This window comes from Romboutsia lituseburensis DSM 797 (genome assembly GCF_900103615.1).
Classification (GTDB): Bacteria; Bacillota; Clostridia; order Peptostreptococcales; family Peptostreptococcaceae; genus Romboutsia_F; species Romboutsia_F lituseburensis.
Genome location: NZ_FNGW01000008.1, coordinates 2678 through 60348 on the forward strand (window position 1 = coordinate 2678; position 57671 = coordinate 60348).

A 57671-nucleotide genomic window follows, 5' to 3' on the forward strand; every position below is an offset into this window, starting at 1 on the left:
TGGAAAAGTGTAAATGGAACTTGGTATTATTTAAAAAATAGCGGAGCAATGGCAACAGGATGGCAAATGATATCAGGAAAGTGGTATTATTTATATAGCAGTGGCGCAATGGCTAAAAATACTGTAATTGACGGATGGAAAATAAACTCAAGTGGAGTAGCTACTAAGATAAAGTAATTAAATGAGATAAAATAAAGTTTGATAGATTAAATTTATAGCCTTAGACATTAAGTAACTTGTCTAAGGCTATTTTTAGTTGTAATGATTGTATGTAGATTAACCTCAATTGATTAAACTATATTTTTTCTATAGTTAGAAAAAGTATCCTTGACATTAGTCTAATTAGACTATAATATTAAAAACATATTTAGTCTAATTAGACTAATAGTGAATGTTATCATTTATATTTAAATGATAAATGAAAGAGAGGATGAAAAAATGGTTAAATCATTTTTAATGTTAGGACAATCAAATATGGCGGGAAGAGGCTTTATTAATGAGGTACCTCCGATTTATAATGAAAGAATAAAAATGTTACGTAATGGCAGATGGCAAATCATGACTGAGCCAATAAACTATGACCGTCCTGTTGCAGGAATAAGTTTAGCTGGATCATTTGCAGATGAGTGGAGCCGTCAAAATCAAGAAAATATTATTGGATTGATACCTTGTGCTGAAGGGGGAAGTTCACTGGATGAGTGGTCTGTAGATAGTGTGCTTTTTAGGCATGCAATAAGCCAAGCTAAATTTGCTATGCAAGATAGTGAGTTGTCTGGGATACTATGGCATCAAGGTGAAAGTGATAGTTACAATGGTAATTATAAGATATATTATAAAAAGTTACTTTTAATTATTGAAGCTATTAGAAGAGAATTAAATGTTCCTGACATTCCAGTTATTATTGGAGGTTTAGGTGATTTTTTAGGTAAAGAAGGCTTTGGTAAAGGTTGTACTGAGTACCATCTTATTAACCAGGAGTTAGAGAAGTTTGCTTTTGAACAAGACAATTGTTATTTTGTTACTGCAGAAGCTTTAACTTCTAATCCTGATGGGATTCATATGGATGCAATTTCTCAAAGAAAATTTGGTTTGAGATATTTTGAAGCTTTCTCTAAGAAACAGCATGTATTAAAACCATTAGTTAATGAAGATGAGTTATTAGATTTAAATTATTCAAGAACACATACTAAGTCAGAAAAGATATATATGCAAAGTATGGATTTTGCATTAGGGAAAATGTCATATGATGAATTTATATATCAAGTTACTAGAATTAATAATAATTAAATTTTATAATTATGAAATAACTATTAATATAAATTTGAAAAATACAAAGGAGATGTTTTTTTGATACCACTATTAATTTTAGGTCTATTAAAACAAAATCCAGGCTCTTATGGATATGAATTATTAGCATTAATGGAAGAAAGGCACTATAAATATATAGTGAGTTTTACTAAAGGATCATTTTATTATAATCTTCAAAAACTAGAAGAAAAAAATTTTATTAAAAGAATTGATCAATCAGATAATACTAGAGAAACACATAATTATATTATCACTGAACTAGGAAATAAAGAATTTGAAAAATTGGTGTATAAGTATGGCTCTAAAACTGAGTATGTGAATTTATCTTTTTATTCAGCAATGTTATTTACTGATGAGTATGGAAGTGATGATCTGAAAAAGCTGATAGAAATACAAATAGAAGAAACTAATAAGAAAATTTTCTTATTAGAAAAATCTCTTGAAGAGGATAATACTATTCCTACTTATTTTAGAAAGATGATGGAAAATTCTCGTTCTCATCATTTGGTAAATGTTAGATGGTTTGAAGAATTATTAGAGAGCTTATAGAAACACAAAAAGAAGGTATTCAAATATAAAAAGAAGAATATATATATAAACTAGGTTAGCAAGTTATACATTAATAGAGTGACATTAGATAAACAATTTTAAAATCTAAGGGAGATTAAAAATAATGAAAACTTTAAAACTAGATAACGATCAAATAAGCTTAATAAAAAAATCAATAAATCAATACAGTAAAGAAATAGAAACTGAGTACTTAAGATTAGTAAATACATCAATTACACCAGAACAAAGAAAAGAGCATACACAACAAAGAGAATTAATTGATGGATTAGTTGCTAAATTGGATAAAAAATAATATTAATTAGAAAAAATTTATAACTCTAATTTAAAATAAATCATGGTTATTAGTGCTGTGATTAATATTTAAGATTGAAATTCAAAAAAATACTGACACTTGTCAGTATTTTTTTATGTTAATAAAGTTAAATTTATTTTTAAAAGACAAAATAAAATAAAATTTTACAAAAAACGACAATAATCATTGCATATTAAAATTTATTGTATATAATATCCATATGGATTCAATAAATTAATTATATTTAATTTATTATAAATAGAGGGAGATCAACATGAAAAAACATAATAAAAATATAGGTATTATATTATCTGCAGCAGTAATAGTTGCTAATTCACAAATTACAACGCTATCATATGCATTAGAACCTAATACAAATCAAACTAAACTAGAAAAAAATATAGAAGAATACATGCCACAGATTTCTGATGATACAAAATCAGAGTCAGTGGAAGTAACAAATAGAACAGAATTGGAATCAGCATTCAAAGATGAAAATGTGAAAGTAATAGATATAAAAAATGATATAGACTTACCTGAATCGGATGTCATATATATAAGAGGAAATGGAAAAGAAATAAGAGGAAATGGTAACGAAATAAGAACAGTTAAAACTCGAGAATATTATTTTGTAGAATCATCACGTATATATGTAGAGACAGATACGAAAATAGATAATTTAAAACTGAATAAAGTTCAGATGAGGGTAGAAGATCATGAAATAAGCTTAGATGTAGTAAATAATAGTGAAATAAACAATGGCGGCATTCTTTATTGGGGAGATGTTACATTAAAACATATAAAAGTAAATAATGGATCAATATATGGTTATGGAAATATGGTTGTGGACTCAAATACAATGAAAAATACTACAATAGAATATATTGGAGATGAAGGAAAAACATTAAAAATAATAGATACCGAAATGAATGGTAAAGGTCATCGTACTGCACCTATATTTATACAATCAGGAAATATCGAATTAGAAAATGTAAAAATAGCAAATCCAGGAGACTATGCAATATATACAATGCAAAGAGAGGGCAGAGGGAAAAAAGAAACTAATATAAGAATAAAAGGAACCTTAGAGATAGATGGTGCGAAAAAAGATGCAATATTTTTAACAAGAGATCATGATTGGAACCCAGACAATCCATCAGAACCATATTTTGCTCCATTAGAGTTACATATAGACGGAGATATAAAGCAAAAAGGAGATACATACACAATAAAGGCGCAAGAAGGACCATATATTAATATATATTATGATGAAAGTAAAATAAAAAAAGTAATTGAAAAATGGTCATATATACATTATAGTACAAAAAATAGAGAAGGAAATGAACCACAATCCATTGTACATACAAATAAATTAATTGGAGAAGACAGATATCAAACTGCTATAAAAATAAGTAAGGATAGATCTGGTGAATCTAAGGACGAAGAGTGGATAGGAGCTCGAAATGTAATAGTAGTAAACTCAAATTCTATGGTAGACGCACTTAGCGCAGCACCTTTTGCATGGGATAAAAGTTCACCCATACTTCTAACAGAAAAAAACAAATTAAACAGTGAGACTAAAAAAGAAATATCAAGGCTTAGACCAGATGATGTTTATGTGATAGGTGGGGAAAATTCTGTATCAGACTCAGTTGTAAATGAATTAAAATCGATGGATCTTTATGTAGAGAGAATAAGTGGAAATGATAGATATGAGACATCTTTAGAAATAGCTAAAAAACTAGGCCGTGTTTCACAAATAGCAGTTGTAAATGGAGTAACTGGAATTCCTGATGCAGTAAGTATTGCACCAGTTGCAGCTGATAACAATATGCCAATAGTATTAGCATCACCAAATGAAGGAACTAAATTATTTGATCAATACATAAAAGAAAATGTTATAAAAAAGTCTTATGTTATTGGAAATAAAGCGGCTATATCAGATGAAATAGCTAATAAACTTCCAAACGCAGAAAGAATAGGTGGAATAAATAGAAATGAAACTAATGCAGCTATACTAGAAAAATTTTATACAGATACAAAGTTAGATAATATATTTGTTGTTAAAGATGGAATGAAGAAACAAGATGATTTAATAGATGCACTAGCAGTAAGTACATTAACATTTTCAGGACAATCTCCTGTAGTTATAGTAGGAAATGACTTAAGTAATAAGCAAGAGAGTTTATTATCTAAAAAACATCCTATGGAAATAACTCAGGTTGGTGGAAATGGAAATGAAAATGCATTTAATAAGTTGATAAATATGTTTAAGAATTAACTTTAAGATATTGACAAAAATAAACAGTAGAACTATAATAAATAATAATTTAAAGAATGGAGGAAATATTATGAAAATTACAAATTCAAAAACAACAATAACATCACAATTTAATAGAGTACTCTTGTTAGTAGCCGACTTAATATAGCAATTGTGTTTATTGATATATAAATTTATATTTATTACTGTCATAGATGCAATTGCTACATTAGATGATTGTATCTATGACGGCTAATTTTTATTTTACATAAAGTAAGCCTCATAGAATTATTATGAGGCTATTATTATATTATTTTTGATAAAATAAGCCTCATAGATTAATATGGGGCTTTAATTATATCCTAGGTGTAAAGCTCTATATATAACTATGGGGCTTTTATTTTATATTACAGCAAAACTTTAGCAATGGACCTGTATAGGCTGTTGACCAGCTAGTTATGCTAAATAAAATTAACTTAGGAGGAAATAAAATGCAAGAAAACAGAGAACAATGGGCAACTAAGATTGGATTTATACTTGCTGCAATTGGATCAGCAGTAGGTTTAGGTAATATATGGAGATTTCCTTATGTAGTATATTCAAATGGAGGTGGTGCATTTTTAATACCATATCTATGTGCAATATTCACAGCAGGAATACCACTTTTAATATTAGAATATGGAATGGGACACAAGTTTAAGGGTTCAACGCCACTTTCGCTAGCAAGAGCAAATAAAAAATTTGAATGGATAGGGTGGTGGCCTATAATTAGTTCATCTGTTATATTATGTTATTACTCAATGATATTAAGTTGGACAATTAAATATATGACTATGAGCTTTACTAAAGCTTGGGGTCAAGATTCTAATTCATTTTTTTATAATGATTTCTTAAAATTATCAGATTCACCTCTTAATTTTGGGTCAATAGTTTGGCCTATATTAATAGGTATTGCGATAATATGGATTATAAATTGGTTTATATGTTATAAGGGAATTAAATCAGGAATAGAAAAAACTAGCAAGATATTATTACCATCTCTATTAGTGATAATGATAATAATTGTTTTAAGAGGTATTACTTTAGAAGGTGCAAGTGTTGGATTAAATATATTATTTACACCAGATTGGGATAAGGTAAAAAATCCTCAAGTTTGGATAGCTGCATATGGACAAGTATTTTTCTCATTAAGTATAGGTACTGGCATAATGATGACGTATTCAAGCTATCTACCTAAAAAGACGGATATAAATAACAGTGCATTTATGACTGCATTTGCAAATTGTGGATTTGAATTCTTATCAGCTATAGGTGTATTTGCAATACTTGGAGTAATGGCTACAAGTCAAGGCGTACCTATGGAAGAAGTTGTTACAGGAGGAATTGGGCTAGCATTTATAGCTTTTCCTAAAGTATTTACAATAATGGGGGTATGGGGCAATATATTAGGTGTTTTATTTTTCTCATCTCTAGTATTTGCAGGTATAACGTCATCAGTTTCTTTAGTAGAAGCAATATCATCAGCTATAATAGATAAGTTTGGTGGAGAGCGAAAGAAAGTTGTTACATATATGTGTTTAATAGGATTTACTACAAGTATAGTATTTGCAAGTAATGCAGGTTTATATTTACTTGATATTATGGATAACTTTATAAATAATTATGGAATAGTTGTAGTTGGACTATTAGAAGCTTTTGTTATGGGATGGATAATTAAGCCTAAAGTTATAAGAGAACATACAAATAAGATATCTTATTTTAAAATAGGTAAGTGGTGGGATGTAATTATAAAATATGTAACGCCTACTTTATTAACAATAATATTAGTTCAAAGTCTTATAAATGAGTTTAAAAATCCTTATGGAGGTTATGATTTAGTATCTTTATTACTGTATGGATGGGCTATTATAGCACTTGGAATTATAGGTGGGTTATTAATTAGCAAAAAAACTTGGAAAAATAGTAGAGTAGATAATATAAGTAGCGAGGAGATAGTGTAAATGACAAGTATATCAATAGTATTTTTTTTATTAGGAGCAACAATTCTTTGGGGTGGATTTATGGTGACTTTAGCTATAACTATTAAGAATGAAAGAAAGACAAATTAAGCAAATATCCTATAAATACATTTGACAAAAAACTTTAATAGGATTAAAATTCTAATCTATACAATTAAAGAACAAGAGGTATTTATGACGGAAATTTGTAATAAATCAAATAATAGAAAAAAACAAAGATTAAAAATTAATAACATAAATGATTTTAAAGATGCATTAAGAAAAGAAGGATATAAAGAAATTAATTTAGAGGATACAAAATTTAAAGAAAATATAGCTAAAACTTTTAATATAGATAATTCAGTAATAGACATTATGTATGACTCTATAGGTAATAATGAAATTACCTATAGAGCAAATACTGTTAAAGATTTTATAGAGTATATGTCAAACATAAAATCATTTCAAAATGAGCATATTAAGCTAAGCAAAAAGATAAAAAAAATAAGTAAATTAAACATATCTAGAGTTGAGTATGAAAGAGTTACAAGTACTCAAGACAATGTTGATCATATGTTAAATGATATAGAAAAAATAAAAAATACCGTATCTAAAAGAATAAGCCCAAAAGATATTTATAGATTAGAAAAATTAGAAAAAAAATTAGATAAAGATTATATTTACACAAAAGATATTGAGCTTCTAAAAAAGATGATTGGTACAGGAAGTAAAAATACTTCAGAGGTGTACAACCATGATACTAAAACTAAAACAATATCAATAGAGATACCTGATGAGATGAACTATGAATATATCCCAGCTAAGTTAGGTAGTATAGAATATCATCATCATATAAAAAACAATATACCTAGAATGAAACGATTAAGAAGAAATATCCATAAATATATGATAGTTAATGAAGATGACGATAAAATATTTAATATAAATCAAACTAAAACTCTACAAGATACAATAAACATTGCTATAGCTATATATGACAATAAAGAATTCAAGGCAATAAGTGGTAGCAATGATGTAGTTGAATTTTGTACTGCACCAAAGGACGAGGATGCAAATTTTAAAAGTAGCAAAGTTAATAAGTTAGGAAAGTTAGGTATAGGATACAATCGAGTAAATGATAGTGAAAAAAAGATATTTGAAGAAATTCACAATCAAATAGAATCAGGATTAGTTAAAGATCATGGAGATCTTACATTGTACAGTAAATGGGAGCCATGCCCAAGTTGTTATCATGTAATTAGCCAGTTTTGTGAAAAGCATAAAAATATAAATGTACAGGTTAAATATAGCAAAGAATATGGAGAATAAAAACTAAATACTTAAGTGGCAAATAATAAATATATCCTTATTTAAAAAAATATAGTGTATAATATAAAAGATAAGCACTTTTATGTTTAGAGATTAACTGGCATTAAAAGTGTTTTTTATTTTGTAAATAATTTAGATTAATATAAAAGGAAACAAAAAGGAGAAATAAATGCAATTTACAGACTTAGATATAATTAGACCAATACAAAAGGCATTAAAAGAAGAAGGATATTCAAATCCTACACCAATACAAGCAAAATCAATAACACCATTATTAGAAGGTAGAGATTTACTAGGGTGTGCACAGACAGGTACAGGTAAAACTGCATCTTTTGCAATACCTATAATACAACAAATATATAATGATAAAAAATCGCTAAAAGGTAAAAGAACTATAAAAGCAGTTATACTAGCTCCAACAAGAGAATTAGCGATACAAATACAAGAAAACTTTAACGCTTATGCAAGACATACAAATATAAAAAGTTTAGTTATATTTGGAGGAGTATCTCAAAATCCTCAAACTAAAGCATTAAAAGAAGGAGTAGATATATTAATAGCAACTCCTGGTAGAATGCTTGATTTATATAATCAAAAATTCTTAAAATTAAATGATGTTAAACATTTTGTATTAGATGAAGCGGATAGTATGTTAGATATGGGTATGATACATGATGTAAAAAGAATAATTAGCTATCTGCCAAAGGTTAGACAAAATATATTCTTCTCAGCTACTATGCCAAAAGAAATATCAAAACTAGCAGATTCGATATTTAAAAATCCAGTTAAGGTAGAGGTTGCACCAGTATCATCAACAACTGAGATGGTTGAACAAAATATTTATTTTGTAAGTAAAAAACAAAAAACTAATTTACTTATAGAATTATTAAAAAATAACCCAAAAGAATCTGTACTTGTATTTTCAAGAACAAAGCATGGGGCAAATAAAATAACTAGAGATTTAATGGAATCATCAATAAGTGCAGCTGCAATACATGGTAACAAATCTCAAAATGCTAGACAGTTAGCATTAAATAGTTTTAAAGAAGGTAAAATTAGAGTATTGGTAGCAACTGATATAGCAGCAAGAGGAATTGATATTGATGAACTACCATATGTAATAAATTACGATTTACCAGAAGTTGCAGAGACTTATGTTCATAGAATTGGTAGAACAGGAAGAGCTGGAAGAACTGGTAGAGCAACAGCATTTTGTTCAATGGAAGAAAGAGACCTTTATAAGGCTATAGAAAAACTTATAAATAAAAAGATTGAAGTTGTAGGAAAGCATAGTTTTGTATCTAGTGCAGAGGATATAACTGTAGCACCTCAAAGAAACAATAGAAATAATAGAGGGAATAGAAGACCTAATAGTAATAGATCTAATAATAAAAATACTACAAAGCAAAAAAGGAAGACAACATAAATGATAAAAACAAATTTTAAAGATTACAAGTTAAGCAATGAAATATTAAAATCTCTTGATATGCTAAACTATAAATCACCAACAAAAGTTCAGCAAGAAGTAATACCAGTTGCATTACAAAATAAAGATATACTAGTAAAATCACAAACGGGAAGTGGAAAAACAGCAACATTTGCAATACCACTATGTGAACTAGTTGATTGGGAAGAAAACAAACCACAAGCACTAATACTTACTCCGACAAGAGAACTTGCAATACAAGTTAAGGAAGATGTATTTAACATAGGTAGATTTAAAAGGATAAAAGTACCAGCTTTATATGGTAAATCATCTTTTGAACTACAAGCAAAAGAATTAAAGCAAAAAACTCATATAGTAGTTGGAACACCTGGTAGGACAATAGACCATATTAAAGAAGGAAATTTTGTAACAGATAATATAAAATATCTTGTATTAGATGAAGCAGATGAAATGCTTAGTATGGGATTTTTAGAACAAGTAGAAGAGATAATATCAGCACTACCTGTTGAGCGTGTGACTATGTTATTTTCAGCAACTATGCCAGAAGATATATATGAGCTATCACAAAAATATATGAAAGACCATGTTACTATAGAAATTAAAGCAAAAACTTTAACAGTAGATAGAATACAACAAGATGGATATAGAGTAGAAGAAACTGGGAAGCTAAATTTATTAAAAGATGTAACTACAGTAGAAAATCCAGATAGTTGTGTTATTTTCTGTAACACTCAAGCTAAAGTAGAATCTCTGTACAATGAGTTAACAAAACTTAAATATCCATGTGACAAAATACATGGTGGTATGGAACAAGATGAAAGAATTAAAGTAATGAATAGCTTTAAAAAAGGATACTTTAGATACTTAATAGCAACAGATGTAGCTGCTAGAGGTATAGATATAGACAACATAACTCATGTAATAAATTATGATGTACCTGTATTAAGAGAAAATTATGTTCATAGGATCGGAAGAACAGGTCGTGCAGGTAAAGAAGGTAGAGCTATTACCTTTGTAATGAGATCTGACGAAAGACGTATATTTGAAATACATTCATACACAGGCAAAGAATTAACAATGAAAATGAAACCAAGTAAAAGACTTGTTATGAGCTTAAAACCTGAATTTGATAAAAAGTTAGAGCAAAGACAAAAGGTTAAAGAAGATAAAGGTGCAAATTTAAGCCAAGAAATCATGAAGTTACACATAAATGCTGGTAAAAAAACTAAGATGAGACCTGTTGATATAGTAGGTACACTTTGTAGCATAGAAGGTATGACTGCGCAGGATATTGGCGTTATAAGTGTACTTGATGTATCTACTTATGTTGAGGTACTAAATAACAAAGGAGAAATGGTATTAAAGGCACTACAAACTAAACATATAAAAGGTAGACCACGAAAAGTAACTAAAGCAGAAATGTAATGTTATTAAAAAACACATTGATGAATTCATCAATGTGTTTTTTATTATATATATTTTTAGAATTATATATAAACTTTGTACGAATTTACGATTATTTACTTCACATAAACAAGAACATATTATTAATATTTACATATGATATAGAGAATAAAGTTTATATCATAAAAAGGGGAATCAGCAATGGAAAAAAATTACTGGCAAGAATATTGGGAGAATTATTTTAATTTTATGGCTGTATATCTTAGAGATTTACAGAATGTATATCCTGAGGTGGATTTACAAAATGAATATATAGAAGTTGCCAATTTACTTGAGCCTTCTATGCCTTATGAAGATTATGAATATGATGATGAGTATGATGAATATGACGAGGAGGATGGCACTGATAATTCAGAACAAGATAACGATCCACCTCCTTTTATGATGCCTGGTGGAGGTCAGTCATCTACTCCTTTTGCATCACCTGGTGCAGGACAATCAGCTGCTCCTTTTGCAGCGCCTGCAGGAGGACAATCACCTACGCCTTTCATATCACCTGGTGGAGGACAATTTACTATCAACAACTGTAGAAGGATGGCAATAGTTAGAATAGAAATGAGAAGAGGATTTAATCCTTCTAATTTCTTTATGATAGTAGATAGAGCTGACCGTAGAAGTATTCAAGGATTTAGAATAGCTTGTGAAGGTAGTAGAATTAGATTCGTGCCAATGGCTGTAGAATATAGAAATATTAATGTTATAGAATGCGCATTCTAGATTAAATACAATAAGGGGTATGATAACACTAATATATAATGTTTGAAATACCTCTTATTGTTACATAAATTCTTTATGAGTAAATTAAATATTGTTAAGCTTTTTTTATGTACATAATTATGAAAAAATATGATATAATTACCAATGTTTTAGAGAAATAAGTAGTAAATGGAGACATAATAATGAGAAACAAAAAAGACGTATTTTTTAACGCAGCCTTAGGAATTATATTTTTTACTTGTATAACATCTATAGTTATATCAATAGTAGCAGCATTGACTAAAAATTTAAATGAAGTTTTTTCAGTGCTAACTAAATTTGGATTTATTGAATTTTCAATGATACTTTTAACAGCAATTATCTGGTTTATAATCGATGACTCAATTGATATTCCATTTTGTACTGACAACAGCGATCAATTTGAAAAAATTTTAGAGCTATATAAAAATGACTCTGAAAAAGTAAGAAAAAAGATAAAATTATTATGTAATTATGAAAAGATTTATATAGTAGTAATTACAGTTACAGTCATATCTACAGTTATAGGCATTGTAAGTTTTAGCCTGAAAAATGATAGATCACATTTTGGTGTATTGGTAATGGCTTTACTAGGGAGCTTGTTTATTGTTTTAAAAACAATGTACATAAAACTTCAATATGAAAATGAAGTAACTATAAATAAGCAAGAGTATCCAATATTATATGGGATTATAGATGATGCAATTAAGTTAACAAATGCACCTCAATTAGATGAAATTTGTATTGTGGAAGGTCCAAATGCTGGAGTAATGTTTATTCCAAATGGGTTTGGATTTAACGGAAAACATATTTTAGAAATAGGAATTCAAACATTAAAAGTATTAAATGAGGAGGAACTTAAATCTGTAATAATTCATGAACTTGCTCATATTTATAATGAAGATACTAATATAAGTAGTAAAATTAGTAGATGCCTAATCAGATGGAATATGATAATAGAAAAAGTTGAAGAAAATGAAAATATTATTCAAAGCATATTATTATTGCCATTTGCTAAAATTTATATTAAAAAGTTAGAAATATATTTAAAAGCGGTATCGCAACCAGAAGAACTAGCAGCAGATAAAGAAGCAGCCTTATATACGAGTGCTGAGATTTGTGCAAAAGCAGATACTAAGCTTAATATAATGAGCTTATTTTTAAAAAATCCTTATTGTAAGGTAGAGCTGAGAGCTCTAGCAGAAGCTCCTAAAAATTATTTTAATATTATGTTTGACGATTTTAATAATGAAATTGTAGATAGAAAAACTCAGTGGCTAAGTCAAATTAAAAAAAGTATATCATCAATATATGATACTCATCCTAGTTTTAGTGAAAGAATGGTAGCTTTAGGAATTGATGATTTTAATTATGAAATTATATTTGACGATCAAAATGAAAACTATAAAGAAGAAATAGATAAACTAGTAGATATAAAAAATAAACAGTGGTATGAATCTTGGTGTAATGACTGGGAAGAATTCACAAAAGAATATAAATTACAATTAGAAATAATCAATAATTATAAAGAAATAGATGATGCAGAAATAAACATGGATTATGGATTTGCACTTGAAGAGCTTAGACAATATGATAAAGCTTTAGAGGTTTATAAAAATATTATTTCTAAAGATGAAAACTATGCTATAGCTATTTATAGGATGGGTCAAATTTTACTTACTAAAAATGATAATAACGGAATCGAATTGATTAAAAAATCAGGTGATTTAGATAGTGAATTAGTAATTAGCTGCATGGACTCTATTATCCAATATTCTATGAATAATGGACTTGAAGATAAAGTAGACGAAGCATATGAATGGTTTAACAAAAAGTTATATGAAGATTAAATTAATATATGGATATAGTTTAATTTATTTAAATTAGATATTAAAAATATTAAAACACATTGATAAAGTTATCAATGTGTTTTTTGTTTATGTTAAAAAATAATGGGTTAAACTGTTAGACCTTATTAAAAATACTAATAAACAAGAATGTTTAATTTATCAGTAATTTTAATAGGGTTGAAAAGATTGAACAGTTTAAACTATTTAACCCAATAAAACTATAAATAATATAAAATATAAAATTTTTATAATTAATAAGTCTAAAAAGGATGGGTATTATAAGTGGTTTAAAAAAATATAATATTTTTTAAAAAGTTGGCATGATATTTGCTTTATATAAAGTTAAGAGTTTAGTTATACCAGATTATTAAAATCTATATAAACATATGAAAGGGTGAATTTATAATGAAAATACTTGAAACAACAAAAGCACCAGGAGCTATAGGCCCTTATTCACAAGGATATCAAATAGACAACTTGGCGTTTACATCAGGTCAAATACCGGTAAATCCAGAAGATGGATCTGTACCAGAGGGTATATCGTTACAAGCAGAACAAAGTTGTAAAAATGTTAAAGCTATATTAGAGTCAGCTGGAACTAAGATTGAAAATGTATTTAAAACTACATGTTTCTTAGCTGATATGGGAGATTTTGCAGCGTTCAATGAAGTATATGCAAAATACTTTACATCTAATCCAGCTCGTAGCTGTGTAGCAGTTAAGGAATTACCAAAAGGTGTACTTTGTGAAATCGAAGCTATAGCTGTTATAAACAAATAAAAATTAATATAAAAATTATAAATAAAAAGGGAGAGAATTATTATGAAAATAACTGTAGTAGGAAGCCATTTATGTCCAGACACATTATATGCATTATGCCAATTAAGAGATAGAGATATAGAAGTTGATTTTAAAGATTTATCAGCAAGTTTACCGGATTTAAAAGAATACTTAGCACTTCGTCAAGGTTTAGATATATACGAAAACGTAAGAGCTGCAGGTGGAATAGGGATACCATGCTTTATATTAGAAAATGGAACTAAAACATTAGATTTAAATGAAGTATTAGGAAAATAATTTTAATATCGATTATATTTATAAGCCACTTTTTAGTGGCTTATTTTATGCTTAAGGATATTATGATACTTCATTTTCTATGGATAACTCATGAAAGTAAGTTATATCAACAAATTGGTTTTCAGCATAAAAAACATTTTGAGTAACGGACGAAGTCGTTGGCGACAGGGGCGAAGCGACTTTTTTATTATGAAAATTTAATAAAGGAATCTAGACAGATAGATACTTTGATTTTTGAATAGATTATTGTTATAATTGGATTTAATAAATATACGGATGGTTTACAAGGAGTGGCTATGGAAAAAAGAGAACTAGCTATAATAACACTGAAAAAAGATGCAGGAGTGATTTATTCAAATCAAATAAAATACTTTTTAGGCGATAATATAAAGATAAATCTTTATTCTTTTGAAGAAGATAATCTTAAACTGTTACATGAGAAACTAATCGTTCTTTCAGTGAGATTAAAATATGATGAAATCTCAGCAATTTGTCCAAGAGACGCACAAATAATTATACCTAACTTAACTTTTGAAAAATCCAGTGTAAAAAAAATATCAAAACTAGATGAACACAAAAAGGTATTTGTATATAATCTATCTAAAAGTATGGCGCTTGAAACCATAACTATTATACACAAGCTAGGAATTAATATACAAAACTTTACGCCGAGCTACCCTGGAGCTGATAATATTTTACCTGATTCTATAGTTTTATCACCAGGAGAAGAAATTTTAATAGATTGTCATAACTGTGAAATAATTGATCTTGGGTATAGAATAATAGACTTAGGATGTATAGCAGATATAGCAATTAACCTAGATTTAAAGCACTTAATAAAAGAAGATTTATTAAATAAATTTATAGATAAAGTTGTTCCAACTAGTTACATTACAGAGAAACTCTTATTAAGCCAAACAAAGCTAGAAAATAAATTTGATTTTTTATTAGCATCAATTGATGAAGGTTTAGTGTGTATAAGTGAAGATAAAATTGTTCAGTTTTATAGTCATGTAGCAAGAGAGATATTGGATGTTAATGAGAATGAAATGACTGGAAAATATATTGGAGATTATATAAAATCATTTGATTTTAGACAATTAAAAAAGCAAAGTGCAAATATACAAAAAGTTGTTAAGGTCAAAAACATAGATATAAATATAGATATTAGATATACAGATATTTGTGGGTTTAGAGGATTTATAATAAAACTTGCTAAGTTTTACGAATCTGAAAAAAAACAAGCAAAGCTTAGAGCTCAGCTTATGAATTCTGGAAATGTGAGTAAATATAACTTTGATGATATAGTTGGAAATAGTAAATCTATTATGGAAAGTAAAAAAATTGCCTATAAAATGGCTCAATCAAATTCTTCTATATTGATAATTGGTGAAAGTGGTACAGGAAAAGAACTTTTTGCTCAATCTATACATAGTGCATCTTGTAGAAGTAAAGGTCCTTTTGTTGCAGTAAACTGTAGTACTTTCCAAGAAGGACTTTTACAAAGTGAACTATTTGGTTATGATGAAGGTGCTTTTACAGGTGCTAAAAAAGGTGGAAAAATTGGACTTTTTGAGATGGCAAATAAAGGAACTATATTTTTAGATGAAATTGGAGAAATGGATTTAAATTCACAAGCTAGTCTACTTAGAGTTATACAAGAAAGACAAATTAGACGAGTTGGCTCAGATAAAGTTATTAATGTTGATATAAGAATTGTAGCAGCTACAAATAGAGATTTAAAAAAATTAGTGTGTGAAGGTAAATTTAGAAAAGATTTATTCTATAGACTAAATGTACTTCCTTTAAAAATAAGTCCATTAAGAGATAGAGAAGATGATTTATTTTTAATATTTGAATCGTTTAAGAAAAATTTAGACTCTAACTTTATTCTTTCAGATGAAGTTGTAGATGTATTTAAAAGATATAATTGGGATGGTAATATAAGAGAATTAAGTAATTTAGCAGAGTATTTCTCATATACAGGCAAAGAAAGAATAGAAGTGTCTGATTTACCTGAATATATCCTTGAGTCTTTTGAAAAAATAGATCCATGTGAAAAAATATTACAAGAAGAAAAAAGTTATGATAAACTTGAATTTAAGAGACCTCTAAATGATTATATTTTTGTGCTTAATAAAATGAATCAAGCCTATAACCTTAAACAAAGAATCGGACGAAAAAAAATATATGAATATGCATTAGAGGAACATGTATTTTTAACAGAACAACAAATAAGAAGTATCCTTCTAGAACTTCAAGAACATGAGCTTGTAAAAGTTTTATCAGGACGTGGAGGATCTATAGTCACTGAAAAAGGAATATTATTTTTAAGAGAATATAAAAAGTAAATATAGATAAAAACAGGTTTAACTGGGTGAATTGTATACCTATTAAACCTGTTTTTTAATTTGCTGGTTATTTTTATAATAAAAACTAATAAGTCAAAATATTTAGCAAAATACAATTATAATGATAAAAATTAAAATATATATAAATTTGTTAAAATTTCAACACTTTAAAGGGAATATAAAAAATAAAAATAAAACTTGGCACGGATATTGCTATATATAACAGTAAATTAAAAAAATATTGGAGGTATAGTAATTATGCGTTATAACTTTGATGCTGTAATTGACAGAACTAATAATTTTTCAGCTAAGTGGTCAGAAATGGATAAAAAATATGGTACGAATGACCTTTTACCAATGTGGGTAGCAGATATGGATTTTGAGACAGCACCATGCATAATAAATGCACTTAGAAATAGATTAGAACAAGGGATTTATGGATATACAACTAGACCAGCATCTTACAATGAGTCGATTGCTAATTGGACTAAGAGAAGATATGGATGGGAGATTAAACCAGAGTGGTTAATATTTAGCCCAGGTGTAATTCCAACTATAAGTATATTAATAAAAGAAATGACTAAAGAAAACGATAAAATAATGATACAAGAGCCTGTTTACAGCCCGTTTAATAGTGTTGTGAAACAAAATAAACGAGATCTTGTAATAAGCCCATTAGTTAAATTAGAAGATGGAAATTATGTAATGGATTATGAAGATATAGAATCGAAAATTAAAGATGTAAAAATGTTTATACTTTGTAACCCACACAATCCAGTAGGTAGAGTGTGGACTAAGGAAGAGTTAATAAAATTAGGTGACATATGTATGAAACATAATGTATTAGTAATATCAGATGAAATACATAGTGACATAATACTTAAAAATCACAAGCATACTCCATTTGCTTCAATAAGTGAAGAGTTTGCACAAAATAGTATAACTTGTATGGCGCCAACAAAAACATTTAATATAGCAGGGCTTCAAATGTCTCAAGTTATATTACCAAATGAAAATCACTACAAAATATTAGATGATGCTTTTATAAGATTAGATATAAGAAGAAATAATGCATTTAGTTTAGTTGCTACTCAAGCAGCTTATAACGAAGGTGAAGAATGGTTAGAAGAGTATCTTGAATACTTAGAAGGAAATATAGATTTTACTATAAATTATATAAAAGAAAATATACCATCTCTTAAAGTTAGAAAACCAGAAGGAACTTATTTATTATGGGTAGACTTTAGTGAGACTGGATTAAGTGATGAGGAAGTAGCTAAAGCATTAGTTGAAAAAGGAAAAGTAGCTTTAAATAATGGTGATTCTTTTGGTATTGGTGGAAAAGGATATCAAAGAATAAATCTTGCCTGTCCAAGATCGATGGTTGAAGAGGGATTAAATAGAATAAAGAAAGCTATAATGAGATAATTAATATGGGCTAGCTTAATTATCATTAGGCTAGTCTTGATATAGAGATTTTATATTTGCTTAAAATGATAACGTTATCTGGGGATTTGAATAAAAAATCAAAAAAGGATGGAAATTTGAAATGAGTATAAATATAGAAAAAAGAAAACCTACATTTAAGTTTGCAGCTTTAGTAATGATTGCAATTATATCTTTAACTACAGTTGGTATGGTTGTATTTAAGGCATCAATAACAGTAATGTTTTTGTTATCATGGTTGATAGTAGTTCCAGCAGCAATGAAACTAGGTTATACAAATAGTGAAATTGAAGATCTAGGATTTGAGGTAGGAAAGGGAGCTTTTCAATCTAATTTAATAGTACTTTCTGTTGGAGTATTGATTGCTGCATGGATAGCAGCAGGTACAATTCCTACAATAGTTTATAGTGGACTTACAATAATAACTCCTAAGTATTTTTTAGTTACAACATTAATAGTATGTTCTTTAACTTCTATAGCTACAGGAACTTCTTGGGGTACTTTGGGAACTTCTGGTATAGCTTTAATGAGTATAGGTACTAGTATGGGAGTTCCAGCTGGATTAACAGCAGGTGCAATAATATCTGGTGCATTCTTTGGTGATAAGATTTCACCACTTTCAGATTCTACAAATTTATCAGCGGCAGTTTGTAAGACAGATGTTATAACTCATATAAAACATATGACTTTATCAACAACGCCAGCTTATATAATTTGTGTTATTTTATATACAGTTATGGGATTCAAATATGCTAATAATACAATAGATTATAATCAAATAAATCAAGTAATGGAAGTACTAAAAGCTAATTTTAATATAGGATTTGTAGCTGTGATTCCAATAATATTCTTATTTATATTATTATTATTACAAAAACCATCTATAGTTTCTATATTAGCTTCTGCAGTAGTAGGCGCAGTAATAGCATTTGTTCAAGAAGGAGCTGGTGTTGATAAATTATTAGATTATATGCTTAATGGTTTTTCTATAGAAACAGGTCTTACTTACACAGATCAATTATTAAATCGTGGTGGTATAATGAGTATGGCAGAAACTGTACTTTTAGTATTCGTAGTATTTGTAATAGCAGGTATATTACAAAAGACTGGGTTCTTAGAAGTATTACTAGAGCCTATGCTAAGTAAAATAGGAAAATCTAGAACTAAATTAATTGGAACTACATTTGTAGCTAGTTATCTTGCGAATGCATTTAGTTCTTCTATGATGTTTACTTCTGTATTTGTAGGTACTATAATGTCTCCATTATATAAACAATTTAAGTTAAAACCAGAAAATTTGTCTAGAATAATACAAGATACAGCAACACTTGGAGCACCATTAATACCTTGGAATTCTAATGCAATATTCTGTAGTCAGACACTAGGTGTTAGTCCATTTGAGTTTATACCATATTGCTTCTTAAGTTGGATAACTCCAGTAGTAACATTTATATACGGTGTGACTGGATTTACAATGACAACCTATACAGATGAAGAATTTGATATGATTGAACAACCAGAAGATGCTATATAATAAAGGAGCGAATATATGGAATTTCATTATTACTATGTAATTCAAGATATTATAGGTGTACTTATGGCATTTGTAGGTATAAGGATGTTTATCCTAAGTATACAAATGATTTTATCTAAGAAAAAAATTGAAAATGCGGTATCACTTTCCATTAGTTATGCCTTAATTGCAGCTTCAGGAATTAATTTATTATTTTATAATTTTGAACTAAAAACATGGATTAGAAGTATAGCTTTTATAATTTTAAGTTTAGTAATCATAAAAATAGTTAGTATAAAAAATAAACAATAATCTATATGATTTGTAGCTAGGTTTCACAATATATTAAATCAATATTAAAATCACCCTGATAGCTGTCAGGGTGATTTTTTATTTTATCTAAAAGGTCATAAAATAAAATCAAAACAAATACTATTTTGATATAAGTTTAAATTTAAATGAAATGATATTTCTTTAAAATAAAAATATATTGAAATAAAATTTTAAACATGGTATTATAAAAACATAAAAAGAAAACGTATTCTAAAAATAGAAAGTTTTGGAGGAATAACATGGATAGATTAAATTTAGGAAGTTTGACAACAGAAAGTAGAAACCAAAACACATTAGATATAGATAGAGTTTCTACGATAGAAATGGTAAAGAAAATGAATGATGAAGATAAAAAAGTAGCAGAGGCAGTAGAGCAGGAGATTCCTCATATAGCAAAGGCAATAGATGAAATAGTTTTAAGAATTAAAAAAGGTGGAAGATTAATTTATATAGGAGCAGGGACTTCAGGAAGACTTGGAATATTAGATGCATCAGAATGTCCCCCAACTTATGGAGTATCAGAAGAATTAGTTCAAGGTATAATAGCTGGTGGGCAAGAAGCAATATTTAGAGCTAAAGAAGGAGCTGAAGACTCTAAAGAATTAGCAGTAGAAGATTTAAAATCAAAAGGCTTAAATGAAAATGATACAGTAGTAGGTCTAGCTGCATCGGGTAGAACACCATATGTTATAGGTGGTTTAGAATATGCTAATGAAATAGGGGCACTAACAGTTTCTATAACATGTAATGCAAATTCGAGTGTAGCCAAAGAAGCTAATATAGCAATATCTCCAGTAGTTGGAGCTGAAGTTGTAACAGGTTCAACAAGATTAAAATCAGGAACAGCTCAAAAGTTAGTTTTAAATATGTTATCAACTGGAACTATGATAAAACTTGGTAAAGTTTATGGAAATCTAATGGTAGATGTTCAATCAACAAATGAAAAGTTAGTTGAAAGAGCTAAAAAAATAGTTTCTGAAGCAACTGGAGTAAATATAGAAGAGGCAGATAAATATTTAAAAGAAACAAACTCAGATGTTAAGTTAGCAATATTTATGATTTTATCAAATTTAAATAAAGATGATGCAAAAGAAAAGTTAGAAAAGCATGATGGATACATTGCAAATGCATTAAGTGATAAAAACTAATATTATGTAGGGGTGATTAAAAATGTCAGATAAGCAAATTGCTCAAAAGCTAATAGAATTAGTTGGAGGGAAAGAAAACATAATCTCTGCACAAAACTGTATGACTCGTTGCAGATTGGAACTTAAAGATTACTCAAAAGTAAAGGTAGATGAACTAAAAAAAGCAGAATCTGTTTTAGGTGTAGTACAGGCAGAAGGTCAACTTCAAGTTATATATGGACCTGGTAAAGTAAATAAAGTAACTACAGAAGTAAAAGCTTTATTAGGAAATAGCATAGCTTTAGGTGATGAAGCTATAAAAGCGACAAAAGAAAGATTAAACGCTAAAAATGATACAAAGGTAAAAAATGCACTAAAAAAATTAGGTTCAATATTTATACCGTTAATACCACTATTTGTTTCTTGTGGTTTAGTCCTTGCAGTAAATAATATAGCTGGAGTATACTTTGGAGATGCATATAAGTTAACAACAGCAGCACAAATTATTGGTTTAATAGGAAATGGAGTATTTGCAATACTACCTGTATTAGTTGGGGTAAATGCAGCTAAAGAATTTGGTTCTCAAATGCCAATGATGGGTGGAGTTTTAGGTGGAATATTATCATCACAAGCACTTTCTGGTATTGTTTTATTTGGCAACGAATTAACACCTGGTAGAGGTGGTATAATATCAGTTATATTAGTTGTACTACTTGCTTGCTTTATTGAAAAATCACTTAGAAAAGTTGTACCAGATGTACTAGATTTGTTTGTAACACCGCTTTTAACATTAACTATATCAGCATTAGTAGCATTACTTATACTTCAACCAGTAGGTGGATTTATATCTGACTCAATAGGTGTAATAGTAGCACAAACTGTAGCATCTGATAACATGATAGTATCTGTAATATCAGGAACAATATCAGGGGCATTATTCTTACCATTAGTTATGACAGGTATGCACCAAGCATTAACACCAATACATGCAGATTTAATAGCTAATGTAGGATATACTGTATTACTTCCAATACTTGCAACAGCAGGTATGGCACAAGTTGGTGCAACAATAGCAGTATATAGAAAAACAAAGAATGAAAGATTAAAGAAAACAGCTAAAAATGGATTAGTACCAGGTTTCTTAGGTATAGGAGAACCTTTAATATATGGAGTAACATTACCTTTAGGAAAACCTTTCGTGGCAGCTTGTTTAGGAGCTGGTGTAGGTGGAGCTGTAATGGCATTTTTCAAAGTTGGAGCAGTAGCAATGGGTGTATCAGGATTGCCACTTGCATTGTTAATAGCTGATGGAAAGATGTTAGTATTCTTAGCAGGTGTGTTAGCATCTTATGCGGCAGGATATTTATTTACTGAATTAATAGGATTTGATGATCCAGTAGATTAAATTATAAAAACTATAGGCTATCTTAAATGATTTTGAGATAGCCTTTTTATGTACAGTTAACTTTATATATATATTAAAAACTAATAATGCTATGGAGGATAATAAAATGAGCTATGGATTTTCAGTATATTTTGGATTAGATAACACAAAGGAAGAAAATATAAATTTATTAAAAGACGCACACAAATTAGGATTTACAAGAATATTTACATCACTTCATATACCAGAAGCTAATTATGAGGTGTTAAAAGTAGAAGTAAGAGAGTTTTTTGCATTAGCTAAAGAGTATAATATGGATATAATAAGTGACATATCACCTAACACTTTTAAATTTTTAGACTTGGAAAATATGGATTTAAAAGGTTTGAAAAATATGGGTGTAAAAACAATAAGAATAGATTTTGGATACACTGAAGAAGAAATATCTATAATGAGTAAAAATGAACATGGAATAAAAATACAATTAAATGCATCTACAATTACAAAAGAATTTTTTGAAACGTTAGATGAGTTTTCGCCAAACTATGAAAATATAGATGCATTGCATAATTTTTATCCTAGAGTTGAAACTGGTATATCAGAAGAATGCATGGTAAGAAAAAATGAGATACTTAAAGAACGTGGTATCAAAGTGTGTGCTTTTGTACAATCAAATAATAGAAAAAGAAGCCCAATGAAAGATGGATTGCCTACATTAGAAGATCATAGAAATATAGATGTGAAAAAAGCTTCTAATCATTTATTTGCAATAGGAAATGATTGCGTATTTATAGGGGATTCTTTACCAAGTAAACAAGAATTAATAGATCTTTCATCTTTAGATAAAGACTGTGTAGAGCTTAGAATAAATTTAAAAACAGATGATGATATTTGTACAAAATTATTAGAAAATAAATATTCATCAAGAACCGATTCTGCACGAGATGCTATAAGGGCAAGTGAAAGTAGGCTACTTTTGGAAAATAATAAAATAAAAAGTTATAATACTGTAGATAAAAAATATGGGGATGTAACTATTGATAATGAAGGATATTTAAGATATATGGGGGAGCTTCAAATATTATTAACAAACCAACAAAAAGATGAAAGAACAAATGTAGTAGCATCTGTTTTACAAGAAGACTTTTATCTATTAAAATATATAGTTGAAGGCAAAAAGTTTTGCTTTAATAAGATTTAATCATATTTGATTATAGATTGTTTGGGAAGTGATAAAATGAATGTATTAGAATATATAAAACAAAATTATAGTGATTTTACAGATAGAGAAAAGCTTATAGCTGAATATTTTCTTTGTAATGATGAAAGCATAATAAATATGTCAGCAAAAGAAATAGGAGAATTAACTAGTACCTCTGCGGCTACTGTTGTAAGATTTTCAAAAAAACTAGGGTTTTCGAGCTTAAATGAAATGAAATTAGGATTAACTATAAGCTCTAATAAACAAGAAAAAAGTAGTAGTTTTAAATATTTAGATAAAGAACTGAAAACTAAAGACGTTATTTATGGAGTAAAAGATTCTATAGATAATGTTATGAATAAAACTGTAAAATTAGTTAATGAAAAAGACTTAGAAAAAGCAATTGAATTATTATTAAATGCTAAAAATATATACATTTATAGTGTAGGGGTATCAGGATTAGTAGGACTTGATTTCTACTATAAGTTAAGCAGAATAAACAAAAGATGTATAATACATTCTGACACTCATCTTCAAATAACATCATCGGTACTTATGGAAGAAGGGGATGTAGCTGTAGCTATATCTTATTCAGGAAGTACAAATGAAGTTATAAAATGTGTCGAGAATGCTAATAAAAACAATATACCTGTAATATCTATAACTAAAGCAAGTATTAATAATGAGCTAGAAAATTTATCAGATATAACTCTTAAAGTTCCTTTTGTTGAAAAATCATTAAGAGAAGGTGCTATGAGTTCAAGAATATCTCAATTAGCTATAATAGATATGCTATTTATAGGTATGGCAAAAAATAATCTTGAAGAAGTAGAGCAAAAACTTATATTAACGAGAAATGCAGTAAAAGATTTAAAAAAATAATTTAGATTATAAATTTAAATATATAATAGTGAGAATGATTTTTGAAAATTGTACTTATTATTTAATCTAATGAAAAACATATTGATATATCAATATGTTTTTTTATTATTTATATTATATAAGTCATTAACATTGGATAAACATTAAATATGATAAAATACAATGATTTAAAAATTTAGAAGTACTGATTTATAAGGAGAAGCAAAATGAGATTATTAGTTATAGAAGATAATATAGAATTAGCTAATTCAATGAAAAAAGGATTAGAAAATATGAATTTTAAAGTAGATGTTTCTAATACAGGTGAAGATGGTGAAGAAAAAGCAAGTGTCAATGAATATGATGTTATACTTTTAGATTTAAATCTTCCAGATATCGATGGAATTGAAGTTCTAAAGTGTTTACGAAAAAGATCAGTAAATATCCCAATAATTATAATAACAGCAAGAGACGATGTATCCGACTTAGCTATAGGATTAGATAATGGAGCAGATGATTATATAACTAAACCATTTCAATTATTAGAAGTTAGAGCTAGAATTCATGCAGTAATAAGACGATTTCATGGACGAACAAATCCAATTATAAATATTGGAAAATTAAAACTTAATCCTATAAATCGTACTGTATATATAGATGATAAAGAAGTAGTCCTTGCAATAAAGGAGTTTGATATATTAGAGTACATATGCTATAAACATCCAGCCGTTGTTTCTAGCGAGGAAATTGTAGAACATGTATATGATGAAAATTTTGATCCATTTTCATCAGTACTAAGGGTACATATATCAAGATTAAAAAATAAGCTAAGAAATGTACAGGGAGAAGAGATTTTAATTAATATTAGAGGGAAAGGATACTTTTTATGCGTAGAGTAAACTTTAAAAGTGGACTAATTATAATAATATATTCGTTAATATTATCGCTTGCATTAGGTATTGGACTATATATAATAAAAGGTTCTTTTAATAATGTAGAAAATAAAACAAATATAACAAATGCTAAAGCTATAATTGTTAACAATGCTGTGCCACAAAAATATGACTTTTTATATAAAGCTCTATATGAAGGCAACCACTTGGATATAAAAGAATCAAATACAACTAGTATAAGGTCCCAAGCGTTAGACTCAAAATTAGTTGTAGATGTAGATGAAATCGGAAAGGTTTATTTACAGACCGGATTTGAAGATATATTAAGTATAATATTAATATTTTTCTTTATTTTTATACTTGCATCTTTGATATTATGGTTAGTACTAAATAAAGTTCATGATAAAGAAATTGAAAATATAGTGAATAATTTAAATGATATTGATGATGATTTTGATCCATACTCAGTAAGCAAAACCTTTGGAATAGCTTATGAAAATATAAAAGGAAAATTCAAACAAAATTTAGAGGACTATAAAAAATTAAATTCTTATTTATCTCATGAACAAAAAAATGCTATTGCTATATTAAGAACTAATTTAGAAATAGATGGTAATAAAAAATATATTAAATTATTAGATAATATTGCTGATAGTATAGACGATATATTAACTTTAAGTGATTTAAAATCTGATGAAGAAATGGTTAAAGTAGATGTTTCCTTAATATGTGCAAGTATTTGCGATATGTATAAAAAAACATATAAAAATATTGAATTTGATTTTGATGAAGAGTCTAATACAACTATTTTAGCAAAAGAGAGATGGATATATCGTGCAGTAAGTAATTTAGTGGATAATGCAGTAAAGTATGGTGAAAACAAAAAAATAGTAGTGTCTGTGAGAAGTAAATATAACAGTGTAATTATTAAGGTAGAAGATAATGGAATGGGTATGGATAAAAATTTTATAGATTCTATATTTAATAATAAATATAGAATTAATGATTTAAAGAAAGATGGATATGGAATAGGGTTAAGCTTAGTATCACATGTGTGTGATTTATGTAATGGAATTGTAGTAGTAGATAGTGAAATAAATAAAGGGTCTTGTTTTTATTTATCTTTTTCAGAGTTTAAAGAATAATATTTACTTTTTATTTTATAGATGATGTTAACTTTGAGTTAACAGTAGATTTATTATAATTTGCTTATAGTAAAATCTAAAGAATAGGAGAATTTGTATGTATATTTTTAAAAACGCATTAAAAAACTTGTCAAGGAATAAAGGTCGAAATATACTATTAGGAATTATTATGACCGCAATACTTTCGTGCACCGCAATATCTATTATTATTAATACTACATCTAACGAGATAATAAAGGATTATAAAGATAGGTTTGGGGCTGAAGTTTTTATTCAACCCAATATGGAAAAGACACAAGAAAAAATAAATGAAGGTAAATTTGAAGAGGTAAATAAGGGAGTATCCAATGATATAAAAGAAAAAATCGCTAAGTCTAAGTATGTTAAAAAAACTATATTTAGCTTAACATTCAGTGGATACAGTGAAGATATAAAAGCAATAGACCAACCAGATGGCAGTGGTGATGTAGATATGAGCAATGTTATATCTATTGGTGGTCAATCAAATCTTAAAAAAAGCCCAAACTTAAATGTTTTGGGTGGACTTAATAATGAAGGAAATAAAGAGTTTGAAAATGGAACAAGAAAAATCACAGAAGGAAAAATGCCTAAAAAAAATAACGAAGCTATAGTAAGTGAAGAGTTTGCAAAACTAAATAATCTAAAAGTAGGGGATAAGATAAAAATTAAAAATCCTCAAGATCCAGAGAATTTTGATTCACTAGATTTATCTATATCAGGGATATATTATGACAGTGCAAAATCTAATAACTATGGAATTAAGCACCATATGTTAAATAGAAGTAATGAAATTATTACAACATACGATACTTTAAAATTGTATGACAAAAAATCTAGCCAAGATTTAGTTGCTATGGATGCTAAATATTATTTAAAAGATCCAGATTTAGCAGAAGATTTTAATAAGGAAGCACATAAAATGGGATTAAGTGAACTATTTGATTTATCTGTAGATGCAAGTAGTTATAACAGTATTGTCAAACCTGTAGAAGGGTTAAAAGGGGTTTCAAAAATATTTATGACTTTAGTATTAGGTTTTGGTGGTAGTGTATTAGTTTTAATATCTATATTGGCTATTCGTGAAAGAAAATATGAAATAGGTGTTTTAAGAGCTATGGGTATGAAGAAAGGTAAAGTTGCATTAGGATTAATTTTTGAGACGTTATCTATGATAGCCATCTCATTAAGTATAGGATTAACTATTGGTAGTATATCAGCACAACCTGTTTCAAATATGCTCCTACAAGGACAAATAGATGCTCAAAGACAAGCAGAATCAGTTAGTATGACTGTTGGTTTCGCTGGGGCAAGTACTACAGCACCAGCATTAGAAAAATTAGATGTATTTTTAAGTGTGGAATCTATTTTAAGCATTACATTAATAGCACTATTACTTGGTGTAGTATCTGCTGGTATAGGAATTTTATATATAAACAGATATGAACCAAGAAGAATACTAACAGAAAGGAATTAATAATATGAGCTTATTAAGTTTAAAAGATGTAAGTTATAGATATGAAGGAGCAAATAGAGATGTTTTTAATGATATAAATGTAAGTTTTGAAAAAGGGAAAGTATATGGAATAATAGGAAAATCAGGAGCCGGAAAAAGTACTTTACTATCTTTAATATCAGGCCTGGATACATGCAAAAGTGGAGAAGTTTTACATAATAACAAGAGTTTAAAAAATATAGATCGAGATTTTTATAGAGCAAAAGATATAGGGGTTATATTTCAAGGATATAATTTATTATTAAATGCTACTGCTAAAGAAAATATATTATTATCCATGAATATAAGTAATATTAATAAAAAGAATAAGGATGAATATGTGTATGATTTATTGCAAAATGTAGGCATTGACGCTGAAAAAGCAAATAGAAAAATTTTAAATTTATCAGGGGGGGAACAACAGAGAGTAGGTATAGCTAGAGCACTTGCCCATAATCCAGATATAATAATTGCAGATGAGCCAACAGGAAACCTAGATAATGAAACAGAAGAAAAAATAATGGAAATATTATTATCATTAGCTCATGATCATAATAAATGTGTTATTATTGTAACTCATTCAAAGAAAGTATGCACATACTTAGATGAAATCTGGGGATTAAAATCTGGTAAATTGTTATTTATAAAAGATCAAAATACAAAACTTGATGCTGATGAAGAAAGTTAAATAAACTAAGAGAACAAATGTGAGAGGTTAGAGTATCATGAAAAATAAGAAAAGGATATTGTTTTGTAACAATATCCTTTTCTTATTTTTATAAAATTACTTAAAGGAATATTGAAAAATATGTATACATATATATTGACTTGTATATACAAAGTATTATAAAATTATAGTGTAAATTGGAAAAAATTAGAATATAGGCAAAATTAGAGAAATCTAATGACGCAAAGCTATAGGGGCTAAGATTATAAATTATGCCAGCCAGTTGCCAAAGGGTAAATATACTTTTTGTATCACATTAAGCATATCTTATTTTGGTATGTTTATTTTGGTGTTTAAAAAAGATACTTCTTTTGAGTGGCGTTTTTTACTAAAAAATTAGGGAGTGATTGTATTTCCTAAGGGGCATAAAAATCATTTAGGAGGAAAGAAGTATGCATATTAAAAGATTAAAAAGGACAAAGAAATCAGTAGCAATTGCAATAATAGGAAGTATGTTAATAAGCACAGGTACACCTTTAGCAGGAGTATTAACAGTAAGTGCGAATGAAAATGAGATAAAAGTAGTAAAATCAAACACTCAAAAACGTAATGTAATGTATTATGGAGATTGGTCAATATGGGGAGGTCAAGGAAATTTCTATCCAAAAGATATCCCAGCTGAAGAGTTAACTCATTTAAACTTTGCATTTATGGATTTTGATGCACAAGGAAATTTAATATTTACAGATAAAGATGCAGCAGTAGGAGCACCAGTAGGGCAAGCAGGTGTACAATGGGGAGCTCCGAATGCAGGTATATTAAATGCATTACAAGAATTAAGAGCTAAAAATCCAAACTTAAAGCTAGGTATATCAGTAGGTGGATGGTCTAAATCAGGAGATTTCTCTCCAATGGCAGCTAATCCACAAGCTAGAGCAAATTTTATAAAGAATATAATAAAGTTTGTTGAATATACTAACATGGATTTTGTAGATTTAGATTGGGAATTCCCAGGTGAAGTTAGACAAGGCGATTTAGTGGATAATAAAAATGATGAAGGAACTCCACATTCTACTCCGCAAGATAAGGAAAACTATACAATATTACTTGAAGAATTAAGAGAAGCATTAGATGCTAAAGGAGTAGAAAATGGAAAAGATTATGAATTAACAGTAGCATTACCTGCTCCAAAGAAAAAGCAAGAAAAAATAGATATAGATAGATTATTTGAAATAGTTGACTTTGCAAATATAATGACTTATGACTTAAGAGGAGCATGGGACGATAAAAGTGGACATCAAACCGCTTTATATCCGAATCCTAACGATCCGATAAACAATGAATCAGAAGATAATTTATCAATAGATGAGTCTGTTGATTATTTAATAGAGCAAGGTGCAGAGCCTGAAAAGATAGTAATAGGTGCAGCATTTTATACAAGAGGATGGGATAAAGTAGCTAAAGGTGATGATGCAAAGTTACCAGGGTTACATCAACCAGCACAAAAAACAGGAAAAGATGCAGACCAAACTCCATCATATGGAGCACCAAATGAAGCACCATTAACAAATGGAGACAGTGGACGTGCTGCAGGATGTTGGACATATAGAGGTTTAGATAAGCTAAAAGCTCAATACCCAGGATTAAAAGAATATTGGGATGATACAGCTAAAGCCCCATACCTTTATGATGAGTCAACAGGTAAATTCTTTACATACGATAATGTAAAATCAGTAGAAGAAAAGGCTAAATATGTTAATGAAAATAACTTAGGAGGAATGATTGGGTGGATGTCATCTCAAGATAAGCCAACTAATGGATCAACTAAGAGAGATGAATTAACAAAAACTATGAAAAAAGGACTATTCGGAGATTCTGAGTTGTCAGATCACGAAATAGTTTACTCAGATTTGGATATAGCTGCTACAGTAAATACTTATGAACAAGAGTGGGGAGCAGATAGAAAAGGATACGAAATAACTATAAAGAACAACGAAAGAGCAGAAGAAAGTGATGCAGTACTTAAAGAAGTTGAAAAAGGTGCTGAAACTATAAAAGCTCCTAAATTATACATAAAGACAGATAAGCCTTTAAACAGAGGAGACCATATGTCAGGAACTGTAACATATGAAAATGGGTACACAGTTGTTGATCTAAAATCTGTATGGGAAGGCAAAAATATAGAGCAGGGACAAACTTATACATTCAAATTAAGTGGAGATGCTAAAATAGAAAGCATAGATATAGTTCAAAGAATGTCTGATAATAGTCCAGAGATAGCAAGACAAACAATATTTGGTGAAAAAGGTCCAGAAGTAAATCAAGTACCAGTACTAAAAGGTATATCTAATAAGACAATAAAAGTTGGAGATAGTTTTAATGAATTAGCAGGAGTAACTGCAACTGATAAGGAAGATGGAGATTTAACATCTAAGATAAAAGTATCAGGAAATGTAGATACAACAAAAGTAGGAAAGTATGAGTTAACATACAAAGTATCAGATAGCAAAGGATTAGAAACAGTAGCTAATAGAACTATAACGGTAGAGGAAGCAGTAGTAACACCACCACAAGAAGATTCTGATTTCGGTGTTGGTCAAGGTATACAGTGGCCATCTCAAGTAAATGCACCATTTGCTGATATGACTGCATGGAACAATGGAGACTTCTCAAACAATGGAGCATTAAATTTAAAGAAAATATCTCAAGATACAGGGGTTAAGTTCTTCAACTTAGGATTTATTCAATCAACGGGTGGAGTATCAAATGGTAAAGTAAATTGGGGATGGGGTGGACATGAAGTTCTAAGTGAAAGACATGCAGATAACACTCAATACCAAGGGATAAAGAAATCTATAAAAGATATAAGAGAAATTGGTGGAGATGTAACTATATCTTTAGGTGGATTAAACGGAGTTGCGCCATGGGAAGTAACTCAAGATGTTAATACATTATATAACACGTATAAAGAGATAGTACAAGGATACGGATTAACAAGAATTGATTTAGATATAGAAGGTGGAGCAACTAATAAGCAACACAATATAGCAAATGCAAAAGCTATAAAGAAAGTACAAGATGAAACTGGTGTAGATATAGTATTAACATTAGCAGTAATGCCAAGTGGATTAACATCAGTACAATTAGATGTATTAGAAGCGTATCTTTCTCAAGGGGTAGATGTTGAAGTTGTAAACATAATGACAATGTGCTACGGAGCATCTGTACCTGATTATGCAGTGGGTTCAGTACAGGCTGTAGACAACACAATGAAGCAAGTTAAAGAATACTTTAAGAAGTATGCAAATAGGGAATTAACAGATGAACAGGCTTACAGAAAAGTAGGAATGACTCCATCTGTAGGATTTGAAGGATCAGCTCATCCTATATTTGATACTGAGGACACTAAGATAATCGTAGATCATGCTATAGAAAAAGAAATAGGAATGGTTTCTATGTGGTCTATAAATAGGGATTCAAAGGCACAAGATAACCAAGGAATAAATAATGCTTATGAACATACTAATTTAATGAAACAATTTGGAAAAGAAACAACAACTCCAGATCCAGAAGAAAATAAAGCACCAGTATTTTCTGGAATAGCTAATAAAACTATAAAAGTTGGAGAAATATTCGATGCATTATCAGGAGTAACTGCAACTGATAAAGAAGATGGAAACTTAACTGATAAGATAAAAGTATCAGGAAAAGCAGATACAAGTAAAGCTGGAAAGTATGAGCTAACATATTCAGTAACAGATAGTAAAGGATTAACAACAACTGCAAAGAGAACTATAACTGTAGAATCAGTATCAGTAGAAGGTGATACTTATGATTCTACTAAAATATACTATGGCGGAGAATTGGTAACTTATAAAGGTCAAGAATATAAAGCTAAGTGGTGGACACAAGGAGAAGCTCCAGATAAATCACAAGCATGGGAAAAAATAGTAAAGCCAAATGAAGATGGAAGTATTAATTATGAACCAGGAATGATATTTACAGGTGGAGAAACTGTTAAGTATGAAGGAAAGTCATACAAAGCTAAATGGTGGACAAATACAGTACCAGGAAGCGATGATTCATGGCAATTAATAGGTTAAATTTTAGCAAAATTTAAAGATAACCCATAGCATGGGATTAAATAAAAAGCCTCTTTTGAAGTATACAATAAGTATATATTTAAGAGAGGTTTTTATATGTTTTTAAGTTTAGTTTAAGGTAGCGTAGTTTTACCAGACTTATAATGCTTATCTGAATTCATGTACTTTAGTAATAGTGGAATTCATGTATCAATAATGTACTTACTGTACTTAAAGATGATACTTTGATAAAATTTAAAATATATAGTAACTTGAAATGTAAATAAATTAGGAAGGTTGGAATTATAATGATAAAAGAAATTGTAAAAGATGTATTATTTTTAGAACAAAAATCAGAATTAGCGACAAAGGATGATATAGAAGTTGTTAATGATTTAATCGATACGCTAAAGGCAAATTTAGAACATTGTGTAGGGCTAGCAGCTAATATGATAGGAGTAAAAAAACGTATATTAGTATTTAGTATAGGTAATATGATAATTCCTATGATAAATCCAGTTATACTAAAAAAAGAGAAAGCTTACGAGGCTGAAGAGTATTGCTTATCTTTAATTGGTTCTAGAAAAACAACAAGATATGAAACAATAGAAGTAGAATATTTAGATAAGAATTTTAATAAGCATAAACAAATATTTACAGGATTTACTGCACAGATTATACAGCATGAAGTAGATCATTTTGAAGGCATAATAATCTAATAAAAGTTTATCTAATGGGGATGAGGAATTAGTGATAAGAATAGCAATTTGTGAAGATGAAAAAGAGCAACAAGAATTATTAAAAAATTATATTGAGGGTTATAGAAAGAGATAGTTATGTAACTATCTCTTATTTTTATGTTAAATACAGTAAAGCATTACTTTTTATGGAACAGATACGTAAAATAATACAAAATGTGACTTAAAAATAAAAAATAATTACGTATTCTTTCTAAATCTTAAGAAATTCTTAACAATATATTAAGAATTTACTGTTACGATATATTGGTGATAAAAAATAAGTTAATAACACTATAAAGTTTTTATAGCAACTAGCTAAAATACAATTGTTTATGTTTAAGATATTAACGTAAATTTATTATAAATATTTATAGGAGATTAAATATGAAAAAATCAATTTATTTAATTATGCCATTAGTAGTAGGTGGTATATTTTTATTTGGACTAAATAAATTCCTTGATTCTTCAATTGACCAAATGCTTAAAGAAAAAGATTTAAAGCCAATAATGAATGATGCTTTAAGTGACGTAAAAGATAAGGGAATTATTGCTAACAATCATTTTTTAAAAAATAAAGATATTATGATGTTAGGATCATCAGAGTTTAGTCATCAAACAAAGCAACATCCAGCTTACTATTTTAATACTAATAGAAGCAAAAATGAAGCTATCACAATAGGTAGAGCATTTTCTCAAAACTTGCAAGATGCTACTATTTTAGGAAGTTTTGACCCAAGCATAAAAGATAAGAAGGTTACTTTATTTGTTTCAATGCAGTGGTTTATGGATAGATGGGGAGTTACACCTCATCATTATCAAACTAGATTTTCACCAACTCAATTTTATGCCTTTTTAAATAATCCAAATATTTCAAGTGAAAATAAAATTAAATTTGCTGATAGATCAAGTGAATTATTAGCTGACTCAGAAGATTACAAATCAGAAGCTGTATATGCTAAATTATATAATTCAGATACATTTTTAGCTAAGAGTGAAAAAGTGCTACTTAAGCCTTATTTTGAATTTAGAAAATATATAGTAGGTCTTAAAGAAAAAGGTACATTATTTAAAAAACTAGTGCGCTTAGATGCTAAAAAAGCTCCAGTTAAGGGGGAACCTATCGATTGGAGAAAAGAAGAAGAAGAAGCTATAAAGGAAGCTAAAAAGAGAGTTGGTAACAACGAGTTGTGTATAGATAAGGGATATTACAAATACAACTTTGGAGATAACCTACACAAATTAGAAGGTAGGGACAAGAATGTAAACCTTCTAGAAGGAAGAGAGTTTGAGGATTACCAGTTAACTTTAGATGTATGTAATGATTTAGGAATAAAACCTGTAATTGTATTAATACCAGGTATGGATAAGTTCTATAATATGACAGGGATTTCAACAGAAGAACGACATGAATTCTATGATAAAGCAGGCAACCTTGCCAAAGATCATGGTTTTGAAGTTATAGACCTTAGAGAAAAAGAAACTGAAAAATATTACTTAAGAGATGTAATGCATCTTGGAACGAAAGGTTGGGTAGATGTTTGTGAGAAGTTATTTAAAGAATTTAACCAGCAATAAGTATTTAATGATGAGTATATGTATTACTATAATAATAATTATGGCTATATTAGTATTTACATTTACATCATTCAAAGAATTGCCATTTATATATAATGAGTTTTAATAAGGAGAAATAGATATGAAAATCATTGAAGGTATAAAAAAATATTCAAATACAGATAGAATAGCATTAAAATGCAATGACGAATCTCTTTCGTATAAAGATTTAGACAAGTATTCAGAAGCAATAGCACTATACTTAAAAGATATATATGGAGATGAAAATACTCCTATAGTTATATATGGTAATAAAGAAAATATGATAATGGCATGTATGATAGGAGCTTTAAAATCTGGTAGAGCTTATGCTCCATTAGATATAAGTTTTCCAATAGATAGAGTGTTTGAAGTTACTAAAGAAATTAAACCAAAAGTATTCTTCAACTTTAGCGAAGAGACTGAATTTGGAGATTTAAATGTTGTAAATGAAGATAAGCTTAAAGAAATAATAAAAGAGTATGAAGGTAAGACAATATCTAAGGAAAACTGGGTAAAAGAAGATGAAAATGCATATATTTTATTTACATCAGGAAGTACAGGAAAGCCAAAAGGTGTACAAATAAGTTCAAACAACTTAGATAGTTTTGTTGATTGGATGAGTCCATATTTAAAAATTGATGGAAGTGAGAAAGTAGTTATGAATCAAGCTGCATACTCATTTGACCTTTCAGTTACATCAATATATCCAGGGCTAGTACATGGAGCTACGTTATTTTCGCTATCAAAGAAAGTATTAGCGGATTATAAAGAATTATTTAATCAATTTGGAAAATCAGATATGGCAGTTTGGGTTTCAACTCCATCATTTGCGGGAGTTTGTGTAACAGAAAATAGCTTTAATCAAGAAATGTTACCAAAACTTGAATCTATGATATTTATAGGTGAAACTTTACCAAAGAGTTTATCTAAAACTTTATTAGAAAGATTCCCAAATACAAGAGTTGTAAATGGATATGGACCAACAGAGGCTACAGTTGGAGTTAGTGTAAATGATATATCACAAGAAATGATAGATGATGAAAAAAGTCTTCCAGTTGGATATCCTATGGAGAACTGTAAAATAAAGATATTAGATGAAAATGGAAAAGAACTTTCAGAAGGTGAAAAAGGTGAAATTATAATAATAGGACCTTCAGTATCTAAAGGTTATTTCAATAATAAAGAAAAAACTGATGAAGTATTCTTCTATGATGAGATAGATGGAGTTAAACATAGAGCTTATAGAACAGGAGATAGTGGATATATATTAGATGGAAATATATATTACTGCGGAAGAAGAGATTTCCAAATAAAATTAAATGGATTTAGAATAGAGATAGAAGATATAGAAAGTAACTTAAGAAAAGTTGAAAATGTAAAAAATGCAGTAGTTATACCTGTTTATAAAAATGAAAAAATTGCTTACTTAAAAGGAATTGTAGAGTTAAAAGAAAGTAGTTCATTAAGTGATATAAAAATTGGAATTGCGATAAAAAAAGAGTTAGGTAAATATATACCTTCATATATGATACCTAGAACTATAAAAACTATAGAGAAGTTCCCTACTAATACTAACGGGAAAATAGATAGAAAGAAACTTATGGAGGAAAATTAATGACTTTTTCACAATATGGAGATTATTTTTACCTTTATATATTACTATTAACTATGATTCCAGCTATAATCTTAGGGTTAAGAGAAAAGAGTATAAAATATTATGGAATGATAGCAACAATATTCATGATATTTTTAATAGTTGGTGTAAATGTTAGTCTTAAGTTCTTAATAGCATTTACAGTAATGGAAGTTGCAGTGATAAAAGGGTATGAATATGTAAGAAAAAAAACAGATAGTAAACTTATATATAGACTATTTTTACTAGCTTCAATGTCTCCTATTATAATTAATAAAATTTCGCCACTTACTTCATTTGGAGCTATAGGGTTTATAGGAATTTCATACTTAAACTTTAGAGCTATACAAATGGTAATTGAAATTTATGATGGAGCAATAAAGGAAGTAAAAATTTCAACAATGCTTTACTTTATATTATTCTTCCCAACTTTAAGCTCTGGTCCTATTGATAGATCAAGAAGATTTGAAAAAGAACTAGATAAGAAAATACCTAGAGATGAATATATAAATGATTATTTAATTCCAGGTTTTAAAAAGATATTTATGGGGATTGGATATAAATTTGTAATAGCATTTATGATAAATATATTCTTAATGTCAAGAATACCTTCAAAACCAAGCTTTACGAGTGTAATTTGTTACATGTATACTTATAGCTTATACTTATTCTTTGACTTTGGAGGATACAGTTTATTTGCAGTAGGAACTAGTTATATATTTGGTATACAAGCACCAGATAACTTTAACAAACCATTTTTAAGTAAAGACATGAAAGAATTCTGGACAAGATGGCATATAAGTCTTTCTAGATGGTTTGGAGATTATATTTTCTCAAGATTTGTAATAGCATCTATGAGAAAGAAAAGATTCAAAAAAAGAGCTACAGCATCTCATGTTGCCCAAATGATAACAATGTTAGTAATGGGTGCATGGCATGGATTAACGTGGTATTATATAGCTTATGGTGTATATCAAGGGGGCGTACTTGTACTTACTGATATATATCAAAAGAAATCAAAGTTTTATAAAAAACATAAAAAAGAGAAGTGGTTTGAGATTGTGCAAATTGTAGTAACATTCCATATAGCATGTTTTGGATTGTTAATTTTCTCAGGACACTACGCTTAAATTTAAGGAGGAGTTAAAATGCAAGAAGCAGTTATATCAATTTTTGAAGATGTTTTAGATTGTGATGAAATAAAAGAGGATTTAAGCTTAGATTTATTTGAAGCAGAGCTTTTAGATTCATTAGCTATAATAGAGGTTTTACTTGAAATAGAAGATAGATTAGGGATAGTACTTCAACCTACAGATTTAGAAAGAAGCGACATGGCTACAGTAAATAATTTAGTTAAGTTTTTACAAACTAGAAAATAATAAATATTTTAATTATAGATATAATTTTTAAATTAACTATAATATTTAAATAAAAAATAGGTATTAGCAATTTGCTAATACCTATTTTTTATATGGTTTTTGTATACACCAAGTTCCGATTTTAGCGTATAAAGTTTATGAAAAGTGTTATAATAGTTGAGTTAAAGAAGTCAATAAACAAACAACCAACTATTGGAACTACGAAGTAAGGCGTAGGAGCGAATCCGTATCTATTTGTAAGCTCATCCATATTGGCGATAGCATTCGGAGTAGCACCCATTGCAAAACCGCAAGTAGCAGATGCAAATACAGCAGCTTCATAGTTTCGACCAAGCACTCTAAATGTTATAAAGTAAGTGAATAAACCTACTAGAGCAACTTGAGCAAATAACATAATTACAAGTGGTAATGCTAAATCAAATAATTCCCAAAGTTTAAGTCCCATTAATGCCATAGTTAAAAAGAAAGATAAACTTAATCCACCTAAAGTTTCAATTTCTTTTTCTAAAATTTTCTTATTCATAAGATCGTAAATGTTTCTTATAATAGCTGCTGTTAACATTGCACCTATATATGAAGGGAATGTTAATCCTAGTTTTTGTATAAAATCAGATATAATAGAACCAAGTCCCATAGCTACGAATAAAAGCCCAGCTGCAGTCATTAATGTTTTATGACATAATATATTGTGGCTTTCTTCATTATAATCTCCAACCTCATCTATAGGAGTACTTGAGTTTTCATCATGTACAGTTTTTAATTTATGATTATTTATTAATGATCTTGCTACTAATCCACCAATTAAACTTCCCATAATTAATCCAAATGTTGCTGATGCAAATGAAACTGTAGTAGCACCAGTAATACCCATATTTTCAATCATTGGTCCAAATGAACCTGCCGTTCCATGACCTCCAACCATAGGTATTGAGCCAGTACAAAGCCCAAGTAAAGGATCTAAGTTAAATACTGATGCAAGACTTACACCAACTATATTTTGAAGTACGACTAAAAGTATAGCTAGTCCAAGGAATGTTACTACTTTAATACCACCTTGCTTTAATAATTTAAAACTAGCAGTAAATCCTATACTAGTAAAAAATGCTGTCATGAATAATTCTTGTAATGATGTATCTAAATTTATTGTGGCTATGTTATTTAATTTAAGTACAAGTACTATCATTGCAAATATAAATCCACCTACAACTGATGGTGGGATACAATACTTTGATAATACAGAAAATTTATTTCTTATATATTTACCTATATAAAATATGACTGAAACTAATGCCATAGTTTCATATATGTTTAAATTTAATTCCATAATGTTTAATCTCCTTTCTTTGTCGATTTGTCGATTTATAGTTCAATAATATATATAATAACTTAAAAATTTGTTTTAGTAAAGGCGATAATGATGAAAATTAACGGAAATGAATCATAAAATGTTAATTGTCTGAAAATTAAAGAAAACTTTGAGACGGGATAAATACACATATGAGCTGATTTAACTAGTGAAAATAATTGAGTGAAAATTTTTTTAAAAAAAAATAAAAAAATATATGCAAAATTATTATTTTTTTATGCAAGTGAAGATATATGATTAATAACTATAATTAGGAAAAGGTAACCATAAAAATAATAATAAATATAAAAAAAGTATCACTTTTAAGGGATACTTTTTTATTTAAGAATGATAGCAATAATATAGGTATTAAAAATATTAGTGTATCAATTATATAAAGTTATTTTAAACCTAAATCTGATAGCATTTCAGATATTCCATATATATCATCATATTTAGAATAATATTCTTTGAACACATCCTCTATAGAGGAATCTCTATGAACATCAAATTCAATTCCTTTAAATTCTCCTTTAATTAATGTTACATTAGTACTATCTAAATAATTTTTCAATTTTAATATATAATCTTTTATTTCTTCATCAGGGCAAACTTTTAATTCATCAATATTTTGAGCTACTAAATATGCAGACTCATTTATTTCTTCTAAAGAGATATTTTCATTTAGTCTTGCTTTTAGATTTTCTAGCGTTTCTTCATTAAAATCTAAATCATCTATGTTATTACAGTCTAAAATCTCTTGCACTTTATCTAAAATCATGGCATCATTCCATGCATATTTGCTAGAATTGTTATTAGTAAAATTTTTATCCATTTTATAAATCTCCTAAGTTTTATTTAATGTTATTATATCAAAATTACAAAGAATTATCATTAGAGTCAAACTATAGTTAAAAAAATGATAAAATTAAATAAAAATAGATATTTAAAGAAAGGATGGAAATGGTTAATAAGATAAATATGAAAGATTTATTTACAGTAGGAGAGATAGCTACTTTATTTAATATAAATAAAAAGACACTAAGATATTATGACGAAATAGATTTATTTAAACCTAGTTATATAGATCCTAAAAACAATTATAGATATTATACGTCAAGCCAATTTGAAAAATTAAATACTATAATATATTTAAAGAATATTAGAATTCCATTAGATACTATCAAATGTCATTTAGAAAATAAAAGTATAAATAGCACTATTAACTTATTTGAAATCCAAGAAGATATAATTGAAAAAAAGATAGAAGAATTAAAACTTATACAGAATAAAGTGAAAAATAGAATTAACAAAATAAAGGATTCGATAGACTATGATAAACTAGATAAAATTATGGAATTATATTTTGATGAAAGAACAATAGTTATTTTAAAAGAAAAAGTAAATACAAATAAAGACTTAGAACTATCCATTAGAAAACTAGAAAATAAGGCAAATGAAAAATCATCTATATTTTTAGGAGAAGTGGGAGTCTCAATATCAAAAGAAAATTTAAAAAATAAATTATTTAAAGAATATGATTCAACATTTATATTTGTAGAGAATAAAAATTATAATAAAGAAATATTAAGAATATTGCCTAAAGGTAAATATGTATGTATAAGATTTAATGGTTTACATGAAAGCGCTGATATATACTATAAAAAACTTTTAAATTATATTAATGAAAATAACTATGAAGTTTTAGCAGATTCAGTAGAAATAACTTTAATTGATACTGGATTAACTACAGATACCTCAGAATTTATAACGGAAATACAAATATTGGTTAAATGATATTGACATTCCAGTAGCTAGAATGTTTATTATTTATAATAAATAAAGTAGCAAATGTACTTAATATATTTTATTAAAAATATGTTATAAAATTTTGGAGGTTATATATGAAGTTTAGAGTATCAAAGGAAGTATTTGAAAAGTTTGATAATGTTTGTTTTGGTGTTATAGTAGCAAAGGGGATTGATAACACAGTAGAAGTAAATAAGATTATAGAATTTTTAAATAAATCAATTCAAGAATGTGAAAATAAATTTAAGGATACTAAAATTAAGGAATTAGATGAAATATTATATTATAGAGATGCATTTAATAAGTTAGGAATCAATCCAAATAAATTTATGAGTTCTATTGAAGCAATGCTTACGAGGGTATCTAAAGGGAAGGGACTACCTAATATAAGTCCTATCGTAGATTTAGGAAACTCAGTTTCTCTAACACACATGGTTCCACTTGGAGCACATGATATTGATACATTAAATGGAGATATTGAAGTGAGATTCTCTCAAAAAGGTGATAATTTTATTCCATTGGGATGTGAAGAAGCAGAAGTATTAGAAGAAGGAGAATTAATTTATTCAGCAGGAGATAATGTAAGAACAAGAAGATGGATATGGAGACAAAGTGAGCAAGGAAAGATTACTAATGAAAGTAAGAATATATTTTTCCCGATAGATGGATTTAAAGATAAAAACTATGATAATGTAATTTCAGCAAGAGATGAATTAGCAGCTTTATTAAAAGATATATTTTCTTGTGATGTAGAGGTAGGATTTATAGACAATAACAATACGGAATTTAAAATAGATTAAATGATAATTACAGTATAAAATTAAATAAAATACGGAAAGGCACCTATCAAAAGATAGGTGCCTTTATTTGGGCTAGCGTATACTTATACATATGTACAAGTTCCCACTAGATAATAGTATAATAGAAAATATACTTTATGTAAATAAAATTTATAAAAATAATTAAACTTAATGCTATTACTAACTAAGATTAGTTAATTTTAAAAGGGGGAACATTTATGAAAAAAAGAGTTGCAGTAATGTGTGTTTCAAAAAAGTCTAATGAATTTTACTCAGATTATCTAGAAGCTATATTTGCAAAAACTATAGACTTTTTTCATTATAGCCTAGATGAAAATGGATTTGAAAATATGATAAAAGCAGATCTTTATTTAGTTTGCTCAACATCATCTAATGTTTTTGAGTATTCTATGTCTTGTATACCAGAAAATAGCAACGTAGTAATATCAAGTATAACGTTCAAAAAAAATAGCATTAAAAAAGTAAAACAAATACCAAAAGATTCAAATGTTTTAATGGTTAATCTAAGTAAAAATATGGCTATGGAAGCTATATCAACATTAAATCGTATAGGCATTAATGATATAAATTTTATTCCATTAGGGCCAATCGATAATATGAAAGATATTAATGAATATAAAGATATAAAAATAGCTGTAACATGTGGAGAAAGTAGATATATTCCTGATTTCGTAGAGGAGGTTATTGATTTAGGAGGAAGAGTTTTTACAGAGAGAGTTTTAGTTGAAATGATTTTAAAGCTTGATATATCAGAAATAATGGGTACTAAACCATTTAAGTCTTATATACAAGAACTTGCGGAAAGAGATTATGGAATCGATGAATTAAGCAGAAAGGTATCGAATATAGAACTTAAATTTGATTTAGTTTTAGATTCAATAGATATTGGAGTAATTGGTATAGATGTTAATAATAGAATATTTGAGTTTAACAAAGCAGCAGAAAATATATTACATATGAAAAAAGATGATGCTCTAGGTAAGACTACAGATGAGTCGCTACCATTTATGCCTCTGAATGTGTATAAGGATAATTTACTAACAAATGATGTTAAGCTTATAACTATAAAAGGTGTTTTAATTTCCTTAAGAACAACTTCAATTGTAGAAAATGAAAATTTTAAAGGATACTTCGCTATTATAGAAAGATTTAAAGACGAAGAGGACAAGCAAAGAAAGCTAAGACTTCAATTATTAAATAGAGGACATAAGGCAAAGTATACATTTGATGATATAAAAGGTAATTGCCCTATATTAAAAAAGGTAAAACAAATTGCAGAAAAGATGTCTAAATCAAATGCATCTATATTGATATACGGAGAAAGTGGAACAGGAAAAGAATTATTCGCACATGCAATACATAATGCATCGCCTAGAAGTGATATGCCTTTTGTAGCTATAAACTGTGCCGCATTACCAGAAAATCTTTTAGAAAGTGAATTATTTGGATATGAAGAAGGAGCATTTACTGGTGCAAAGAAAGGTGGAAAAGCTGGTTTATTTGAATATGCTCATACAGGAACTTTATTTCTAGATGAAATAGAAAATATGAGTCAAAGTTTACAGGTTAAGTTATTAAGGGTATTGCAAGAAAAAGAAGTCATCAGGATTGGTAGTGAAAAAATTATTAATATAGATGTTAAGATAATTGCAGCAAGCAATGAAAATATAAAAGATATGGTTGAACAAGGAAAATTCAGAAAAGATTTATATTATAGAATAAATGCTTTACCTATTAATATTCCACCACTTAGGGATAGAAAAGATGATGTTTTATTGATTACAGATGAAATAAAAAAAAGTATAGGGACTTCCTTTGAATTATCTGATGAGGTAAAAAATATATTTATAAACTATGAATGGGAAGGAAACATAAGAGAATTAAGAAATGTAATAGAATATTTAGCTTATGTAGATAAGCCTTTTATAAATATAGAAGACTTACCCGCTACGTTTTTGGAGGAAATTAATTTTAATGAAATTTCTTATGCTAGAAATTATGATAACACACTTTTAATGGAGATACTTCCAAGTGAAAAATTAGAAAAGTATATGTATGTCTTAAAAACACTTTATAATGCTAAAAAAGAAAATATTTCATTAGGAAGAAAAAATATTTCTGAATTATCTAAAAATAGTGAGTGTCATTTGTCAGAACAAGAAGTAAGAACTATAATCTCATATTTATCAAAAAAGCAACTAGTTGTAGTATCAAGAGGTAGAAAAGGGACAGAGTTAACCTTAAAAGGGGTCGAAATGGTTGAAAAAAAGGTTCAAATGGATAATAAATAGGTTATAAATCAACCTATTTATTATATTACATCGATTAAGAGATAAAAAATATATGAAAGAAATAACCGTAGATAGTAGATTCTAGAGATTATATAAAAAATAAATGAAAAATATAAAGTTGGCATTATATTTGCTTATGTATATTGGTAAATAATTAAAGCTTATATTGTTATAAAATGAGTCTCAACATTAATCAATATAGGTAAATTATAATCAATAGGATAACGATTTCAGAAGGGGGATTAAACATGAATGAAAAAAAGATAACAAAACAATACGGTGCAATTGCATTCTTACCACTTATTATATTTTTAGCATTATACATAGGTAGTGGACTTTATTTTACATTTACAGGAGCTGAAGATGCATTTAAACAATTTCCAAGACACGTAGCACTTATGATTGGTATAGGTATTGCTTTACTTATGAATAGAACAATGAAGTTAGATGAGAAAATAGAAGTTTTCTCAAAAAATGCGGGTAATTCAGGGGTTATGCTTATAGGATTGATTTATTTACTTGCTGGAGGATTTCAAGGTGCAGCGCGTTCTATGGGCGGAGTTGATAGTGTTGTAAATATGGGACTTTCTTTCATACCTCCTGCACTACTTATTCCAGGTGTATTTGCAATGAGTAGTTTTATAGCTACATCTATAGGAACTTCAATGGGGACTGTAGCAGCAATGGCACCAATAGCTATAGGTGTTGCCGCAAAAGCAGATTTAAATGTGGCAATAGCATGTGCCGCTGTAATAGGAGGAGCTTACTTTGGAGACAATTTATCTATTATATCAGATACAACTATTTCTGCAACCAAAGGTGTTGGATGTGAAATGAAGGATAAGTTTAAGATGAACTTCTTTATAGCACTTCCAGCAGCATTAATTACAATGGGAATATACGCATTTATAGGTGGATCTGGTCAAATAGAAGGCGATTTATCATATAGCATAATTAAAATCGTACCATACATTGTAGTTCTTATAACTGCTATGATGGGATTCAATGTTGTGGGTGTATTGATTATAGGAATTATAATGAGTGGAGCTATAGGATTAGCAACTAACTCAATAAATTTTTTAGGATTTATTCAAGCAGTAGGAACTGGAATGGAAGAAATGATGAGTATTACTATACTTGCAATATTAGTTTCTGGATTAATAGGACTTGTTAAGCATTATGGTGGTATAGATTGGCTAATTGAAAAAATAACATCTAGTATAAAAGACAGAAAAGGAGCAGAATATGGAATTGGTCTGCTTGCTGGATTACTTTCAATGTCTCTTGTAAATAACACAATAGCGATAATAATATCTGCTCCAATAGCTAAAGAAATAGGTTTTAAATTTAATATTTCACCAAAAAGACTTGCTAGTTTATTAGATATATTTGCTTGTGCATTACTTTCAATCTGTCCACATGATGGTGCTATGTTAATAACAACTGGACTTGCAGGAATATCTCCAATTGAAGTGTTACAATATGCGTTCTATCCAATTCTTCTGATATTATCAACAGTTATAACAATCCAATTTGGATTATTAAGAACAAAAGAAGAAAAAGAATATATAAAAGCATCAAAAGTAAGTTAGTAAAAATTTATATAGTTATAAATAATACAGGCAATAGAATTAGGGGGAATTAAAATGAAGTATAATTTTGATAAAACAGTAAATAGAATAAATAATAACTCAGCTAAGTGGAATGAGATGGAAAAAAACTTTGGTAAAGATGATTTACTTCCAATGTGGATAGCTGATATGGATTTTGAAACAGCTCCAGAAATATTAGAAGAAATGAAAAATAAATTAGATCAAAAAATATTTGGATATGTATCAAGACCAGATTCATATTATCAAAGTGCAATAGATTGGTCAAAAAAAAGATATAACTATGACATAGAACCTGCATCAATAGTACATTCACCTGGAGTAATACCAACTATATCTATACTATTGAAAAATTTTGCTAAAGATACAGATAAAATAATGATACAGACGCCTGTATATCCACCTTTTGCAGGTACTGTTAAAAATAGTAACAAAACATTAGTAGAAAATAAACTTATACAAGATGACAATGGAAATTGGAAAATTGACTTTAAAGATTTTGAGGATAAAGCTAAGGATGAAAACTTAAAGTGGTTTATATTATGTAACCCTCATAATCCAGTAGGAAGAGTATGGAAAAAAGAAGAACTAAAAAAGATAGCAGATATATGCTTAAAGTATGATGTAAGAGTTATATCTGATGAAATATGGAGAGACCTAGTTTATAAAGGACATGAGTTTACAGCATTTGCATCACTATCTAAAGAAGTAGAAAATATTACAATAACTTGTTTTTCAGCAACAAAAACATTTAACTTAGCTGGTTTACAAGCGTCATTTGCAGTATTTCCAAGAAAGGACGAATTAGATTTATTTGATTCTAAACTTGGAGCTCTAGATATAAAAAGAAATAATCCATTTAGTTTAGTAGCTATGGAAGCTGCATTTAATAAAGGCGAAGAATGGTTAAATGAACTTGTAGAGTACTTAGAAGGTAATGTTAATTTTGTTATAGACTATGTAGAAAAGAATATACCAAAAGTGAAAATAGTTAAACCAGAAGGAACATATTTAGTGTGGTTTGATTTTAGAGAATTAAATTTAAGCAACGAAGAGATATCAAAAGCACTTATTAAGGAAGGAAAAGTTGCTTTAAATAATGGAACATCATTTGGAGATGTAGGTTCTGAGTTCTTTAGAATGAATATAGCTTGCCCAAGATATATGGTACAAGATGCAATTAAGAGAGTAGATAAAGCTGTTAAAGCACTTGAAAAAGATTTAGCTTTAATATAGTTGAAGTTAATATATGTATGAATTAAAAGGGTCCTTGAATAAGGGCCTTTTTTATTGATAGAGTTGTTAAAATTAAATAAATATATGTTAAAAATGTATAAAATACTTTATTGAAATTACAATATTATATCTATTATTAAAAAAATATAACATAAGAATCTCTTAATATATAAATGAAAAGGTCGATAATATAATGTAAGAATCTAAAAAAGCATTAAGATAAATTAATATATAAGGAGGAACAAAAGATTATGTCTGGTTTAATTTTTTTAATACTAGGTTTTGTATTTTTAATAGTAGGTTTCTTAGGTGAAGGTGGTCATGCAGCAGCACTTATATCATGGACTTCTTTTGTAATTGTTTTTGGAGGAACTTTTGGTTCTTTAGGAACATCTTTTACTCTGAAGCAGATAAAAAATATAGGTAGAGTACTACGTGTAGCATTTACTAGAAAGTCAACAGATTTAGTAGAGTTAATTGTTTATTTTAATCACGTATTAGATAAAGCAAAAAAAGAAGGTTTCTTAAGTCTTGAATCTGAAATAGAAGAAAATGAAAATATGGATCCATTCATGAAAAAGGGACTTCAGTTAGTAGTGGATGGAGTACACCCGGATTATATCCGAAATATGTTAGAAATCGAATCAGAAATGAGTTTTAAGAGACATAAAACTTATGCATCTATGTTTGAATCAGCTGGAGGAACAGCACCTACTATGGGGATTGTAGGTACTGTACTAGGATTAGTACATGTTCTTGGAGGATTAGCTAAGGCAGATATGAACGCATTAGGTGCTAGTATATCAGCTGCTTTCTTAGCTACACTTTATGGACTTGGTAGCGCAAACTTAATATTTCTTCCAATAGCAACTAGGCTTAAAAATTTAGCAAAAGATGAACAATTGCAAAAAGAAATTATAATCGAAGCTTTATCATTAGTACAAGAAAAAGTAAGTTCAACTAATTTAACAGATACACTTAAAAGTTTCTTAGATAGAAAAGATCAAGCTAAGTTGGACTCTAGATATCTTGAGAATTTAAATAAGGAGGGTGCTGACGTTGCATAAAAGGAAAAAACATGAGGAAGAAGAAGAGCATCAAAATCATGAACGTTGGCTACTTTCATATGCAGATTTTATAACATTATTAATGATTTTCTTTATAATAATGTATGCTATGAGTACTTTAGATCAAAAGAAATATGAGAAATTAACAACTGCTTTAAATCAAGCTATGGGTGATGGTACTGCTATTGCAGATACTGGCAGTAATATGGGCGGAGAAACAGGTAATGGATTATCTGAAGATGCTAAATTAAAAAAAGTAAAAGAAAATTTAGATAAATATTTAAAAGAAAATAATTTATCTGCAAGTGTTAGTACAACTATAGAAAAAAGAGGATTAGTTTTAAGTTTTAAAGATTCTTTATTCTTTGATAGTGGGAAAGCCGAAATAAGGCCAGAACAAATTGATAAGCTAATTACAATAAGTAAAATTATAAATCAGTCTATCATAAGTGATAGTTATATAAGAATCGAAGGCCATACTGATTCTGTTCCTATGCATAATGAGATATTTAAATCAAACTGGGATTTATCGGTAATGAGAGCTAGTAATGTAGCTCAAATTTTAATTGATAAAGCAGGCATAAATCCAGAACGATTATCTGCAACAGGATATGGAGAATATAGACCAAAGGTTGATAATAGCACCGCAGAAGGTAAGTCAACTAATAGAAGAGTAGATATAATAATTATGAACTCTCAATTTAATGAAGTTGAAAATAATAAAAAATAGAATATATAGTATTAACTAAAGACCAAGTAGAATATAAATTCAACTTGGTTTTTTACAATAAAAAATAATTTATAGAAAAGGTTCTAAATTGGAAAATTATTCAACACTGCTATATAATATTAATAGTATATAAAATGAAGGGGCAAAATAATATTATATTGAAAGGAAGTATTATAAAGTTGGATACTAAAGGTGTAATGCAGAGATATAAGATAAAAACACACCTAAACAGTGTTACATCCGAATCCGTGCATCTAGGGGTGTTTCTTGCAATTGTTGGCGGTTTTTTGGATGCATACACATTTGTAGGAAGAGGTGGTGTTTTTGCAAATGCTCAGACTGGGAATATTGTATTAGTGGGTATAGAAATTTCCAAAGGTGATTTTGCGCAAGCATTAATGTATGTTCCACCTATCTTAGCTTTTGTATTAGGCGTAGTAGTTACTGAAATAATAAAAAAAAGGTCACCATTAATTTTAATAAGGGACTCAGCACGTGTAATATTAATTATTGAAATCATATTACTTTTTATAATAGGCTTTTTACCTAATACTATTTCAGATAGTTTTGTTAATGTTGTAATTTCATTTGTATCTTCAGTACAAATATGTACATTTCGTAAATTAGTTGACTCTCCATATAGTACAACAATGACTACTGGTAATTTAAGAACTGCTTCATATGAAGCATATATTGCGATAACCAAAAAAAATCGTGAATCAGCTATAAGGTCTCTTCGATATTTCACAATTATTTTTTCGTTTTTATTTGGGGCTTTTGTAGGGGGGAGAGCAACTATATATATAGGAAACAAATCAATATGGATTGCTGCCTTTATATTAATTTTTTCTCTTATATTATTTAGTATAGATGAAAAAATATGTAGCTCTGTATAAGTTTACTTTTATATTGAAATTTATAAAACATATTACTTAAATAAAAAGAGTATATATTTTTAGAATTATACTCTTTTTGTTTGCCTATATTATAAAAATTAGTTATTTTTATTAGAATTGGTATAATTATTATGTTTAAATTAGTTAAAAAAGTATATTAATTATAATAAGTAATAATTAAATAAAAATTAAAATCAATGATAAATAGGAAGGCATGTTATGGAAGAAACAAAAATTATTCAAATGATAAAAAACAATCCTAATATTATATCGACAATAGACAATCCAACTGATGAGATGAAACTATTGGCTATAAGTAAAAATGGACTTGTATTAGAATATATAGATAATCCAACAGAAGAAATGAAAAACTTAGCTATAGAAAATAATGCTAGAGCTATTAAATATATAAAAAATCCAACAGAAGAAATGATGTTAAAGTCTATAAGTGGTGGATGGAGTATTTTAGAGTATATTAAAAACCCAACGGATAAGGTAATAAAGTTAGCTCTAAATAAATCGGGATGGGCTATTCAATACGTGAAAAATCCAAATGAAGAGTTACAACTATTAGCAGTAACAAATAACTATGATGCAATAAAATATATAAAAGAACCATGTGAAAGTGTTCAACAACAAGCTATAAAGATAAGCTATGATGCATTAAGATATATAAAATCGCCTAAGTTTAGCACACAACTTGAAGCTGTTAAAGAGAATGAAGCAGCTATAAGCTTTATAAATGATTTAGATAAAGCTAAAATAGAAGAATTTTTAAAGGTAAATATATTAGCTGTTAAATACGTTTCTAAAAAGATAACAAAAGAAGAATTGGAAGATGTATTAAAACAAGTACTATCAAAGGAAGATATAGAAGAAAAATATGTTAGAGATTATTTAAATTGTAGTACTATAGATAGGAAAAATAACACTATAACAATGGACAAAGTAATGTTTATTTATAAGTACGGAAGTAAAAAAGCTAAAAAAATAGCGGTAGACGAAAAACTAAAGATGATATAGGAGAGAATGATATGAATTTTATAGATACATTAAAGAGTGTTGACTTAGTATTATCAACGGGGGAAGTACCACTAGTAGTTGGACAGAGTGGAATCGGAAAAACTGCTTTAGCTAAAAAACTTGCTAAAGATAATAATTGGAGTTTAATTGTTGTTGATGGAAATTTACTTAAAGAAGGTGAAATAGGTGGTCTTCCAACTATAGAATCTTATGTAGGCATTAACTCTAATGGTAGTAAAATCGAAAAGAAGACAACAGTTTATGCTGTTCATAATAAATTAAAAGAAATCGATGAAGAAATATCTAAAGGAAACACAGTTTTATTATTTATAGATGAGATAAATCGTTGTGAACATACAGTTCAACAGGAACTTATGAATTTAATATTAAACAGGGAAATCAATGGATATAAACTAAGTGAAGATGTAAAAATATTAGCGGCAATGAATCCATCAAGCAAATATGGATCAGATTTTGATTATCAAGTTGTTGATATGGATGCAGCTCAAGAAAATAGATTTGTATGGTTAAATATGGAGCCGGATTATACTCAATGGCTAAATTGGGCTATAAGTGCAGGTATAGAACAAAAAGTTGTAGAGTTTATATCGACTTTCCCAGAATACTTACACAAAATAAATGAAGGGGATGTATCTGCAACTCCAAGAAGTTATGAAAGAGTCTCTAAAAGCTACAAAGTTTATAAAAATCAAAAAGATTCAATACCAAGATCCATATTTTTAAATGTGCTAAAAGGTAATGTTGGAAAAGTTATTGCAGAGGAATTTATAAGTTTTGCTGAATCAGATGCCAGTCCATTAATATCTTATGAAGATGTATTTTTAGGTGAAACATTAAGTGATACTATAATAGAGAAAGTAAAAAATGAAGGTCACACAAGACTTTATTTATCAGCAACAAATATTTTAAAGGTTTTAGAATCGAATATTAAAAATGATATTAATAACTCAAATTATTATATAAATAGATTTATCGAATTTTTAAAACTATATCCTGTAGATTTAATGGTAGGTATTATGAAGGATATTAAAAATAATTATACTCAAGTCTACAGATTAGCTATAGAGAATGAAGATTTTGTAGAAGCATATTTTCAAACTTATAGCTTAATAAGAGGATAATATTATGGAAAATTATTTTGAAAAACAAACAAAATATCTTTACGATAAAGCTAATGACGTGGTAAGTTCATATTCTATGCTAAAAGCTAATAGAGCTGGCGAAAAGCTTGAAATAGAGATACCACAAGATTTTAAAAATGAATTTTTTCATCTAGTAGATAAAGTTAATTTAAGTCTTATGGAAGAAAAGGATAATTTTTTTGGATATTTTTTATTTCAAATGGCAAGAGATATAAGATTTGATATAAGCAGTCCAACGGCTATAAACTTTAAAGGAGCAAAATATATTATATATTTTAATCCTCTAATTTTTCTAAATCTTAATATCAGGCAAATGGAAAGTACAATTAAACATGAAATTTTACATGTAGTTTCGATGCATCTAGTAAGAGCAAAAGAAATAAAAGGTAGATATAGCACCTTAGCAATTAATATGGCTATGGATATAGTAGTAAATAAATATTTAAATAATCTGCCACCATATGCAACTACATTAGAACAAGTAAATCTAGATTACTCTTTAAAGCTGGAGCCATATGAAACTTTTGAATATTATTTAGAAAAAATTCAAACAGAATTAGATTTAATGGAACCAGATGATGAAGGTGTAGAGGATGATAGCAATAATAATGGAGATATAGAGACTGAGTATAGTCCAGAAAAAACGCATGACATATGGGAAGATTCTAATGAAATAGATGAAAATACTCTTAAACAATTTACAGAAAAATTTATTGATAGTGCTCAGAAGGGGAATATTCCATCTTACTTAGATAAATTGATATCACAACTTAAAAACAGTAAGGGAGAATTGCCTTGGAACTTGTATCTAAAAAGGCTAATGGGAACTATTGAAAGTAACAAAAAGAAGACTATAACAAGAAGAAATAGAAGACAGCCGAACAGACTAGATTTAAGAGGGGAACTTAGAGGTCATAAAGCACAAATAGCAGTTGCTATTGATATAAGTGGAAGTATTAGTGATGAAGAATTTAAACAAGCAATTAAAGAAGTACTTACTATAGTTAAAAACTACAATCAAGAGATTACGATTATAGAATGTGATGATGAAATTAGACGTGTATATAAAGTAAAGTCAGTAAAAGATGTAAAAGATAGAATCAACATAAGAGGAGCAACTAAATTTACTCCTGTTTTAGAATATGCGAATAATAAAAAATTTAATTTATTAGTATATTTTACAGATGGTAAGGGAGAACATAATTTAAAAATAAAGCCTAAAGGGTATAAAATTTTATGGGTGATTTCTGGAAGAGGAGATAAGCTTTCATTAAATGAGCCTTATGGAGCAGTTAAAAAACTTAGTAAAGTTGAAATAAAAGAAGAGACAATAGATATGAGTGATGTTAGAGATGATGGATATTCAATGAATAATCAAGCACCAATTTTTTAATTATTTAGCCTTAGAAGATTAATATAATTCATAGATATTATTAAAATAAAAAACACATTGATAAAATTATCAATGTGTTTTTTATTTTTTCAAGTAATGATACTATTAGATTATTTATTGTTTTGCATAATTTTTATAAAAGTTTTTGGTGCATATCCAGTTTCTTTTTTAAAGCTTGAATAAAAAGATGATACACTTCCAAATCCACATTCAAATGCACTTTCAATAATTTTTGAACCTTCGAGTAACATAAGTTTGGCTTTTTCAACTCTAACGAAACGTAAGTATTGAGTTATTGTCTTTCCATAATAATTTAAAAAAATCTTGTTTAGATGATTTTTATTAACACCAAGAGTTTGTATTTGTTTTTCAAGATCATCTGTATTGCTAAAATACATGTCTATTAAGTTTTTGGTTTTATATACTATATCCTCAGATGGATTAAATTGTAAAAGATCAGGGCGACACCTTTTACAAGGTCTATAACCTGCATCTATAGCTTCTTGCTTTGTATTGAAAAAAGTTACATTATTTCTTAATGGAGTTTTTGATTTACATGATGGTTTACAGAAAATTTTTGTTGTTTTTACTGCATAAAAAAATTTACCATCACTACTTATATCATTTTCAATGACACAGTTCCATTTTTCTTCAGATGTCATAGTATTAATGCACTTCAATATATTCTTGTAGTTGTTCATGCCATTGAACAGTATCATATACCTGAGGTTCAGTTGATTCATTCATTAAAAGATCTATTAAATATCTAGGTTTTTTACCTCCAATATGCATTGATTTTATACAAGAAACACAATATACACAAACATCATCACAAGGCATAGAATTAGCTCTTTCATTCATTTTCTTGTGTATAGTTTCTAATGGAAGATTAGGATAAAGGCTATCTCCACAACATATTGATCGTGTTCCATAAAATTCAGTTTCAATAACTTCTATATTCATTTTTTTTAATAAACTACGTACAGCTTTATGAACTTCTGATTTTTCTCTTATAGGACAAGCATCTTGAACAGAAACCTTTAGTCCATTATAATCTGGATAATCAAATCCATCTAAACCATCTAGTATCTCCCATATAGATATTGTTGATATACCCTCATATAAACTTCTAAATCTTCTATCACATCCAGCACATACATTTATAATTAATGATTCTGGTTCAAGCTGAGGATCATGTTGACAGCAGATTTTATGAAGCTTAACATCTCCATAGTTTTCATTTAAAAATTTCAAGATACGATTTTCCATATCTGGTTTGTAAATACTTAGAGCACAACCTGGATTAAAATATACTTTTTTCATAATGTGTTTTCTCCTATGCAAAATTAAATTTTATATGATTTATTTTTCCTATATTTCATTTTAACATTAGATAAATTTAAAAATCTTCTTGATTTTAAACTTTTAATTTTTTATCACCATTGTTTTATTAATTTGAATATATGGTATAATTCCTTTAAGCATGAATACGTTATTATACAATTTTACTAAGGAGTTGCTTATTTTGAGAAAAGACAATTTGAAGTTGGATAAAATAATTGATTTTGAGAAATGGAATAAGCTACAGGACTCAATTGCATTGGTAACTAAAACAGCAATTATTACTGTAGACTATAAAGGTAATCCTATGACTATGCATAGTGAATGCCAAAAATTTTGTGCTATAGTAAGAAAAGATAAAGAAATGGCAAAGTACTGTCAAAAGTGCGATTCAAGAGGTGGATTAGAGGCAGCACGTATAAATAAACCGTATATATATTTATGTCACTATAATATAGTAGATATAGCTATACCAATAATTGTTGATGATAAATATATTGGAGCTATAATGGCAGGACAAATAAAGTTATCAGATATTAATGCAGATAATACATTAGAGCAAATAGTTTCAGAGCCAAATAAAGATATTAAAATAAAGATATTACAAGATTTAAAAGAAGAATATGATAATTTACCAGTATTATCTTTTGATGAAGTAGAAAATATAGCTAATATGCTTTTTGATTTATGTAACTATTTAGTTGAAGAAGCACTTGATAAGAACTTAGCTTTAGAGATGAAAGATGTTATAAATCTAAATGATTATAAAATGACTAAAGAAATTTTCTCTGGTCATAAAACAAAAAGTATCGAAAATATAAAAAAAGAAATGTCTAACTTTATTATAAATTCTTATGTAGAGGATAAGTCCTTTAATGATAATAATGTTTCTATAAGTAGAACTTTAAAACCTGCGATAGATTATATTTATAGTAATAAAAGTGAGAATATATCAGTAAAAGATATGGCAGATCTTTGTCATATAAGCCAAAGTTATTTTAGTAGACTATTTGTAAAGGAAATGGGTGAGAAGTTCTCTATATATATGTCAAAATTAAAAATACAGTGGTCAAAAAAATTTTTAGAGGAAACTGACATACCAGTAACCCAAATAAGTGAGGAACTTGGCTTTAATGAACCTGGATATTTTATAAAAATGTTTAAAAAGTACGAAGGCGTTACACCTTCCATCTATAGAAAATATTATAAGAAATAATAAATAAGTCCTGATAAAATTTTATTGGGACTTTTTTATATAATATTGTGAAAAATATTTCAAAAAGTAGGAAATTTACAATTGTCTGAAAAAATGTCATAAAAATACGATTAAAAATTGTGATTTTATGACATTTTAGTCTAATGCAATTTTATGAAAACGATATTATAATAATCCTATGAAAAATAATTAATTAAAACAATAAAAACAATTAACTAAAACATGGAGGGAAATAAAATGAGAAAAGCGTTTATATGTCCAACAAAATATGTACAAGGTGAAGATGAATTATTAAACTTAGGATATTTCGTAAAAACTTTTGGAAAGTCGGCATTACTTATAGCTCATAATGATGATGTTTTACGTGTAAAAGATAAATTAGATAAGACTGCAGAAAAATTTGATATAACATTTGTCGAAAGTGGATTTAAAGGGGAATGTTCGAGAGAAGAAGTAGCAAGACTTCAACAATTAGCAAAAGAAAATAAATGTTCATGTACAATAGGTCTTGGTGGAGGAAAGGCTATCGATACAGCAAAATGTGTTGCAGAAGGAGATAACTTAATAATAGTTCCAACGATAGCAGCAACTGATGCACCAACAAGTCATTCAGCTGTTTTATATACAGAAGATGGATCATTTGATGACTATGCATATTATAAGCAAAGTCCAAGCGTTGTACTTATAGATACAACAGTTATAGCAAAAGCACCAACTCGTTTCTTAGTTTCAGGTATGGGAGATGCTTTATCTACATATTTTGAAGCAAGAGCAACTTCAAATTCATACTCAAATGTAAATGCAGGATTACCATGTGGTTATAGAGAAGGATTATGTCCACCAGCAAAAGGAACTAATACAGCTTTAGCACTTGCTAAATTATGTTATGAAACACTTATAAATGATGGGGCAAAAGCAAAAGCAGCTTCAGATTGTAATTTAGTAACGCCAGCATTAGAAAATATAATAGAAGCAAATATACTTTTATCAGGATTAGGTTTTGAAAGTGGGGGATTAGCAGGAGCTCATGCTATTCATGATGGATTAACAATATTAGAAGGAACACATAAATATTTCCATGGAGAAAAAGTAGCATTTGGAACAATAGCTCAATTAATATTAGAAAATGCTCCTGAAGAAGAATTATATGAAGTACTAGATTTCTGCTTAGAAGTAGGTTTACCAGTATGTTTATCTGATATAGGTGTAGATGAAATAACTGATGAAGAACTTTTAGAAGTTGGTAGAAAAGCATGTATAGAAGAAGAATCAGTACATTCTATGCCATTCCCAATAACAGTAGAAGGTGTATGTGCAGCTATAATTACAGCAGATAAAATAGGAAAGAACTACAAGATGAGCAGAGGTGAATAGTATGAAAAAAATAATTAATAAAGCTGAAAATGTAGTAATGGAAATGTGCAACGGAATAGCTATGGCACATCCAGAGTTAGAATTTGTAAAAAAATACAAGGTAATGAAGAAAAAGAATATAGATAAAAATAAGGTTAGTTTAATAAGTGGTGGAGGTAGTGGT

General features: G+C 28.1%; 49 protein-coding genes, 1 pseudogene and 1 riboswitch (1 of these 51 cut by a window edge). Of the genes and pseudogenes, 46 read left to right on the forward strand and 4 right to left on the reverse strand.

Translation table 11 applies throughout. From position 1 onward, the window contains the following. The 32 genes and pseudogenes from BLP75_RS18610 to BLP75_RS13970 all read left to right on the forward strand — a co-directional run. Window positions 1-177 (forward strand): annotated as a pseudogene (locus BLP75_RS18610) (choline-binding protein D); the annotation flags it as partial. Window positions 178-438: 261 nt separating this feature from the next. Then, window positions 439-1287, forward strand: a complete 849-nt coding sequence (locus BLP75_RS13825) for a sialate O-acetylesterase (protein ID WP_092727130.1) — start codon at window positions 439-441, stop codon at window positions 1285-1287. Window positions 1288-1347: 60 nt separating this feature from the next. Beyond that, window positions 1348-1857, forward strand: coding sequence for a PadR family transcriptional regulator (locus BLP75_RS13830; RefSeq protein ID WP_092727131.1), 510 nt, complete (start codon window positions 1348-1350; stop codon window positions 1855-1857). A gap of 124 nt (window positions 1858-1981) precedes the next feature. After that, window positions 1982-2170 carry a hypothetical protein gene (locus tag BLP75_RS13835; protein ID WP_092727132.1) on the forward strand — a complete coding sequence of 63 codons (189 nt, stop codon included), beginning with the start codon at window positions 1982-1984 and terminating at the stop codon, window positions 2168-2170. Window positions 2171-2444: 274 nt separating this feature from the next. Further along, window positions 2445-4451: a cell wall-binding repeat-containing protein gene (locus tag BLP75_RS13840; protein ID WP_092727133.1), complete on the forward strand. Its 2007-nt coding sequence runs from the start codon at window positions 2445-2447 to the stop codon at window positions 4449-4451. A gap of 470 nt (window positions 4452-4921) precedes the next feature. Beyond that, window positions 4922-6430 (forward strand): sodium-dependent transporter, encoded by a 1509-nt coding sequence (locus tag BLP75_RS13845; protein WP_092727134.1) that lies wholly within the window; start codon window positions 4922-4924, stop codon window positions 6428-6430. Next, window positions 6431-6538, forward strand: coding sequence for a MetS family NSS transporter small subunit (locus BLP75_RS18010; protein ID WP_139149846.1), 108 nt, complete (start codon window positions 6431-6433; stop codon window positions 6536-6538). An 84-nt stretch (window positions 6539-6622) separates the two neighbouring features. Beyond that, window positions 6623-7756 carry a deaminase domain-containing protein gene (locus BLP75_RS13850; protein WP_092727135.1) on the forward strand — a complete coding sequence of 378 codons (1134 nt, stop codon included), beginning with the start codon at window positions 6623-6625 and terminating at the stop codon, window positions 7754-7756. Window positions 7757-7925: 169 nt separating this feature from the next. Next, window positions 7926-9182 (forward strand): DEAD/DEAH box helicase, encoded by a 1257-nt coding sequence (locus tag BLP75_RS13855; protein WP_092727136.1) that lies wholly within the window; start codon window positions 7926-7928, stop codon window positions 9180-9182. After that, a complete protein-coding gene (locus BLP75_RS13860; protein WP_092727137.1) occupies window positions 9183-10628 on the forward strand; it encodes a DEAD/DEAH box helicase in 1446 nt (481 codons plus the stop codon). It abuts the gene before it with no gap. A 180-nt stretch (window positions 10629-10808) separates the two neighbouring features. Further along, window positions 10809-11384: a hypothetical protein gene (locus BLP75_RS13865; protein ID WP_092727138.1), complete on the forward strand. Its 576-nt coding sequence runs from the start codon at window positions 10809-10811 to the stop codon at window positions 11382-11384. Window positions 11385-11566: 182 nt separating this feature from the next. Beyond that, the gene (locus tag BLP75_RS13870) at window positions 11567-13252 is read left to right on the forward strand and encodes a M48 family metallopeptidase (RefSeq protein ID WP_139149847.1); all 1686 of its coding nucleotides are present in this window, start codon (window positions 11567-11569) and stop codon (window positions 13250-13252) included. A gap of 405 nt (window positions 13253-13657) precedes the next feature. After that, entirely contained in the window at window positions 13658-14032 is a 375-nt protein-coding gene (locus BLP75_RS13875; RefSeq protein WP_092727139.1) for a RidA family protein, read from the forward strand. A 42-nt stretch (window positions 14033-14074) separates the two neighbouring features. Continuing rightward, on the forward strand, window positions 14075-14329 hold the full coding sequence (locus tag BLP75_RS13880; RefSeq protein ID WP_092727140.1) for a glutaredoxin: 255 nt from the start codon (window positions 14075-14077) through the stop codon (window positions 14327-14329). Between the two features lie 296 nt (window positions 14330-14625). Then, entirely contained in the window at window positions 14626-16680 is a 2055-nt protein-coding gene (locus BLP75_RS13885; RefSeq protein ID WP_092727141.1) for a sigma-54 interaction domain-containing protein, read from the forward strand. 258 nt (window positions 16681-16938) lie between these two features. Further along, complete coding sequence (locus BLP75_RS13890; protein WP_092727142.1) at window positions 16939-18108, forward strand: MalY/PatB family protein; 1170 nt, start codon at window positions 16939-16941, stop codon at window positions 18106-18108. 121 nt (window positions 18109-18229) lie between these two features. Continuing rightward, window positions 18230-19660 carry a Na+/H+ antiporter NhaC gene (gene nhaC / locus BLP75_RS13895; protein ID WP_092727143.1) on the forward strand — a complete coding sequence of 477 codons (1431 nt, stop codon included), beginning with the start codon at window positions 18230-18232 and terminating at the stop codon, window positions 19658-19660. 15 nt (window positions 19661-19675) lie between these two features. Then, the gene (locus BLP75_RS13900) at window positions 19676-19951 is read left to right on the forward strand and encodes a hypothetical protein (RefSeq protein WP_092727144.1); all 276 of its coding nucleotides are present in this window, start codon (window positions 19676-19678) and stop codon (window positions 19949-19951) included. A 260-nt stretch (window positions 19952-20211) separates the two neighbouring features. After that, window positions 20212-21120, forward strand: a complete 909-nt coding sequence (murQ, locus tag BLP75_RS13905) for an N-acetylmuramic acid 6-phosphate etherase (protein WP_092727145.1) — start codon at window positions 20212-20214, stop codon at window positions 21118-21120. Window positions 21121-21142: 22 nt separating this feature from the next. Then, window positions 21143-22504 carry a PTS transporter subunit EIIC gene (locus tag BLP75_RS13910; RefSeq protein ID WP_092727146.1) on the forward strand — a complete coding sequence of 454 codons (1362 nt, stop codon included), beginning with the start codon at window positions 21143-21145 and terminating at the stop codon, window positions 22502-22504. Between the two features lie 106 nt (window positions 22505-22610). Further along, complete coding sequence (locus tag BLP75_RS13915) at window positions 22611-23684, forward strand: DUF871 domain-containing protein (protein ID WP_092727147.1); 1074 nt, start codon at window positions 22611-22613, stop codon at window positions 23682-23684. 36 nt (window positions 23685-23720) lie between these two features. Beyond that, the gene (locus BLP75_RS13920; protein ID WP_092727148.1) at window positions 23721-24566 is read left to right on the forward strand and encodes a MurR/RpiR family transcriptional regulator; all 846 of its coding nucleotides are present in this window, start codon (window positions 23721-23723) and stop codon (window positions 24564-24566) included. Window positions 24567-24772: 206 nt separating this feature from the next. After that, window positions 24773-25444 (forward strand): response regulator transcription factor, encoded by a 672-nt coding sequence (locus tag BLP75_RS13925; protein ID WP_092727149.1) that lies wholly within the window; start codon window positions 24773-24775, stop codon window positions 25442-25444. Continuing rightward, complete coding sequence (locus BLP75_RS13930) at window positions 25432-26583, forward strand: sensor histidine kinase (RefSeq protein WP_092727150.1); 1152 nt, start codon at window positions 25432-25434, stop codon at window positions 26581-26583. Before BLP75_RS13925 ends, BLP75_RS13930 begins: the two co-directional genes overlap by 13 nt. Before the next feature lie 97 nt (window positions 26584-26680). After that, entirely contained in the window at window positions 26681-28078 is a 1398-nt protein-coding gene (locus tag BLP75_RS13935; protein ID WP_092727151.1) for an ABC transporter permease, read from the forward strand. Window positions 28079-28082: 4 nt separating this feature from the next. Next, window positions 28083-28784 (forward strand): ABC transporter ATP-binding protein, encoded by a 702-nt coding sequence (locus tag BLP75_RS13940; RefSeq protein ID WP_092727152.1) that lies wholly within the window; start codon window positions 28083-28085, stop codon window positions 28782-28784. Between the two features lie 186 nt (window positions 28785-28970). After that, window positions 28971-29054: riboswitch (cyclic di-GMP riboswitch) on the forward strand. A 161-nt stretch (window positions 29055-29215) separates the two neighbouring features. Continuing rightward, complete coding sequence (locus tag BLP75_RS13945) at window positions 29216-32866, forward strand: glycosyl hydrolase family 18 protein (protein WP_092727153.1); 3651 nt, start codon at window positions 29216-29218, stop codon at window positions 32864-32866. A 287-nt stretch (window positions 32867-33153) separates the two neighbouring features. After that, entirely contained in the window at window positions 33154-33564 is a 411-nt protein-coding gene (locus BLP75_RS13950; RefSeq protein ID WP_092727154.1) for a peptide deformylase, read from the forward strand. 405 nt (window positions 33565-33969) lie between these two features. Next, window positions 33970-35160, forward strand: a complete 1191-nt coding sequence (gene dltD, locus BLP75_RS13955; protein WP_092727155.1) for a D-alanyl-lipoteichoic acid biosynthesis protein DltD — start codon at window positions 33970-33972, stop codon at window positions 35158-35160. A gap of 121 nt (window positions 35161-35281) precedes the next feature. Beyond that, window positions 35282-36796, forward strand: a complete 1515-nt coding sequence (gene dltA, locus BLP75_RS13960; RefSeq protein ID WP_092727156.1) for a D-alanine--poly(phosphoribitol) ligase subunit DltA — start codon at window positions 35282-35284, stop codon at window positions 36794-36796. Then, entirely contained in the window at window positions 36796-37944 is a 1149-nt protein-coding gene (dltB, locus tag BLP75_RS13965; RefSeq protein ID WP_092727157.1) for a D-alanyl-lipoteichoic acid biosynthesis protein DltB, read from the forward strand. Before dltA ends, dltB begins: the two co-directional genes overlap by 1 nt. A gap of 18 nt (window positions 37945-37962) precedes the next feature. Next, complete coding sequence (locus BLP75_RS13970) at window positions 37963-38193, forward strand: phosphopantetheine-binding protein (protein WP_092727158.1); 231 nt, start codon at window positions 37963-37965, stop codon at window positions 38191-38193. 121 nt (window positions 38194-38314) lie between these two features. Here BLP75_RS13970 and gltS read toward each other — a convergent pair whose 3' ends face one another. Together gltS and BLP75_RS13980 are read right to left on the reverse strand one after the other, a co-directional pair. Further along, the gene (gene gltS, locus BLP75_RS13975) at window positions 38315-39517 is read right to left on the reverse strand and encodes a sodium/glutamate symporter (protein WP_092727159.1); all 1203 of its coding nucleotides are present in this window, start codon (window positions 39515-39517) and stop codon (window positions 38315-38317) included. Between the two features lie 421 nt (window positions 39518-39938). Continuing rightward, window positions 39939-40373: a hypothetical protein gene (locus tag BLP75_RS13980; protein ID WP_092727160.1), complete on the reverse strand. Its 435-nt coding sequence runs from the start codon at window positions 40371-40373 to the stop codon at window positions 39939-39941. Between the two features lie 128 nt (window positions 40374-40501). Between BLP75_RS13980 and BLP75_RS13985 the strand changes: the two genes are divergently transcribed. The 11 genes from BLP75_RS13985 to BLP75_RS14035 all read left to right on the forward strand — a co-directional run bounded on the left by BLP75_RS13985 (window position 40502) and on the right by BLP75_RS14035 (window position 53577). After that, on the forward strand, window positions 40502-41335 hold the full coding sequence (locus tag BLP75_RS13985; protein ID WP_242872443.1) for a MerR family transcriptional regulator: 834 nt from the start codon (window positions 40502-40504) through the stop codon (window positions 41333-41335). Between the two features lie 107 nt (window positions 41336-41442). After that, window positions 41443-42147: a B3/B4 domain-containing protein gene (locus tag BLP75_RS13990; protein ID WP_092727161.1), complete on the forward strand. Its 705-nt coding sequence runs from the start codon at window positions 41443-41445 to the stop codon at window positions 42145-42147. A 218-nt stretch (window positions 42148-42365) separates the two neighbouring features. Beyond that, window positions 42366-44459: a sigma-54 interaction domain-containing protein gene (locus BLP75_RS13995; RefSeq protein WP_092727162.1), complete on the forward strand. Its 2094-nt coding sequence runs from the start codon at window positions 42366-42368 to the stop codon at window positions 44457-44459. Window positions 44460-44707: 248 nt separating this feature from the next. Further along, window positions 44708-46051 carry a Na+/H+ antiporter NhaC family protein gene (locus BLP75_RS14000; protein WP_092727163.1) on the forward strand — a complete coding sequence of 448 codons (1344 nt, stop codon included), beginning with the start codon at window positions 44708-44710 and terminating at the stop codon, window positions 46049-46051. A gap of 54 nt (window positions 46052-46105) precedes the next feature. Beyond that, a complete protein-coding gene (locus BLP75_RS14005; RefSeq protein WP_092727164.1) occupies window positions 46106-47305 on the forward strand; it encodes a MalY/PatB family protein in 1200 nt (399 codons plus the stop codon). 251 nt (window positions 47306-47556) lie between these two features. Next, the gene (locus BLP75_RS14010; RefSeq protein ID WP_092727165.1) at window positions 47557-48372 is read left to right on the forward strand and encodes a motility protein A; all 816 of its coding nucleotides are present in this window, start codon (window positions 47557-47559) and stop codon (window positions 48370-48372) included. Then, window positions 48365-49102: a flagellar motor protein MotB gene (locus BLP75_RS14015; RefSeq protein WP_092727166.1), complete on the forward strand. Its 738-nt coding sequence runs from the start codon at window positions 48365-48367 to the stop codon at window positions 49100-49102. Before BLP75_RS14010 ends, BLP75_RS14015 begins: the two co-directional genes overlap by 8 nt. A gap of 197 nt (window positions 49103-49299) precedes the next feature. Continuing rightward, the gene (locus BLP75_RS14020) at window positions 49300-49998 is read left to right on the forward strand and encodes a YoaK family protein (RefSeq protein WP_092727225.1); all 699 of its coding nucleotides are present in this window, start codon (window positions 49300-49302) and stop codon (window positions 49996-49998) included. A gap of 219 nt (window positions 49999-50217) precedes the next feature. Then, window positions 50218-51021, forward strand: a complete 804-nt coding sequence (locus BLP75_RS14025; RefSeq protein WP_092727167.1) for a hypothetical protein — start codon at window positions 50218-50220, stop codon at window positions 51019-51021. An 11-nt stretch (window positions 51022-51032) separates the two neighbouring features. Next, window positions 51033-52163, forward strand: a complete 1131-nt coding sequence (locus BLP75_RS14030; RefSeq protein WP_092727168.1) for an ATP-binding protein — start codon at window positions 51033-51035, stop codon at window positions 52161-52163. A 4-nt stretch (window positions 52164-52167) separates the two neighbouring features. Next, window positions 52168-53577, forward strand: a complete 1410-nt coding sequence (locus BLP75_RS14035; protein ID WP_092727169.1) for a vWA domain-containing protein — start codon at window positions 52168-52170, stop codon at window positions 53575-53577. Between the two features lie 110 nt (window positions 53578-53687). On the opposite strand, the gene BLP75_RS14040 is transcribed toward BLP75_RS14035, so the two are convergent. Together BLP75_RS14040 and BLP75_RS14045 are read right to left on the reverse strand one after the other, a co-directional pair. Then, a complete protein-coding gene (locus BLP75_RS14040) occupies window positions 53688-54239 on the reverse strand; it encodes a bifunctional transcriptional activator/DNA repair enzyme AdaA (RefSeq protein WP_092727170.1) in 552 nt (183 codons plus the stop codon). A gap of 4 nt (window positions 54240-54243) precedes the next feature. Beyond that, window positions 54244-54900 (reverse strand): (Fe-S)-binding protein, encoded by a 657-nt coding sequence (locus BLP75_RS14045; protein WP_092727171.1) that lies wholly within the window; start codon window positions 54898-54900, stop codon window positions 54244-54246. Window positions 54901-55102: 202 nt separating this feature from the next. On the opposite strand from BLP75_RS14045, the gene BLP75_RS14050 reads away from it, so the two are divergent. The 3 genes from BLP75_RS14050 to dhaK form a co-directional block, all read left to right on the forward strand. Further along, window positions 55103-56134: a PocR ligand-binding domain-containing protein gene (locus tag BLP75_RS14050; RefSeq protein WP_092727172.1), complete on the forward strand. Its 1032-nt coding sequence runs from the start codon at window positions 55103-55105 to the stop codon at window positions 56132-56134. A 237-nt stretch (window positions 56135-56371) separates the two neighbouring features. After that, window positions 56372-57508, forward strand: a complete 1137-nt coding sequence (locus BLP75_RS14055; RefSeq protein WP_092727173.1) for a glycerol dehydrogenase — start codon at window positions 56372-56374, stop codon at window positions 57506-57508. 1 nt (window position 57509) lies between these two features. After that, window positions 57510-57671: the 5' portion of a dihydroxyacetone kinase subunit DhaK gene (gene dhaK, locus BLP75_RS14060; protein ID WP_092727174.1), read on the forward strand. The gene runs 1599 nt beyond the window's last position; 162 of the gene's 1761 nt are visible here — the first part of the coding sequence; it begins with the start codon at window positions 57510-57512; the stop codon falls past the right edge of the window.

Bases quoted from the DNA above. Each gene is read 5' to 3' on its own strand.
- BLP75_RS14005 (WP_092727164.1), top strand. From the start codon at position 46,106: ATGAAGTATAATTTTGATAAAACAGTAAATAGAATAAATAATAACTCA.
- BLP75_RS14010 (WP_092727165.1), top strand. From the start codon at position 47,557: ATGTCTGGTTTAATTTTTTTAATACTAGGTTTTGTATTTTTAATAGTA.
- BLP75_RS13985 (WP_242872443.1), top strand. From the start codon at position 40,502: ATGGTTAATAAGATAAATATGAAAGATTTATTTACAGTAGGAGAGATA.
- BLP75_RS13870 (WP_139149847.1), top strand. From the start codon at position 11,567: ATGAGAAACAAAAAAGACGTATTTTTTAACGCAGCCTTAGGAATTATA.
- BLP75_RS13995 (WP_092727162.1), top strand. From the start codon at position 42,366: ATGAAAAAAAGAGTTGCAGTAATGTGTGTTTCAAAAAAGTCTAATGAA.
- BLP75_RS13865 (WP_092727138.1), top strand. From the start codon at position 10,809: ATGGAAAAAAATTACTGGCAAGAATATTGGGAGAATTATTTTAATTTT.
- BLP75_RS13850 (WP_092727135.1), top strand. From the start codon at position 6,623: ATGACGGAAATTTGTAATAAATCAAATAATAGAAAAAAACAAAGATTA.
- BLP75_RS14035 (WP_092727169.1), top strand. From the start codon at position 52,168: ATGGAAAATTATTTTGAAAAACAAACAAAATATCTTTACGATAAAGCT.
- BLP75_RS13825 (WP_092727130.1), top strand. From the start codon at position 439: ATGGTTAAATCATTTTTAATGTTAGGACAATCAAATATGGCGGGAAGA.
- dltA (WP_092727156.1), top strand. From the start codon at position 35,282: ATGAAAATCATTGAAGGTATAAAAAAATATTCAAATACAGATAGAATA.
- BLP75_RS18010 (WP_139149846.1), top strand. From the start codon at position 6,431: ATGACAAGTATATCAATAGTATTTTTTTTATTAGGAGCAACAATTCTT.
- BLP75_RS14055 (WP_092727173.1), top strand. From the start codon at position 56,372: ATGAGAAAAGCGTTTATATGTCCAACAAAATATGTACAAGGTGAAGAT.
- nhaC (WP_092727143.1), top strand. From the start codon at position 18,230: ATGAGTATAAATATAGAAAAAAGAAAACCTACATTTAAGTTTGCAGCT.
- BLP75_RS13980 (WP_092727160.1), bottom strand. From the start codon at position 40,373: ATGGATAAAAATTTTACTAATAACAATTCTAGCAAATATGCATGGAAT.
- BLP75_RS13945 (WP_092727153.1), top strand. From the start codon at position 29,216: ATGCATATTAAAAGATTAAAAAGGACAAAGAAATCAGTAGCAATTGCA.
- dltD (WP_092727155.1), top strand. From the start codon at position 33,970: ATGAAAAAATCAATTTATTTAATTATGCCATTAGTAGTAGGTGGTATA.
- gltS (WP_092727159.1), bottom strand. From the start codon at position 39,517: ATGGAATTAAATTTAAACATATATGAAACTATGGCATTAGTTTCAGTC.
- BLP75_RS13940 (WP_092727152.1), top strand. From the start codon at position 28,083: ATGAGCTTATTAAGTTTAAAAGATGTAAGTTATAGATATGAAGGAGCA.
- BLP75_RS13860 (WP_092727137.1), top strand. From the start codon at position 9,183: ATGATAAAAACAAATTTTAAAGATTACAAGTTAAGCAATGAAATATTA.
- BLP75_RS13930 (WP_092727150.1), top strand. From the start codon at position 25,432: ATGCGTAGAGTAAACTTTAAAAGTGGACTAATTATAATAATATATTCG.
- BLP75_RS13915 (WP_092727147.1), top strand. From the start codon at position 22,611: ATGAGCTATGGATTTTCAGTATATTTTGGATTAGATAACACAAAGGAA.
- BLP75_RS14020 (WP_092727225.1), top strand. From the start codon at position 49,300: ATGCAGAGATATAAGATAAAAACACACCTAAACAGTGTTACATCCGAA.
- BLP75_RS13925 (WP_092727149.1), top strand. From the start codon at position 24,773: ATGAGATTATTAGTTATAGAAGATAATATAGAATTAGCTAATTCAATG.
- BLP75_RS13910 (WP_092727146.1), top strand. From the start codon at position 21,143: ATGTCAGATAAGCAAATTGCTCAAAAGCTAATAGAATTAGTTGGAGGG.
- BLP75_RS13855 (WP_092727136.1), top strand. From the start codon at position 7,926: ATGCAATTTACAGACTTAGATATAATTAGACCAATACAAAAGGCATTA.
- BLP75_RS13840 (WP_092727133.1), top strand. From the start codon at position 2,445: ATGAAAAAACATAATAAAAATATAGGTATTATATTATCTGCAGCAGTA.
- BLP75_RS13885 (WP_092727141.1), top strand. From the start codon at position 14,626: ATGGAAAAAAGAGAACTAGCTATAATAACACTGAAAAAAGATGCAGGA.
- BLP75_RS14045 (WP_092727171.1), bottom strand. From the start codon at position 54,900: ATGAAAAAAGTATATTTTAATCCAGGTTGTGCTCTAAGTATTTACAAA.
- BLP75_RS13880 (WP_092727140.1), top strand. From the start codon at position 14,075: ATGAAAATAACTGTAGTAGGAAGCCATTTATGTCCAGACACATTATAT.
- BLP75_RS13835 (WP_092727132.1), top strand. From the start codon at position 1,982: ATGAAAACTTTAAAACTAGATAACGATCAAATAAGCTTAATAAAAAAA.
- BLP75_RS13890 (WP_092727142.1), top strand. From the start codon at position 16,939: ATGCGTTATAACTTTGATGCTGTAATTGACAGAACTAATAATTTTTCA.
- BLP75_RS14030 (WP_092727168.1), top strand. From the start codon at position 51,033: ATGAATTTTATAGATACATTAAAGAGTGTTGACTTAGTATTATCAACG.
- BLP75_RS13900 (WP_092727144.1), top strand. From the start codon at position 19,676: ATGGAATTTCATTATTACTATGTAATTCAAGATATTATAGGTGTACTT.
- dltB (WP_092727157.1), top strand. From the start codon at position 36,796: ATGACTTTTTCACAATATGGAGATTATTTTTACCTTTATATATTACTA.
- BLP75_RS14025 (WP_092727167.1), top strand. From the start codon at position 50,218: ATGGAAGAAACAAAAATTATTCAAATGATAAAAAACAATCCTAATATT.
- BLP75_RS13990 (WP_092727161.1), top strand. From the start codon at position 41,443: ATGAAGTTTAGAGTATCAAAGGAAGTATTTGAAAAGTTTGATAATGTT.
- BLP75_RS13875 (WP_092727139.1), top strand. From the start codon at position 13,658: ATGAAAATACTTGAAACAACAAAAGCACCAGGAGCTATAGGCCCTTAT.
- BLP75_RS13950 (WP_092727154.1), top strand. From the start codon at position 33,154: ATGATAAAAGAAATTGTAAAAGATGTATTATTTTTAGAACAAAAATCA.
- BLP75_RS14000 (WP_092727163.1), top strand. From the start codon at position 44,708: ATGAATGAAAAAAAGATAACAAAACAATACGGTGCAATTGCATTCTTA.
- murQ (WP_092727145.1), top strand. From the start codon at position 20,212: ATGGATAGATTAAATTTAGGAAGTTTGACAACAGAAAGTAGAAACCAA.
- BLP75_RS13920 (WP_092727148.1), top strand. From the start codon at position 23,721: ATGAATGTATTAGAATATATAAAACAAAATTATAGTGATTTTACAGAT.
- BLP75_RS14040 (WP_092727170.1), bottom strand. From the start codon at position 54,239: ATGACATCTGAAGAAAAATGGAACTGTGTCATTGAAAATGATATAAGT.
- BLP75_RS13935 (WP_092727151.1), top strand. From the start codon at position 26,681: ATGTATATTTTTAAAAACGCATTAAAAAACTTGTCAAGGAATAAAGGT.
- BLP75_RS13845 (WP_092727134.1), top strand. From the start codon at position 4,922: ATGCAAGAAAACAGAGAACAATGGGCAACTAAGATTGGATTTATACTT.
- BLP75_RS13970 (WP_092727158.1), top strand. From the start codon at position 37,963: ATGCAAGAAGCAGTTATATCAATTTTTGAAGATGTTTTAGATTGTGAT.